The following is a 49,262-nucleotide window of genomic DNA, read 5'->3' on the forward strand; positions in this document are numbered from 1 at the left end:
GCCACATCAAAGGTAGGGTAGCACTTAAAGTAGAACAAGATAAAAAATAACTTGTATGAAGCTTGTAGCAATCGCGCTTTTCTTCCTCCTCCCAGAGCTCGGAGTCTTGGTTTTTGGCAAAAGAGCGATCGCTTCCAATTCAAGTTGGACACAAAAAGCTTGTAATAATTCATCGAATACCTTACGGTTTAGTCCAGTCAATGCCCGCACTGAGGCGGTCTTCTTTTAGCACCCGATTCATATCTAACATTGTCCCATTTCAAACACCCTACTAACTCTATACTTTACCTTATAAAGCGACAAGTCTAATAATTAAAAAAGCACTCACCACTCAGCAAGATCATTTTTCTAAAGTTTATCAGGGGATTTCAACCCCTCCTAAACAATCCTGCGCAATAGTTGCAGGGGACTTTGACCCAGAGATCTAAAAGCTGATAGCTAGTGCCGCTACGCGGAAGTTAAAAGTCTAGTATTTAAAAGTCAATCATTTTTGATTTGTAATTGTTTTAGGATTTTGTAACTGGTCAGTTATTTCCGCTATCCTGCACTAGTTGATATAGCAATTACCAAGAACCGTGAGGTACAAAATTCGTTTGTTTTAGACATCTCCAGAAAAGAGGGAATAGGGAGTAGGGAGTAGGGGGAAATAATTGATGATTTATGTATGATAATTGATTTTATTTTTGATTATTGGAGATGTCTTTTAGGCAACAGCTCATCTGGCAATAGGCAACAGGCAATAGTTAAGTAAAGATAAGAGTGTACCTCACTCTTACTGAGAAACGCTATATCATCTCCAGATAATTAATAGATATAGTCATTCCAGTTAAGATTGAGACAAGGGTTTCTTACCTTGAAAGAGTTTCAGCTAAAAAAGTGTTCCAGTTTTATTCAGAATGACTATATCTTCAGAAAATAAACTTGCCCTTTGTTTAACATCAGCTAGAGTTGTAAAATTCACTTCCCTAAATCATTCTTCGTACCTTTTTCCTAAAAATCTCTTCCCTGTTGTCAGATGAGCTGTTGCCTACTATGCGCAAAAAGTCTATATCTTTTTCACGCCTATGTCTAATGACAAAAAAACTTTCTCCTCTTTATACCTGAAAACTTTCTATTCTTTCTTCCTAATTCCTAATTTCTAACTCCTGACTTCTGACTCCTTCCTATAACTATTCAACCGGACATAATATTACTAATGGCAAAATATAGACTCTCTCAACAACACCTGAATCTACTTACAACTTGCCCCCGTAAATTTCAACATCTCTATCTTGATAATCTGAGCGTACCAACAACACCAGCACAACAAGAAAGACTAAATTGGGGTAGTCAGTTTCACTTATTAATGCAGCAAAGAGAACTAGGATTACCAATAGAATCTTTAATGTTAGAAAATCAAGAAATGCAGTACTGTTTTGAAATTTTTTTTCAAGCAGCACCAGAAATATTAAATCCTGAAACTCAAGATAATATAATTTTACGTCAAGCTGAACATAGTCTTAGTATTAATTTTAATGATTATATATTGACGGTTATTTACGATTTATTGATTGCCGATATTCAACAAGCACAAATCTTTGATTGGAAAACTTATAGCTTTCCTCAAAATCAAACAAAGTTAGCTCAAAATTGGCAAACACGCTTATATCTTTACACTCTAGTTGAAACTAGCAAATATTTGCCAGATGCAGTTTCGATGACCTATTGGTTTATCGAACCAAAAAGTCAAAAGTTACCTGCTAAACTAAAATTTTCTTATAATCAACAGGCACACAAAAAAACTGAGCGAGATTTAAAGCAAATATTATATCGATTAAATGATTGGTTAAAAAATTATCAGGAAAAGGGTGAAGAATTTCCTCAAGTTCAGAAGATTGAACATTGTCATTCTTGTCAATTTACTACTCGCTGTCAGAATTTTTTAGAAGTTCAGGACAAAGAAGTAGATATTCAGTCTACATTTGCTTCTGCTGACTTAATATTAAGTATAGATAGTATTCCAGAAATATCAATTTAGCTGAAAATTATTGAATTAAATTCTAGGTACAATTCCATAGAAATAATACCAAATCCGGTTATTAAAGACATTTTATAGGATGTAAGATTCAAACCTCTCCTCATCTCCCCTACAACTTGTCTCCCCATCTACATCAAAGGATGCTTTATAAACAGGATTTAGTATGAGCTTAAAAATTGCTCCAGTCACTATAGAAATTATTTTTTGGTAAAATATAATAGTTATTACTATATTTAGTCAGACACTCGCTGTATAGCTCTAATTTTGAATTTGGTATAAAATAAGTAAAAAAGAAAGCAATGCTTCTGGAGAAGTTTAACATTTAATAGAAAAAAAAGACTTTATTATTATCTCAAAATCAAAAAGTTTGTGTGTAAGTGATACCTAAGTCATACTCATTGTAACTTATTGCAGCTTTTGTCAATTGAATGAGAGATTGGGTGAAAATTTGGGACTTTAGGAAAAAGGGCTTGAACAGAGAGTAATAGTTAAAGTTTACTCCTTTGTAGTTCACCTTAAGTCAACACAAAAAGCATCATTCGATGTATAAGATACTTCACTCCACCTGCATAAGAAGCTTGATAATATTTATGATTATTTATTATCAGTAATTTATAAATTTAAAAGTAATCGGCTTATTAGTTAAAATATTATGTCATCAAAAATACTTGTTGTAGATGATGAGCCTGATTTTGAATCGCTGATCGTCCGTAACTTTAGAAAAAAAATCAAACAAAAAGAACTAGAGTTTATTTTTGCTAGAAATGGTGTAGAAGCATTAGAAATATTGTCAGAAGAATTGAAGATAGATATCGTATTAACTGATATTAATATGCCTTTAATGGATGGATTAACTTTATTAGATAATATTCAAGATAAATATCCTGATATTAAAGCAGTAATTATTTCTGCTTATGACGATATGGAAAAAATCAGGTCGGCAATGAATAGAGGTGCTTTTGATTTCTTGACTAAACCTATAGATTTTGAAGATTTAGAAATTACGATCAAAAAAACATTAGAAAATGTTAGACAACTCAAAGAAAATAAACGTTTAAAACAAGAAAAAGATGAAGCACAAGCAGCAAACCGAGCAAAAAGTGTGTTTCTAGCAAATATGAGTCATGAATTACGAACACCATTAAACGCGATTATTGGCTATAGTGAAATTTTATTAGAAGATGCTCGGGATTTAGGTTATGAAGACTTTGTTCACGACCTTGATAATATTCATACTGCGGGAAGACATTTATTAACAATAATAAATGATATTCTCGACCTTTCAAAAATTGAAGCAGGTAAAATGGATGTCCACTTGGAAAGTTTCAAGATAATGGCATTAATTGAAAATGTCGTAGCTACTATTCAACCATTAATTGAGCAAAATAGTAATACATTAGAAATTATCTGCGAAGATCATCAGGAATTAATAGTAGCTGACCCTAATAAAATGCGCCAAGTGATTTTAAATCTTCTGAGCAATGCAGCGAAGTTTACAGAAAATGGCAACATTAGTTTGAAGGTTAAAATTATTAGCAATGATGAAGATTGTACTGTTCAAAGTGAGGAATTGACCCCTAAGAAAATGTTGATTTTAAGTGTTGCTGATACTGGTATAGGTATATCAGAAAATCAAATGAATGTTTTATTTAAACCATTTACTCAAGCTGATAATTCAACTACACGGAAATATGGAGGTACTGGTTTGGGTTTAGTTATTAGTCGTCACTTTTGTAAAATGATGGGTGGGGATATTGGTGTAGTGAGTGAAGTTAATAAAGGTTCAATATTTACTGTCAAAGTTCCTTTTATCAAAGAACAATTTATCGACGAAGAATTATTTTATTGAAGGTAAGCATTCAGCCGTCAGCTATCAGCTTATTGCCTTGAGAGCAGAAATTAGTATTAAAAAATTCAAGGAGAATTATAAAGTATTGGAAAAAAACTGACCTTGACCTTAGCAACATTATCTATGAAACAGCTAAAAGCTGACCGCTAATAGCTGTTTGCGCAGCATTCCGCAGGAAATGCTTACGATTGAAGAAGGTTTTTGGTTGTAGGTTTTAGGGAGTAGATATTAGGTGAAAATGGTGGGATTTTTTACGCAATAGAAGGTGATAAGTTTTAGGTAGTAGGTAGTAGGTGAAAACCGTGGGTTTTTTACGCAATTTCATTAAACAATTACAAATCAATACTTTTGACTTTTAACTTCCGCGTAGCGGCAGTAGTAACGATAAATTAAATTTATTAAATATGCCTGAAACAAGAAATTATTGGAAAATTTATGTCTCCGATAATCCCCCTAATTCATTTCTTGAGATTGTCAAAAATTATGCACCAAAATTATCAGTAAAATATCTACCACAATTATTATGGCAGCGTGGAATCAAAAATACTCAAAAATTAGCAGGTTTTTGGGAGACACAACAAGATTAACCCACCCTTGAAGAAGGTGATAGATTTTAGGTAAAAACAGTGTTTTTTTTACTAAATAGGAAATGCTGACAATACAAGTAATTATGCAATCTCCCGATCCACCAATATATGTAGCAAATATCAGGGCTATTTCATCTAATTATTTGTAAGCATTTCCTGCGGAATGCTGCGCAAACAGCCATTAGCGGTCAGCTTTCCTCCTCCGGAGGAACTACGTTAACAGGAATTAGTAGTTTGAGGATTAACAAACCTATTTTGTACTTTTAATTCTATTAAGTCTTTTAACTCTGACTCCTCCTTAAAGGGCAATTAAATTAATAGTTGATAGCTGATACCAATTTGATAAATCTTTGTTACAAATAGTTAGGTTATTTCTTAGGAGTCAGGAGTCAGGAGTCAGGAGTCAGAATGAATGTATTCAATAACAGTTTTGAGTTAGGATATTCTCTTTTTTTGTCAAAAAGACATCTCCTCTAAAGTCTTTATATTGCACCTATTATTCGTAACATTCTTTTTTCAAAACCGTATGATAGTTGACACCTGAATGCTTACAATTATTTATATTGACTTTTTTCAGCTACAGCCTAATATCTACCACCTAATACCTGAAAAATAACCGCAGCATAGTGACGATAAATTAAATTTATTAAAGATGTCTGAAACCAGAAAATATTGGCAAATTTATGCCTCCGATAATCCCCCTAATTCATTTGTTGAAATTGTCAAAAATTATGCACCAAAATTATCCGTAAAATATCTACCACAATTATTATGGCAGCGTGGAATTAAAGATACTCAAAAATTAGCAGGTTTTTTAGACCCAAAACAATATCAACCCACTAACCCCTTTGAATTTGGCATCGAAATCAACAAAGCTGTAGAAAGAATTATTGATGCTAAAAACAATCAAGAAAAAATTGCTATCTGGGGAGACTTTGATGCTGATGGCATTACCTCAACATCTGTACTTTGGGATGGATTAGGAGAATTTTTTCAGAAAAATCATCAATTAACTTATTACATTCCTAACAGATTTACAGAATCTCATGGTTTAAATATTGCTGGTATTCAACAGTTAGCAAAAGCAAATCATAGTTTAATAATAACCTGCGATACAGGTAGTACAAATATTGCCGAAATAGAATATGCAAATAATCTAGGAATAGATATAATTGTCACCGATCATCACACCCTTCCACCTCAACGTCCGCCCTTATTAGCTATTATTAATCCTCGTAATTTATCCCCATCTCATCCCCTATATAATCTCTCCGGAGTTGGAGTAGCTTATAAATTAATAGAAGCACTTTATTTAACTCATCCAGAAATACCTAAACTACCCTTAAAAGAATTATTAGACTTAGTAGCTATTGGTTTAATTGCCGACCTAGTTCAACTAACAGGAGAAACTCGGTATTTAGCACAAATAGGAATTGAAAAATTAAGAACACAACTCCACAAAACCACCAGACCAGGAGTCGCCAAACTATTAGAATTATGTAAAAAAACAGGCGATCGCCCCACAGATATTTCCTTTGGTATTGGCCCTCGGATTAATGCTGTCAGTAGAATCATCGGAGATGCCAGCTTTTGTGTAGAATTACTCACCAGTCGTGACCCCCAATATTGCCAAAAACTAGCCATAGAAACAGAACTGGCCAACTCCAGGCGCAAATCCCTACAAAAAGAAGTAGTTCGAGACGTTGCCCAAAAATTGACCAAACTAGACCTTTCTACCACTAACGTCATAGTTCTCACAGACCCTCAATGGCCTGTAGGTGTGTTAGGATTAGTAGCAGGTCAAATAGCTCAAGAATACAACCGTCCCACTATTTTGTTGACTGAGGAAACTGAGGCGGTCAAAAGCTCTGAGGAACCATTATTAGCTCGTGGTTCCGCTCGTTCCTTTGGTCAAATAGACCTATACCAGTTAGTTAAACATCAAGAACATTTGTTGCATCGGTTTGGAGGCCATCCTTTTGCTGCTGGTCTAAGTCTGCCAGTAGAAAATATCCCCATATTTACAGATGCTATTAATCAATTATTAGGACAAACATTAGGAACGACCGTTAACCAGACTTCAACAATAGAAGTAGATTTAATTGTGACTGTCTCTGAGTTGGGTAGAGATTTATTTCAAGAACTTAAACTTTTAGAACCCTGTGGTATGGGCAACCCTGTTCCTAAACTTTTGGTCCAAAATTGTTGGTTTAGTAATGTTTGGCACAGAAATCAAAAAGATTTAAACGGAAAAAAAGTTCAATATATCAAAACAGATTTTGAAATTTGGGATGAATCTGTGGAGGAGGGGTTCCCTGGTGTTTGGTGGGGTCATTATAAAGATGAAATTCCCGAAGAAAAATGTGATGCTTTGGTAGAGCTAGACTTCAATGCTTATAAAAAACGTTATGAAGTCAGACTTATGAGAGTACAACCATGCCTCCAAAATACTCAGTTCCAAACATCAAACCTTGTAGATTGGATATGGGACTGGCGTAATAGTCAGAGAATCGGTAATCTAGAAGAAATAAGAATTAATAGCCAAAAAGATTTTATTCTTCTCAAAGAATGTCCCACTAGCTGGAACGATTTACGAGTCTGGTTTCGGCGAGCAATAAATCAACAAAAGAAATTAGCGATCGCCTACTCACAACCTCCTATTGTCCCTCCGACAGATATCTGGCAACAACTTTTGGGTATTTCTAAATATCTCAGTCGTACAGCTAAACCTGTCACCCGTTATCAACTCCTAAAAAAATTAGGTATTGGTGATACTACTCTCAAATTAGGTTTTCAAGTATTACAATATTTATGTTTTAATGTCAAGTATAAAGACCAAGCATTTTACATAACTCAAAATCAAATCAAAAACCAAAAATCAGAAACTCAATCCCAAATAATCGGAAAATTCCTAGCAGCAATATCAGAAGAACAATTTCGGCAAAAATACTTCTGTGAAGTACCATTAAAAACAATAGAAGCGATCGCAGCTCAGACAATCTTAGAAGATACTACGATCTCTATTCCCTTTTAGTGCCGCTACGCGGAAGTCAAAAGTCAGCGGAAGTCAAAACTCAAAAGTCAAAAGCGAGTGTGTAATTCTGAGGGGACCTCAGAATGTAAGACACACTCAAGACAGTCAAAAGTATTGATTGGTAAAGCTCTTAGGATTTTGTAACTGGTTAGTTATTTCTGCCATCCTGCAATAGTGGACTGACACACATTAGATGTGGAGATGGGGAGATGGGGAGATGGGGAGATGGGGAGATGGGGAGATGGGGGGAGTGTGGGGGCAAAAAATTTATCTACAGTTCTCAAAAAAATGTATTTTTCAATACACTTTTCTCCTAAAAAAGTCGCCCCAATACCAATACATAACTCGTATATTTTGTCAATTTTTATGTTAAGAAAGATGTTTATAAAGCATAGCCTCTTAAGGGGATAATAAAGAAAATTTTCATTATTAGTCAATCCTCTTTTTTTCAAGGAGAGGTAATTATTAATTATTAATTAGGGCTTGCTGATTAAATCTAAAAGCATTGACATATAAAGATTTTAGCCTTTTTGGGTTTGAAAAAAGTGCCTGGTTTTCAGCTCTTGATGCTCATGCATGGAGCGTATTTTAGGCACATAGTTGGGCAGAACAATCTTGGGACAATTTTTCCGACTACCTCCTCGCTCATTCCCATTTCTCCCCTCCTGGGAGGGGGAGGGGCGAGGGGTGGGTTGTCTCCTGTCTCCTGTCTCCTCCCCCTACTAAAAGACTTTTTCAGCAAACCCTAATTATTCATTATTCATTATTAATTGTTGAATTAACCCCCTATTATGCTCATCTGTCCCGAATGTGAGTTTGAAAACCCGAACCAGAATAAATTCTGTGAAAAATGTGGTACATCCCTAACCCACAAAAATTGTCATCAATGTGGAACACAAGTGTACTTGAGCGTTCGACAATGTCACAACTGTGGTGCTGATATAGCTCAAGTCTGGAAGGCAATTATAATTACTCAAGCAGAAGCTCTTCTCCCCAACTCACCTGAAATTAATCTCAAGGAAATGGGGCAAGAAGAAGTAATCAGCGGAGCAAGTCCCCTGGCCAAAGATTCGGCGGACTCAGCAGCAGATGTGATTATAGAAGAAGCAGAAGAAATTTTAGAATCCTCCGAACTTTTGGAGGCGAAAATAGAAGTCGATCTACAACCTGCTGCCGAAGTAGAATCAGAAGATACTTTACCAGAAACAATAACTGAAGCTGACGATCCATGCCAACTCTTAGAAGAGTTAGATAACTCTGAATCAATTACCGCAGACATTCTCAGTCCAATGTCTGAAGCAGCAAACACAGAGAATAAATTATCCTCAAACCCAAATGATGATCTAGAAAATTCCTCCACTGCATCAGAAAAATATTTAGATTCCCAACAGCGCTACCAACTATTGGAAACTATACCACCAAAAAACCAAGGTGAAATGGTAGTAGTGCAAGTATTAGACTGTAACCCACTAGAAGAAACCCCCCTCAAAGCTTGGTTGCGAACTAACTCCGGTAATTTTAGACCGCCCACTTCTACCTCTCAAGAGAATGAATTATCGGGTTACCAAAATCAAGAAAGTCAATTCCCTACCTCAAACCAAAAGGGAGAAACAACGGAGATAGAAGCTTTGATTATTCCCACAATTGCTCAACCATACTTAGCATTATATTCCCAACTACCTCAACACTTTCCTACCATTCAGGATAGTTGGCGATCGCAAAACGAAGAAATATTACTTGTGGCAGACCACAGTAGTTTGCCATTATTAGTAAACCTTTGGGGAAGCGAAAACCTTTCCCAAGTACAAATTCTATCCTGGTTGCAACAAATGACCGAACTTTGGGTAGCTCTGGCATCATGGCATTGTTGCCAAAGTATACTGGAATATGAAAATTTGCGGGTAAGTCAAACAGACAATAATTATATCAAATTGCAACGTCTGTACTCAAAACCTGGCGAGAGTGAAAATCTCCAAGATTTAATGAAATTCTGGCAATCGTTATTTGAGCAATCTCAACGGACACAGTTTGGTTGGGTAACAGCTTTAATGCAAGATTGGCGGGATGGTAAAATACAAACTATTGAAAAATTGCGATCGTATCTCATGACTACTGAAGATAACTTACAACCCCAACCACCTCCTACATCAGCACCTACAGTTTTGCAAACTGATGATGCTTCCCCACAGGTAGTAGAAAATATAGAAACTCAAGACACTGAACTTTTACCAATACAGTTGGTAAATTTGGAAAGTTCCGGAAAAAGTGATGTAGGCAGTCAAAGAGACCATAATGAAGATTCTTTTGGAATTCAAACTCAGATAGAAAACCAAGAAACACCCACCGAAAAAATTATTCAAGCTAAAGGACTTTATGTGCTCTGCGATGGTATGGGAGGACACGCTAGCGGAGAAATAGCGAGTCAAGTAGCAGTAGACACGATTAAACAATACTTTAAAGTTGAAAGTAGTTGGTCAGTAGGTTTGCCCTCCGAGGAAACAATTCGCGAGGCAGTAATACAGGCAAATAAAGTAATCTACGATATTAATCAACAAGAAGTCCGCTCTGGCAGTAGTCGGATGGGTACTACTTTAGTGATGGCAATGGTTTACGATACAAAAGTAGCTGTAGCTCATGTGGGTGATAGTCGTTTGTATCGTCTTTCTCGTCAGGGAGGTTTAGAGCAGATCACTCTAGACCATGAAGTAGGACAGAGAGAAATTAATCGTGGAGTTGAACCAGAAATAGCTTATGGTCGCCCTGATGCTTATCAATTAACTCAAGCTTTAGGACCGCGAGATGAAAATTTTGTCAGACCAGATGTGCAATTTTTCGAGCTTGATGAGGATAGTCTAATAATCCTGGCATCTGATGGTTTAACAGATAATGATTTTCTGGAAAATAATTGGAAAAATCTCCTGGAACCTCTTTTAAACAAACAAGCTAATTTAGAGTTGGGTGTAAACCAGTTAATTGATTTGGCAAATCAGTATAATGGTCACGATAATATTACAGCAATTGTGATTCGTGCTTTAGTGAAGCCACAAAAAAATTAGCAATACCGTTTCACGCTTAGTCAAAAGTCAGAAGTCAAAAGTGATATTTTAATTAATTAAAACCTTTATTATACAGTAATTTCAGCTTATTAGTTTACTTAATCAGTTACCGAAAAATTCGGTCTAAAGCCTCCCCTTATTAAGGGGATAAAAAAAGATAATATTCCTGATGTCAAGCCTTGTGCTTTCCTACGGAATGCTGCGCAAACAGCTAGAGGTACTGATAACTGATAACTGAAATAACCAACTATTTGTGACATTAGAGTTGTTGGGAATTAAGCTAAAAAAATGGCTAAAACCCTTATTGGTCAAAGTTTATAGCGTTTTTCAGTCCTAGAATCATGAAAACCTTATAGAATAAGCTTTTGAGCATTGTTCAATTGTTATTTCCCAACAACTCTATTTTTTAAGTGAATTGGTATAGCAGTCGAAACAAAGGGCGCGGACATTTATAAAGGCTCAAACTCAGTCAGGGATTACTTTTAACTTTGAACTTTGAACTTTTGACTTTCGACTTTTGTCTTGCGCGGATCGCTATATAAGTTATGCTTTTATAGCGCTACGCATTAAGGTTAAGACATTTCTAAACCCTGTTTCCTGAAGGATTCCGCACCGAAAACCCTTTAACAGTTTACTATTCCCTATTCCCTAGCGCGTAGCGCTATACAAAAAACTTGAAGTTCAAACATAGATTGTGATTAGGTTAACCCTCCTAGACCCTCAAAAAAATACTCCTTTAAAAAATTGGGACTTTCAGAGTGAATCAATAATTAAGATTGGTCGCTCTCCTGATAATCAGGTTGTTTTATCTGATAGTTTAGTTTCACGATATCATCTGGAGCTACACAAAATACCAAAGTCCCAATCTGGAAATATTTGGCGATTAGTCAGTCAAGGTACAAATGGAACTTTTGTGAATGGAGTTTTGATGTCTCAGGGAATTATTTCTGATGGTTTCCTGATTCAGTTAGCCAGAGGTGGCCCTATTTTAAAGTTTCAGATTCAAGTTCCATCTGTTGCTAATGCTCCTCAACAATGTTGTTCTCGAGCTAGTGATAACCCACCAGGAAACTTATTTTGTATTTATTGTGGAAAACCTATTACAGTTGAACGCAGCATCCGTCAGTATCAGGTGTTACGAATATTGGGTCAAGGTGGCATGGGTACTACCTATTTAGCTTGGGATCGTGATCGCAATAACTTACAGGTAGGCGCTTCTCCTGCTGCTGCTTTGGTGGTCTTAAAAGAAATGAATGCTGATATGGCTCAGATCTGCAAAGCTCAAGAATTATTTGAACGAGAAGCTAGAGCTTTGAAATCATTAAATCATTCAGGAATTCCTAAGTTTTTTGACTTTTTTGTTGAAGAAGACAAAAAATATTTGGCTATGGAGATGATTCACGGTCAGGATTTGGAAAAACGTATTTCTTTACAAGGACCGGTGTTACCAAAACAGGCAACTGAGTGGATGATTCAGACTTGCGAGGTTCTAGAATATATTCACTCACAAGATCCTCCACTGATTCACCGGGATATTAAACCTGCTAATCTTCTAGTGCGTCGTCGCGATAATCAGATAATAGTTCTAGATTTTGGGGCAGTCAAAGAGATTGGCACGCCTTTGGGTACGCGGATCGGCGCAGAAGGTTACAGTGCCCCCGAACAAGACCGCGGGCAACCTTTGACTCAATCCGATCTATATGCAGTGGGTGCAACTTCGATCTTTTTGTTGACTGCTCAAAGTCCGATGCACTTCTATGATAATCGTGGTAATGGTTATCGGTTTTATGTGGAAAATGTTCCCACTATTACACCACAACTAAGAAAGGTAATTGAAAAAGTTACCCAACCATTGCCTGGCGATCGCTATCAAACTGCTCTAGAGCTAGCAGATGCTTTAAAAGATTGCCTTTGAAGCACATCATCAATATTGGAATATCTCAATCTCACTATGTATAAGGGTTTTTGAGTTATTGGTAGAGATATAGCGCTACGTGCAAGTCAGAAGCAATCCCTGACGCTCGTTTGAGTATTTATAATTGCCCTAATCTATTTGTGTAGTGCTATATTACAAAAAAACTTCTGAAAAAAAACAAATGTATTTAGATGTTTACTCAATGAACCTACTCAGAGTTAAGCTCAAAGAATTGACTGAGTTTGTTTGGTAAGTTGACAAGCTAAAGTTGTACTCAACCACATGGTACGCGCTTAAAAGTGAGCAATTATGTTCATGGGATTGAAACTCCGCGGGATCTATCCGCGTGGATTTTTAAGAGTCACAAACTTGCCATACTAAAGTCACTTCAAATGTAACCCTTAATGACATAAGTAAGGATTCCTCTAGTTTGTCCGGGGTAAACCCATTCAGGTTGCTTTTTATTCCTCACATTATAGCAAAAATATTCAAAATTTGCAATGTGCATGATTAATGGTTAAAATCATTACCCTAGTTTCCATCCAGCCGTTGATAGCGTAGCTCAGACCTAGGAAGCAACTTACTAGTTTCCCACTTACCGAAAGTTTATGATGAACTTAACTTGAGATGAGTCGTTCTGACATTAAACAACTAGCAGATTTTTTTTCTAATAAATCCTAATAAACCTGTATTCAGTTATTTAGTTATTAGTTTTAAAATTGCTTTGGTATCAATTTAGTTTCCTGATTACAGCCTTAGAAACCAAAAAGTTTTGTTTTATTTTTGTTTGATTTTGTAGTGCGATCGCCTAATTATTCTATACTTTCAGTCTTATTGCCTAGATGTTGGGGCTAATCGACTACATTCTACCAATTTCTATCGCTTAAACTCCAGAATTATTCACCCTAATCAGTCTTATTTGATTAGGAAATTAGACTAATCTTCTTCCCACACCTCTACAACCAAAATTTCACCTATTGGATCTTGCATAGAAAAATCAAAGTCTTGAAGTTGCTTTTTCCAATAAGGCCACTTATCCCCAAAAAGTAGGGCTATTTTCCAGATACTATCTGTTGGCTTGATTATATTAGATTCTACGAGGGAATTCACCTGACGCTGGAATTTTTCCATCTGGTGTATAACCTTTTGGCTCATAATACCTCTTAATTTTTTTAAATTCTTCTAGAAATTAACTCCCCGATTCTCACTTTTACCGATTCGTGGATTTTTTGTGCTTTTGGGTAAGTTACTTTCTAAATTTATAGTTTAACATACCTACTTTTGACAAGGTATTATAAGTAAAACTAAATAATTAAAAATCAATAGTGAGATTTTTTTATTAAAGTCAGTTCTTACAAGTTTTTATACTTGAAAAAAAGTAAGTAATATGATATTAACTATAACTTTTATTATTGGATTTTTTTATAAAATGTAACATAAAATTATATATATATTCAGATAAATTTAGCCATATATGCTATCTCCTTATCTCCCCATCAATCACCAAACATTAAAAAAGCAGTCAGCGGTCAGTAATCAGCAATCAAGCAGATTTTTTTTGAGACACCCTCGTTTGCGGATCATTGCGGAACGGAAAGGAGATTTCAATTCCTCTGAAGGCCATTCGACTTATCGGAAGCCGGGGATTTTTACCCAGAGCTACTAAAAGCTGAAGCGTTTCAGCGCTAAAAGCTGATAGTTAGTTCAGTATTTTCAAGCCTCAGGCTTCAACGATCGGCACTGAAGTCCGCAATTCCTCTGATAAGAGGCCAGCGTAGTTCTGACCTTAGAAGGCTAACTGTTAGCGTAGCTCCGACCACAGGAGGCTAACTGAAATGATGTCATTGTATCTGTATACAATGAGACAAATTAGCTTACTTATAGCGGTTTTCACAAAGGTAAACTACAGAAAAATATAAGTATGTTTGAAGTTTGATAAGTTACAAACTTGATAGCTGTATTCTATGTTAATGAAAACCGCTATAAATTAGACATCTCCAATAATAAAAACAGGACTTACGCACGCATACAAAAATATATACCATTTGTAGGGGTTAACGGCCGTTAACCCCTACTATCTGTAGTGGTTATGGGTAAGTCCGGAAAAAATAAAATCAATCATTCCACTGTTATTCATCAATTCTTTCTGCCTGCTCCCTGCTCCCTGCTACCTACTCCCTACTCCCTCTTTTGCTGGAGATGTCTATTGTCCATTCAATGCCATCATGCGATCGTAAACATGACGAGACAGTTTGGGGAATATTTCCTCATCTCTGGCATAAGCAATATCTTCTGCAAAGATCGCCAGAATATAAATAGCCTTATCATCCAAAGTTCTCACAAATGCTACATCCATACGATGTTTGCTAGTGAAACCAACTTTAGAACCAAAATAAATCTTGGTAGGTAAAGATTCGCCGAGAAAACCTTTGATTCCATTGTAGGGGTCATTTTGCCATACTTCAGGTCTTAAATCTCTAGTTAACAAATAAGCCATTCTTGTGCTATATTGCCGTGAAACTGCCTGCCTGGTATATATTTCATACATTAGTCTGGCAGCTTGATCGGTGGAAATCAAATTTCTGAGAAACTTACCATCTTTCTTTCGTAGTTGGCGATCGCGACCGACTGGACCTTCTTGACTAGGAGAATATCGAGGATAATTTTTTGTACTAACTATTAAATTTTTATAACCTGCTTTATGAAAAAAATTGTTAACGGATTTTCTTTTGTCTAACCACTTTTCTAAATCTTTCCCTTCTAATTTACTCCCCGATTTAGTATCAGTAATTGCATCTAAAATTTTACTAGCAGAATCGTTATGAGATTTCTGCATCATTGCTCTCAAGTCTTCATGAAACTTAGATTCATCTTCAATTAAACCTTTTTTTACTGCCCCATAAAATGCAGCCATCCAAAATAATTTAGATACACTAGCAGGATACCTCACTTCTTGGCTTTGATATCCAGCAAATGTATGAACATCTTGGCTTCTAACATCTATTAAACTAATAGATAAAGGTTCTGTTGGTAGCCCTTTTTCTTCAGAAATTTTAACCAATTCATCAACTATTTCCTGTAGTTGAGGATTATAACGTAGAGGGGGTTGTCTACGAACATTGTAGGCAAATCCTAAGTCTTCTGGAGTTTGTTGAGGAACTGGGCGTACATAGGGTGGTACGAGAGTAGGTGATACTGAAGTTTGAGGAGTAGGTTGAGGGGTCTGTGAAGCTGTGCGACCTCTGAAAGGTAGGGTAATAACCCAGCTCGCGGTCATTAATATGGCGACTAATATGAGGATATTTTTATATTTTAACTGGGGTAATATTAGTTTTGTATTTTTAGTTTTAACTAGCCGACGTATTTTTACTGGACGTCGCTTGGCTACCCGATATGGTGGACGGACTCGATGAAATGTTTGGGGTGGTAACTTTTCTGCGTGCATTTGAATAATAAGAAATATAAGTAGTGGACTGAGACAGCTAAAATTGTGCCTGGCGACGGATTGTTAAATACTTTTCACAGCTTAATATTTTAGCCGTAATGGCGCACTCTATAATAATGAACTATTTTAGCTGTGTCATGGCAGTAGTAATAATTTTATTGGTTTTCAGGACTTTACTATAAATAGTGCTAAATTTTCAACTATGGCTGGGAAATTAATTTCAAGGCCATTAGTTATGATGGGGAAACAAGACAGTAAATTAGATTAATTTAATACCTGTTTTCGCAGGATTATTGACCAATCTGGCATTAATTTGATACTTGAAATTCAGGATGATTAAGGATACTGAAAAATTTTTAAAAATTAGATTTTTTAGGATTAGCAAATACCGCTGTTGCTGAAGATGATTTTATGAACCGCCAATGTCAAGGTTCGTAACTTATCCCTTGGGAATTATTTACAGGAAATGACATTTCAAATCCATCTACCCATTCTTGTCCTAGATAAAATTTTCCGTTTTCTGTAAAGTATGCGTATAATCGAGGAATCTGATGATTTGTTTCACCTAGTTCCTCTAAAATTGCTGCTTCTCTTTGAAATCTGTCTTGTAGGATTTGATAAATTTGAGGATTATTTACTATGGGTTTAAGTTGTTTAATCACAGAGAGATGACCGGAGAGTATTTGAGTATCTTGGGCAAGAAATGTTTCGCCAAATCCTCCACTTGCTAATGTTTTGATGATGCGATAACGGTTATTTAAAATCGTTTTGTCCATATACCCGTAATATTTGGGTTGTGAATAAAATATTTTTGAATTAGGGAACAGGAATAATAATTTCAGAGTTTTTATGTATTTTTAAAGATATTAAATTCAGAACTTACAGATGAGGTACGAAAAACTAGAATTTCAGATGGCTTTCCGTTCCGGAATACTCCGCAAATCCTATCAGTCGCAATGACAAAAATAGGTTGTACTGCGTAAGCCCTAAAATTAAAAAAATCTGAAACTATGGCCATTCATTGATTGATACCTTATTTGCCTAAAAAATCTTTCCTGTCTAAATTTGAGGCTATTCAATCGCACTATTTTGTATAGTAAAATTTATCAAAAATCATGCTACCCTTGGAAGGTCATCATTTCAATTATCAGTTATCAGTTATACAAATTCCCATGCATTAATGCTTAACTGAGGTAACACTTCAGTTATTAAGTAATTAAAAAGGGCACATGGAACCTTTTTGCTAATTAGCAGCCAAGTTAATATTAATTATTATTATTATATTTACTTCTCCCTCACTCCTCTATTCCCCTACTCCCCCACTCCCCTACTCAATAAAATGTAGAAAGGTTTTTGAGAAATGGTATTACAGCAGTTTCCGAAGTTATGAGGTACACTTAGAAATAGGAATTTGATGATATAGCTATGAAGTCATATCCAATAGAACTGCGAGAAAAAATAGTTGATGCACACTTGAAACAAAAAATATCAATTCGTTAGGTGGCTATCACATTTTCTGTTGCTAAAAGCTTAGTGCAAAAACTGGTAAAACAACACAAAACAGATGGAAATTTAGAACCATTAAAACCTGGGAAACCAAGATTTAGTCATCTGACAAATGCAGATTTAGATTTAAAAAAACTGGTATCAGAATATCCAGATGCAACTCTAGAAGAATTATGTGAATTATTTGGACTAAAAACAGGAAATTGGGTAAGTCGTACTGCCATGTTTCGAGCTTGACAAAAACTGGGGTTAAGCCGTAAAAAAAACATTACGTAGTAGCCAAGATGGGACAGAAAAAGTACAAAAATTCAGGGCAGAATATTGGGAAAAGGTGAAACTTCTAGACCAAGAAAATTTAGTATTTATAGATGAAACAGGAGTAATACTCGGTTTAAGTAGAACTCATGCATGCTCATAAGAGGGGACTAGAGTATATGAAACAAAGCCATTTTATCGAGGTTAAAAAGTTACAGTAATTGGTGCAATAAGTATGAAAGAAAAAGCATTCAAAGTATTTATTGAACATTTTTTACTGCCAGAGTTATGGCCAGGGACAGTAGTTGTAATGGATAATTTACCTGCACATAAACTAGCATCAATTGAACCACTGATAGAATCTGTAGGAGCTAAAGTTCTAAATTTATCTCCATACTCTCCAGATTTTAATCCCATTGAATTATGGTGGTCACAATTGAAATCTTTTTTACGGAGTTTTTCTCCAACTACAGCAGAAATGGTTGATAGAATAATCTCTGTGGCAATTAACTTAATGAATCCTCAACATTTAAAAAACTGGTTTGCTAAGTGCTGCTACTGTACCTCATAACAACGGAAAGCGCTGTATCAGTACCGACCGCTGAAACCAGAGGCTTGAAATACTGAAATTTATTCTTTTAATCTCCTTAAAAGGGGAGGTTTAAGACCTTATTTTTTGGTCAAAATAACAGAGGTTAGTAAACAATCAAATTACGTAAATAAATAGTATTTAGAAATCTGAAATTTAAGTATAGCAAAATTTTTAATAATTGGTATAAGTCCTACTACCAAAACTATTCAGAAAATGGAAATATTTTGCCAGGTTTTTATGAGTAGTTGACAATTATATATTAAATTTGTTTTAATAAAAAAAGTATACATTTAATTATTAAGAATTCTTTATATGCCTCAAGCAAATTACTCCATAAATCTAAGATAACCTGGTTGGTCTAGATGCTGGTGTCAAATACCAAGAGACAAACTCTAGACCAACCTTTGGAAGTTATAATGGATTCCATCATGTCGAAATCTGGGTCTGTAACGCTGATCAAGCAGCATTTTATTACTAAACACACATGGGTTTCCAACCAATTGCCTATAAGGGTTTGGAAACTGGCGATCGTGAATACACTTCCCACGTTTTGCATGCAGGTCAAGTCACCCTTGTTCTTACATCTCCGTTAAACCCAGGAGAGACAAAAATCAATCAGTTTTTAACCCAATATGGCGATGCAGTTTATGATGTAGCTTTTAGTGTAGAAAATGCTCAAGCAACTTATGAATATGCAATTGCACAAGGAGCAAAGAGTGTTTCTCTGCCTAGAGCTTTCAAAGATGAGGAAGCTATCGGTTTCTGTAGATGTTATGCAGGAGTTAGATATAGTCATTGATTTCGATGAAAAAGGTTACATTCTGCAAATTTCTACTCGCCCGTTGCAAGCTCGTCCTACTTGATTTTTTGAGTTTATGCAACGCAACAATTATAATGGCTTTGGTGCAGGTAACTTTAAGTCTTTGTTTGGGGCAATTGAAGCACAACACAAATTACGTGGAACACTATTTATGATCTGATTTAGTGTTAGTTAAAGGCAACAGCTCATCTGGCAATAGGGAAAGCATATGATGGAGACGGACAGTCTGAAAACACTTAAGGTGTTTTTAGTAATCAGGAGCAATCAAATCTATCCTTTTAGTCAAATAGATCTTAAAATAATTTAACAGCATAGCTTTGCTGTATTTATAACATTCTTTTTTCAAACTGGTATTAGTTAAAGAAATATTATATGTAAAATTTTTCAATCACTCTTAATTATTAATAAAATTCTTAATTTCACCCTTGGTATCAGAACTAATTCTAATCAGAAGAGGAAAGTTATGGCCAACCAGTAAACTCAGGTTTTTTCTCAATGCGTCAAGTTGTAGAAGCTAGCTGAGAAAATTTCTAATTTATTGAATTGATTAATACTAATCTGGCCACTTTTAACCAAGGACAACAAAAACAATAGTTTTTTTCTGAAGCACTCCAAGCATAATTAATGCTTCATCCAACCAGCAATCAGAACTCATATTCAACGTCTCTTCTCTTCTGACCCAATTTCATGTTTAATAATGTATAGCATATTGGTAGCTAATTTAGTACAGCTTAATCTTAATCCTAGTTAAGCAATTCGCTGAACATCTAAGAACTCTGTACTTCATTAAGTCCAAACTGCTATGAATTTTAGATCATTTGAAAATAAAATATAGTAGCTAGCCAGGGAAATAGAAATGAATTTATGTATTGACCAAAGAAGAGGCGACTTTAACCTGAGGTTTTCTCATCTATTTTGGGCAATTGTAAAATATGCTCATGTTAAGTCAATTTAGTCAGTTGATTTAAACTGGCGTAAGTCTTTGATTATTGGCAAAATTCATTCTTATACTACCTTAATTTATGGATATTTATCCTTAATTTTTTGTGATTTAAAAATTAATTTTCTGCAAAAAAATAACAATTAATTAGTTAATTTTCATGTTAGAAGCTTGTATATTTTCAACCATATTATGTGGATTTTTCGGCATCATTTTTAAGAAAAATCTGGTGATGAAAATCATCTCAATGGATATTATGAGTACGGGAGTTATTGCCTATTATGTGCTAATAGCATCCCTAGATGGTTTGTTTACACCAATTGCCGACGAAACCAAAAATGTTGCTTATTCCGACCCCGTTCCCCAGGCAGTTATCTTAACAGCAATTGTAATTGGTTTTTCAATTCAAGCTTTGATGTTGGTGGGTGTGATGAAGTTGGCAAAAGATAATCCCACTTTGGAAACTAGCGCAATCGAAGAAAATAACACACCATCATGACCAAAAAATTAGGTCTCAAGTCTCCCCTTTTAAGGATGAAAAGCGGTCGATCTTCGGAGCTTCCCGGAGGGTGGGATGGCGCCATTCGGAGCGGGTCTGCAAGAACGGGTCTCCTCGCCATATCCATAAGACTAAGAGCAAAGTAAACTTCAGTATTTTGGTGCCTCATACTTTATACCAATTCACTCAAAAAATGTCACAAATAGTTGCTAACTGATGAAGTCAAATAATAAACTGAAATTACTGTAGAGTAGAGTTTTTAAGTTCCATTAATATCACTTCTGACTTCTGACTTTTGACTTCTGACTTTAGTGAAACGGTATTAGCGGTCGGTACTGATAACTGATAACTGATAACTGATAACTGAAATGACCAATATTACGATCGCCTGGATGGCATTACCATTTTTTATTGGGTTTGTTATTTATTTACTACCCAAACTAGACCGCTTTCTCGCACTGGGAATAGCATTAGTTTCAGCTAACTATGCCTTGGCAATATTTTCAACCCAATCACTGTTAAATATACAGTTATTAGATAATTTTGGTGTAACTTTAACCATCGACCAACTAAGCGCCTTTTTTATCATCACTAATGCTATAGTAACCGTCGTAGTTATTATTTACAGTTGGAGTAGCAAAAAAACAGCTTTTTTCTATATGCAAGTAGTGATTCTGCATGGTAGCGTCAACTCTGCTTTTATCTGTGCAGATTTTATCAGTTTGTATGTAGCATTAGAAGTAATCAGTATTGCTGCGTTTCTTCTCATTACCTATTCGCGTACAGATAGATCGATTTGGGTAGGATTGCGCTATCTGTTTGTCAGTAATACGGCAATGCTGTTTTATCTAGTGGGAGCGGTACTGGTATATAAGGCACATCATTCCTTTAGTTTTATGGGTTTGCGTGGTTCGCCTCCTGAAGCGCTCGCTCTGATATTTCTAGGATTATTAGTTAAGGGAGGTATCTTTGTCTCAGGATTGTGGTTGCCTTTAACCCACTCCGAATCACAGAGTCAAGTATCAGCAACGTTATCAGGAGTTGTGGTCAAATCTGGTGTGTTTCCCCTAGTACGTTGTGCCCTACTGTTAGAGGAGATCGATCCAATTGTGAGAATTTTTGGTGTGACTACGGCCTTATTAGGAGTAGGTTATGCCATTGTGGAAAAAGATACCAAGCGTACCCTAGCATTTAGCACCATTTCTCAATTGGGTTTTATCATGGCCGCGCCAGAAGTAGGAGGGTTTTATGCCTTGACTCACGGATTGGTGAAATCAGCACTTTTTCTCATATCAGGTATTTTGCCCAGTCGTAATTTTAAGGAGTTGCGAGACAAACCCCTCAATAACTCAATCTGGATAGCTTTAGCGATCGCTAGTTTTTCCATTTCTGGTTTTCCCCTATTGTCGGGTTTTGGAGCTAAGATATTGACCTCCAAGAATTTATTACCTTGGCAGGTTGTGGCAATGAATGTTGCGACAGTAGGAACAACAATTATATTTGCCAAATTTATCTTTCTCCCCCACCAAAAGAGCGAAGAAAAAGGTAAAGTATCATCTGGGTTTTGGTGGGCAATGGTAATTTTACTCGGTGGATTGATTGTAGCAAATGCTGTTTATTACCAAGCTTATACCTTAAGTAATATACTGAAACCTCTAGTAACTATTAGTATTGGTTGGTTGGCATATCTTTTGATTTTTAGGAAGTTAATTCTGAAATTCCCTCGTGGGGTCGAGAAATTCGATCATTTGATTGGGGTAATGAGTCTAATGTTGATTATCGTTTTCTGGATGGTGCAGATATGACCAATATTACTATCCTCTGGATGGCATTACCCTTTTTTACTGGTTTCATTATCTATCTATTACCGAAACTAGACCGCTTTATCGCACTAGGGATAGCATTGGTTTCGACTAACTATGCCTTGGCGATATTTGTAGAACAGTCTCCTTTGAACATACAGTTGGTCGATAATTTTGGTGTAACTTTAATCATCGACCAACTGAGTGGCTTTTTTATCATCACTAATGCTATAGTAACACTCGCAGTTATTTTTTACTGTTGGAGTAGCGAAAAAACTGCTTTTTTCTATATGCAAATAGTGATTCTCCATGGTAGCGTTAATGGTATTTTTATCTGTGCAGACTTTATTAGTGTGTATGTAGCATTAGAAGTAATCGGTATTGCTGCGTTTCTTCTCATTACCTATCCCCGTACAGATAGATCGATTTGGGTAGGATTACGCTATCTGTTTGTCAGTAATACGGCAATGCTGTTTTATCTGGTGGGAGCGGTACTGGTATATAAGGCACATCATTCCTTTTATTTTGCTGGTTTGCGTGGTTCGCCTCCTGAAGCGATCGCCCTCATATTTTTGGGATTATTGTCCAAGGGTGGTATCTTTGTCTCAGGGTTATGGTTGCCTTTAACCCACTCCGAATCACAGAGTCCTGTATCAGCAATGTTATCAGGAGTTGTGGTTAAAGCTGGAGTCTTTCCTCTAGTACGTTGTGCGCTAATGTTAGAGGAAATCGATCCGATCGTGAGATTTTTTGGTGTGAGTACAGCACTTTTAGGTGTGGGTTATGCTGTATTTGAAAAAGATACTAAACGGATGCTGGCATTTCATACCATTTCACAGTTAGGTTTTGTGCTTGCTGCGCCAGTAGTAGCTGGTTTCTATGCTTTTACCCACGGTTTAGTTAAATCTGCTCTGTTTTTAATTGCAGGGGTTTTACCAAGCCGTAATTTTAAAGAATTACATCATCAACCCATCGATAATCAGATTTGGGTAGCTTTAGTTATTGCTAGTTTCTCTATCTCTGGTTTCCCACTATTATCTGGTTTTGGGGCAAAAGTGTTAACTTCTAAAAATCTATTACCCTGGCAAGTTGTTGGGATGAACATTGCCGCTGTGGGAACAGCTATTTCCTTTGCGAAATTCATCTTTCTTCCTCACCAGAAAAACGAGGAAAAAATCAAAGTAAAACTGGGTTTTTGGTGGGCAATGACAGTCTTGCTCGGCGGATTAATTGTGGCAAATGCTGTTTATTATGAAGCTTACACCCTCAAGAATATAATCAAACCACTGGTAAGTATAGCTATTGGTTGGCTAGCATATCTATTGATTTTTAAGAAGTTGGCGATTAAATTCCCCCGTGTGGTCGAAGAATTCGACCATCTGATTGGGTTTATGAGCTTCATGTTAATTTTACTTTTCTGGATAGTATGGACGCAATCGGGTTTTTCAATATAGTATTACGACTGACAATATGGTTTTTACCCTAATTTTCAAATATGTCGATTGAGAACTGTCATATCAAATCCGGTAGCATCGGTATAATTAGATAGTTAATCTAGGAGTAAGTCCTCAGGAGTCAGGAGGGAAGAGAATGCGCGAAATATTTGCACATTTGCGCTGAGGATGAATTTTTTTTGGCGTTGGTGATTTGAGGTATGATATCATGTCCAGATAAGAGCGCGAACAAAAAACTTTCTCTTCTACTACTCTTTCTTCTTATTTCTTCCCTCCTGACTCGGTCCTCCTGACTCCTGACTCCTAAAAAATTAAGATTAGTATCATACACGTGCTTCAGCAACGCCATTTTTTTTATACCGAACCCTAGCGGATTTGATATCATACGATAACTAAGGTAAGTATGAGTAACAAAATGAATGCAATATTGTCTCACATAAGTCCAGGTGATGTCATTGCTTTTTCAGGTAATGGACTAGATGCCAAAATTATTCGATGGTTTACCAGGAGTCCCTATAGTCATGTTGCTATTGTATTAGAGACTGAATATCTAAATAAACAGCGAAAGGATATTCTCATTGCAGAATCGACAGCTTACACAGTATTACCAGATTTTAAAGAACAGAAGCGCTTAAAGGGAGTTCAAGTTCATTGGTTAAGCAATTGGCTTGATATCTATAAAACTTGTGGACAAGCATGGTGGTTTCCTTTGCAAAAAAAGTTGTCCTATGATAGGATTGCTCAAATGCAATCATGGCTCTGGCATCTTAATGATCGTCATACTCCTTATGCTTTTTGTAAGAGTATAGGTTCTTGGTTAGCACAGAATAAATATTTTAATGCAGAAACCAAGGATAAATTACCTAGTGCTTCGGCAGGTTTTTTTTGTTCTGAACTTGTTGCTGAAGCTCTACAAATAGCTGGGATGATTGACCCCAAACTTAATCCTGCGGCGCACACCCCCAAAGATTTAATGAATATTGAATGTTTTCAAGAACCAATGCTGATTTTACCATAAATTCATTCAATTATTCTGTATAATTAAATTAGGTAATAACAAATGACTTTGATTCCAAAAATTGACAATTGGTTAGATTTAGGGTTTCATTATGTACATCGAAATAATCTAGTTTATGTAACTTGTTGGGAAGACCCTAGACTAGACAGAGTAGCTATGAATTTGACCAAAGATGATACAGTTTTGGTCTTGACTTCAGGAGGATGTAATGCTATTGAATATGCACTGGTTTATCCAGTGCATATTTATGCAGTTGATGTTAACCCTCGACAAAATGCCTTACTTGAACTAAAAATAGCTGGGATTCGAGAACTTGATTATTCTAGCTTTTTTCAACTTTTTGGCGAAGGACATTTATCTAACTTTAAAGAGGTTTATCAGCAAAAACTTCGTGGTTATTTATCTCCTTTTGCTCAACAATATTGGGATAATCATGGAGCGAGACTTTTTGCAGGTAAGCGTTCTTTTTTCTTTCATGGTACAACAGGTATCTTTGCTCAATTGATTAATTTCTACATCGATCGTGTTGTGCAACTTCGAGATGAAATCAATGCACTGCTTAAAGCTCAAACTCTTGAAGAGCAACGTCAGATATATTATGATGAAAAGCTTAACGATAGGTTTTGGAAAAAATTTATCCGTCAGATTATGGATAGTAACTTGACGCTGTGGATGTTAGGTGTTCCTCCTCAACAACGACAACAAATGGAGCGCTACCTGAAAAATGGAGTGTCGGGATTTGTAGAAGATTGTTGTCAGCAAGTTTTTAGCGAAATTCCGATCTGGGATAATTACTTCTGGCGAGTTTTTCTGGAAGGCAAGTATACACCAAATTGTTGCCCAGAATATTTGAAACCGGAAAATTTTCAATTACTCAAAGCGGGATTAGTTGATCGCATCTCAGTTCATACAGATACAATAGCTCAATTTTTAGAGCGTAATCATGATATTCAGATTTCTCATTTCGTTTTACTCGATCATATGGACTGGCTGAGTAATTATGAATATGCAGAGCTAAAACGAGAATGGCAAGCTATTGTCGATCGTTCTCAGAAAAAGTCGCGTATTTTATTTCGGAGTGGTGGTTTTGAAGTAGAATATGTCGATCCTATCTGTGTTTCTACCCAAGGTCAGGAGTATAATTTAGGTGAACTGCTGCAATACCAAAAGGATTTAGCAAAACAACTCCATCAAAAAGATCGAGTCCGTACTTATGGCAGTTTTTATATTGCTGATCTAGTCACAGCTTAAGGAGGTAAGGGTGTCATTTTTTAGCGATTTTGCTCAAGACCTGAATATATTATACCATTTAGTTAAACCTATTCAAGGTAGTAATCATCAGGAAAGACTAGAAAGTTTTTATGGAGGTCAAGCTCAGGGTTATGACAAGTTTCGCAAACGTCTGCTACAAGGGAGAGAAGACCTGTATCAATCCCTGATTCAATATCCGGGAGATATTTGGGTCGATCTAGGAGGTGGTACCGGAGCTAATCTTGAGTCAATAGGCGATAAATTAAGCAAATTTCAGAAGTTCTACATTGTAGATCTATGCCCTTCTTTATTGGAAATAGCACAGGAGCGAATTATTACCAATGGATGGTCTAACGTTGAGACTGTGGAAGCTGATGTTACCCAATTTACCCCACCAGAACAGATGGTTGATATTGTAACATTTTCCTACTCATTAACAATGATTCCAGATTGGTTTGCAGCTATAGATCGAGCCTACAGTTTACTAAAGCATGATGGAATTATTGGAGTTGTTGATTTTTATGTTTCTCGTAAATATCCAATAACACAATGGTCTTCCCACTCCTGGTTATCTCGTCATTTTTGGCCTGCTTGGTTTGGCAGAGATAATGTCTTTTTATCTGCTGAACACGCTCCTTATCTTCATTACCGTTTTGAAAGTATTCAATTTATTGAAAGGATGTCAACTATTCCTTTTTTACCTGGGATAAAAGTACCTTATTATCTGTTTATTGGGCGAAAAAAATCATAACAATAATTCAGGTTTGAAAATTATGGGATTTATTGACGTTCTCCTGTGCTTAAAGGCAAATGGTTTTATTGCTTTTACCTACGATAATGTTGTAGCATTAAAAGCCAGAAAATAACAACTAACTTGCTAATTGCTATGTGGGCTTGTCCGAGAACTCGTTCAAGTGCAATAACAAGAGCATTTGAGCAGATTGATGATTGCATGGTCTATGATGAACCTTTACATCATTTTTCCTTTGTTGATAAGATTAATTACCATGATATTATTGATTTTCCATCAGACTATTTGTCCAAATATTATAACAATAGTTATTCAAATATTATTGAAAAACTAATTGGCGATCTTCCAGAAGGAAAATATTTTTCATTCCAAAAACATATGTCATTTCATCTACTTCCAGGTTTTGACAAAAGTTGGATATCTAAAGTAAAAAACTGCTTCCTAATTAGAGACCCACGAGAAACAATTATTTCATATTGGAAAGCTAGAAAATCTGCTGGTTTTAGCTGGGAAAATTCGGAATCTTTTGTTGGCTGGGAAGAACATTATCGACTATTCAAAGAAATTGAAAATATAACAGCACAAAAACCTATTATAATAGATTCAGGAGATATAGTAAAAGATTCAAGGAGTTATTTAAAAGCTTTATGCTGCCAATTAGGAATTAATTTTTCTGAAAAAATGCTTTTTTGGAGACCAGAAGAAACTAATATTTTATCATGGAAAAATACAATTTTTGAACAGTTTCGTGAAGACGTTATTAATTCTAGTGGATTTTTTCAGGAATCTAAAGAAATTAATATTCCAGATATATTAGTACCATGTATTAATAAATGTATGCCACTTTATGAAGAAATGTACAAACATCGATTGCAAGTTTAAAATTCCCGCCTTTGGATATTGCCAATACTTATAGCCTAATAACTTTGGCTTCTATTGCTGATATGACTTAGTATAAACAGGAAGTGCGCACGGACACTAAATAGAGTGAGGACGTTAGCGTTTGCGGTAGCATGACCATAGGAAAGCTTGGCGTTAGGCAATGCCATTTGCGCTCCCTAAAGCTCCGAATTGCGCCCCTACATATGGGGTTTTCAAGGTTAATTTGCGTAATTCCTGACAAACCTATTACTGCTAAACTTGCTGAAGCAGAAATATATTGGCGTGACACACCTTAAATGGTGAGTTAGATGGGGAGATGGGGAGATGGGGACACCTAGAAACAAATATCTATTATATCATGTCCGTTGGTATCGTTTGTGTAAAAGTTAGCGTGGATATCTACAGGAAATTGAAGTTTTTTTCTTGCCTGTTGCCTTTCGGAGCTGTTGCTTGTTGCCTATTTACTATACAAGACCGATGCTACCGGACATGATATTACACAGTTTTAGGCGTGTCACGCCAATAGACATAATTGTAACTAATTACTGGATAGTATGAACACCCTGGGATTTTTCAATATAATCGGATTTTTCAATATAATATTACGACTGACAATATGGTTTTTGCTTACTGCTGATTTGAGTCTGGCAAATATTATCATTGGTGTCAGTATCGCTTTGTTATTACCCCGTAATCGTAAATCATTAGGCGATCTAAAAGATTGGTTAGACGTGTTATGGGAAATTGTGGTCGCAATTCCCCAGGCCTATATAGAAGCAATACAAATTATGCTTCGCCCCCATAATGATGAAGTATTGGTTTGCGAAAAAGTTAAACCAAAACGAACACCAGGATTGATATTTCTGGATATATTTTTGATTACTTTTACCCCTAAAAGCATTGTTTTGAAATACCATGAACAAGGTTGGTATGAAGTACACGTAGTGCGACGGATGAAAAACAAATGAACTATATTTTGATTGCTATGATTTTAGCTTTGCTCATACCCATTTATGAAGCTTGGCAGGATAATAATATTTGGCAGAAAATACTAGCCTTTGCTAGTATTGCCACCAAAACTTCGATTATGATGTTGGTGGTATCCGTTTTGCGAGATGATTGGTCAATTGGAGTAGTTGCAGTTATTATTCTGAGTGTGGGTAATGCGGGATTAATGCTACTGGCAAATTTAATCAAAAGGTTAAACGAAGTATGATTATTGACATTTTAAGTTATAGCTTGATAGTTATCGGGATTATCTTCTGGTTTTGGGGAACATTTCCCCTGCTCGGACATAGATCGGTTTTATTTAAACTCCATAGTCTTTCAGTCGCTGATACCCTTGGGTCGATGAGTATTGTTGTCGGTTTACTACTCAAAATACCTGTAGAATGGCCGTTATTGCTCTTAGCACTGATTACTTTGGCAATTTGGAATACGGTTTTGGGATATGTTTTAGCATATTGCTCTAGTAGTGGAGGGAAAGAATGATTGATAGTTATATTTATGTCATCATTGCTCTACTACCATTAGCAGCTTTGATACTGGTATTTCAAGTTAATCCCTATGATGCTTTAATTATCCGAGCAATTTTAGGAGCAGTAGCAGCTTTGGTATATGCAGTTTTAGGAGCTGCAGATGTAGCTTTAACTGAAGCTTTAGTAGGTACAATGTTAGCTATTACTCTTTATGTTGTGGCAGTTCGTTCCTCTTTAGTAATGCGTCTGGGAATAGTTAAAGGGTTAGATGCAGAAACAGACAGTGGTTTTACTAAATTAATCTCTAAGATTAGACAAACTATTGATAAATATCATTTGCGTCTTGAATTAGTTGAATATCCCAACAAACAAGCTTTAGAATGGGCATTGATAGGTAAAGAGGTTCACGCCATCTGTAGTAAATCAGAACAATTAGAACCAGACAGTGAACCTACTTATCAAGCTAGCATTAGAGTGCATCGTCTTTTTGAGATTATGCAAACCGACCTGACTTCATCAAAAATAACTCTGACATACATAACTGTACCAGACTTGGAGGGCAAACATTAATGAAATGGGTTTATCTTATAGCTGGAATAGCATTATTCATTAAAGTGTTAGTTATGCCAAACCCACAAGCAGAATGGGATGAAATTTCTATTGTGAGAGCGATCGTAGATGATAGTGGAGTACCAAATGCAGTTTCTGGCATCATTTTTAGAAATCGACTCTACGACACAATTTTTGAAGTGGTGGTATTTACGATCGCTATTTTGGGCGTGAATTTTCTCCTCGCAAATGAAAAACCCACCGAAAAAGTTTATCAATTTAGCGATCAACCTTCAATTGTGCTAGCGCGTTTGGGAGCTACTATTACGGCGTTGGTGAGTATTGAGCTAGCAATTAGGGGACATCTAAGTCCAGGTGGTGGGTTTGCGGCAGGGGTTGCTGGAGGAACTGCTATTGGTTTGATTGCCATTACTTCATCATCTGAGAAGATGGAGAAAATCTATAAAAAATGGAATGCTGCTACTTTAGAAAAGATTTCAGTCTTAATATTCATTGTATTGGCAGCTATAACTCTGATGGGATTGGAATTACCTAAAGGAGAGTTGGGTACTCTTGTTAGTGGGGGAATTCTGCCGATACTTAATATTTTAGTGGCAATAAAAGTAACGTTAGGTTCGTGGGCAGTTATTTTACTGTTTATTCGTTATCGAGGGTTGTTGTGAGAGTAGGGAGATGGGGAGATGGGGAGATGGGGAGATGGGGAGATGGGGAGATGGCGGGATTGGATATTGTTGTTGTAGTGGGAAAAATATATGACTGAAAGTCGCGAAAATTTAATTAATAATCATGAAGATTTAGAGGTGTATCAAATTGCTTTTAATACTGCTATGAAAATTTTTGAAATTTCTAAAACTTTTCCCCAAGAAGAAACATATTCTTTAACTGACCAAATTAGGCGTTCCTCCCGTTCTGTATGTGCTAATTTAGCAGAAGCATGGAGGAGAAGACGTTATAAAGGTTTATTTTTATCTATTGGGATGAGAGCTTGAAAACCACGTCGCTAATTCTTCTGCAATATCCACTTCAGTTCCATTCCACTGAAGCCAAATTTTTTCTCCTTTTATATCAATATGAATCGGACAACTATGAATCAAATGTTCTTTTTCCCAACCAAGATAAACAATCTGATAATGGTCTCGTACAGTATCAAAAATTGGCTGTACTTCAATTTATCCATAAGCAGGTTTATTTTTGCTATATTCTAACAAAAATTCCTGGACTAAATGACGATATTTTTCTAGTTTTTCCATTCTGTAATTACCTCTTTTTCTGGATTATAAATAATTAGTTTTACTTGATTTTCATTAACCATTAATTGAGGAAATTCAAGTGTAAAAAAGTTGTTATAAGTAATCACAGGTACAGCTAAATAGAGTATTCGATCTGGTTCATTCTGTCTTAGTGTCGCCCGATAATTAATAAATTGTCCCAAGGCAGTATGAAATTCATAAATAGCTGATGATTTTGGTAAGAAACTTTTAATTTCAACTGCTATCTTTTGATTATCTTTTTGTGCTCCAATTAGTTGTTCTGCACCGAGGTCAATAGACATATCTACACCACCGAAACGAACAAATAATGGGTCATGGGTGATTGACCATCCATCTTTATATTAGAGCATTTTTAACTTCCTGATGAAAAAAATCCCTGGCTGACATTGGTTTTTTTATGTTTATTATAGCAAGACGCTAGGATTGCTATATATTGTACCAAATCGGTTGATCAAAAGTCCAGTCTAGTAGTAGACTGTTTCAGCTAAAATAGTGCGTTATAATTGTCATTGCGAACGATAGTGTTTGCGGAGCATTCCGTTAGGAAAGCAATCTCTAGTAGATTTCCTATTGCAACATTTAAGATGAAACAGTCCACTACTTTGAACCTTTCTTTCCCTTCTGCCTTCTGCCTTCTGCCTTCTGCCTTTCTTAACGCAAACCCGCACAAATAAACCCACTCCAATATTCGGGATGCTCGAATGGATGCTCTTGTTGACAGACTGCTTTTAATCGTCGATCTTTAGTTCCCGATATCCGCTCTTCCAACCGCACCCGCTTCTCATATTCTGCCTGCAACTGTTGATACTCTGGAGCATTTTCCGCACAACCATCGCGCTCTTGTTTTGCTGCCGCTGTCTTCTGAGATGCTAGCTGTAATTTTTCATTCAGCAACTGCTCTAACTCTTGATAATATTCCCTCTCAAACTCCTTCCCTGTTAAATGCCGTAAATCTTGTTGAGCTTTTTGCAACGCTTGGGGACGATTCAAACCAGCTTTTCGTTTTTGATGATAAAATAACGAAAACAATGATGTTGCTAAGTCATCTACTGACCACAAAGAGCTAATTACACCCCTGGCACCTGCACATAAAAAACCTGTATTTAAGGTCATGGTATCATCGGTGATTTGTGTGGTACCGAGATTGGTTTCGCAGATGGTATTGGTTGTTGTCATCAATTTTAATTTCGCCATAATAAAGTGCAATGCGACTACCGTCAGGACTAATTCTATAACCAATGGGTTCTGCAAACAGCATTCCATAGCGCTCATATTCCCTAACGGTATCAGTAAACTCTCCACTTTCAATTATAGCGCAGGCGACCTGGTTCATAGTAGCTTCATCCTTAAATACATGAGCTGCACGTCCTTTTCTCAAAAGCCTTTGCATTTGGGGAGTATCTGGCAAATGCTTGGCAATCTGTGTGGAGTCAAGAACAATTGGACGATTAATTCCACTCATTTAATTTGATTATCTGGTTCATATTTAGACTTAAATTTAGGGTGGTATTGCAGAGCAATATTGCTTCCTATTTTATCTACTAATAATAGCAGAAAAAAAAAAGACAAATATCGCCCCGCAAATCCCAATTTAATTAATGTTCAAAAACATCTTTATACTGCAATAAATCTAACCCCACAAATACAGGTAAATATTCAAAACACTGCTGTGCTAATTCCCATCTTTCCTCACGTTTCAACATTTTAATTAATTTCTCCCTAACACTCAATAAATACCGCACATCATTAGCAGCATAACTCAATTGTTCGTCAGTTAAATTAACTGCATTTCCCCAGTCAGAACTTTGAGCAGATTTATCTAACTCTACTTTTTCTAATTCCATTACTAAGTCTTTTAAGCCATGTTTTCCTGTATAAGTTCGTGCTAACTTACTAGCAATTTTTGTACAGAAAATAGGGGAAACTTTAATATCTAAATGATGCTGCAACATTGCTACATCAAATCTGGCAAAATGAAATATTTTAACTATGCTAGTCGCCTCCATTAACTGTTTTAAATTCGGTGCTGCTTGTTGCCCTTTTTCAATACGAATAGCTGTAACTTTACCTTTAGGGTCGCATAACTGAACTAAACATAAGCGATCGCGCGATGGTAATAAACCCATTGTCTCTGTATCCACTGCAATACTATCTGCTTGCAAATAATCAGATAACATAGTTTCAGTTAAATCGCGATCGCATACTTGAAAATCACTCATTACTCACCTGGTAATTACTAATATTTTTTTGACTGAACAATTATATCAAATTTGTCTGCTTTTGAGTCAGTCCAGTAGGGTGTGTTAGCAAAGCGTAACGCACCAGACACACTTAAATGTTGCTACAAAAAAATCAGTCAAACCTTTCTATAACAAGAGTTATACCAAAAAATCTAATGCACAGTTTTAGCTGTGTCAATCTACTACGACTGGACTGTGGGATGGTGCGTTACTAACGCACCCTACTGGACTAATTTATGGGCACAGAAGAATATAGTAAATTAGCTTAAAAACCATCTTTCATTACTAAAATTTTCTCTGCCACATTTTGAGCAACAGGCATTACGGATAACCTATTTCCTTTCTTAGTAACTAACAATTCATCTGGGCTAAATTCTTGTTTCAAAATAGCCAAAGATATTAACTGAGGAAACTTTTCTACAAATTCCACAGAAACAGTTTGCCACCGAGGCGAATTAGGAGTAGATTTTGGGTCATAATATTGGCTTTTTGGATCAAATTGAGTAGGGTCAGCAATGCCACTTTCCAATATTTTTACTAATCCAATAATGCCAGGAGGCACAGTATTAGAATGATAGAAAAATGCTAAATCTCCCTTGATCATTTGTCGCAAAAAATTCCGAGCTTGATAATTTCTCACTCCATCCCAAATACAAGTTTTTTCAAGCTTCATATCTGAGATACTGTAAGTTTTTGGTTCGGATTTCATTAGCCAATATTTCATTATGTATTTAAAAATGGTATATTATTATTTGAATACTTAAATATAAACACTACTATGAAAAATATAGTAGATCAAGCTAAGTCTAATAACAACAATCAACTAGCGAACGCTATTTTTGGCTATAATATCATGTTCCCCCTCCGGGGGAGCTACGCTAACGGTTGAATACTTATAAATAACTATTGTAAGCAGTCAGGAGTGAGGTAGGGGAGCGGTCAGATTGGCGACGTACAGGAGTCAGGAGGGAAGAAAGGAGAAAAAGAGGAAATATTGGAGATGGGGTATTGATAATTTCAGTATTTATTTGGTACTGTCGGTACTGTCAGTCCTTAAATTTTATTTATAACTGACCCGTCCGCAATTCGTAGCTCCCCCTCCGGGGGAACATGATATAATATAGAGAAAATCAATGAATATAAAAACTACTCAAACAAATTCTTTTTCGTTAAAGATAAATATTCTCAAGCTGAAAAATGGTTAGATAGAGTTAATTCTTAAAAGAGCGATCGCTAACCTTACCTACAATATAAAATATACCTTTTCCGACAAAACATGAGCAAAACCCAAACCCAACTACCCACAGACGCCTGGATAACAGCAACTTGGGAAGAATACATCCAAATTCTTGAAGACCCAAGTTATGAAAAAGCCAAAGTTTACTACCACAAAGGAAAACTCAGAATAGAAATGTCACCACTAGGAAATGATCACGCTAAAGACCATGCAGTGATTATGGGTGCAATTGTTTTATTTGCTACGACTAAAAATATTCCCCTGAGCAGTAGAGATAACTGTACCTACCGCAAAACAGGATTTCGAGCAGCTCAACCTGATGCTTCCTATTACATTGGGGAAAATGCTGATGTCATTCCTTGGGGAACTTCTTTTATTGACCTGGATATTTATCCTCCACCAACTCTAGTTATTGAAGTTGCCAATACTTCCCTCTCTGATGATAAAGGGGAAAAGCGTTTGCTTTATGAAGCACTTAATGTTGCTGAATATTGGATAGTTGATGTTCAGAATGTAGAAATTATTGCCTTTGCTGTTGCTAACAATGGTAGTAGAAAAATCGATCGGTCTCAAGTTTTGCCTGGTTTAGACATTTCTTTATTAAATGAGGCGCTTCAGCGCACTCGTCGAACAAATGAAACTCAAGTTTATGCTTGGTTATTACAGCAGTTTCAATCTTAGAAGGGAGTAGGGAGTAGGGAGTAGGGAGTAGGGGAGTAGGGGAGTAGAGGAGTAGAGGAGTAAGGACGTTGCATGCAACGTCTCTACAAAGTTACAGCGGATTCCACTTTGGTGAGGTAAACCCACGCGAGCAAGATGCTCGCACTGAGAATATTTAATTTAGGACTTACGCAGATAAGCTATATATAGTGCTCAAAACTATTGTCCAATAGTTATTTGACCCTATAAATAGTGCCTTTGCGTAAGTCCTGTAATTATTAATATCTGTACTTCATATACCTAGAATCTCTTGTATCATTTAATGACTTAATAGCTGATAGCTGATAGCTGACTGCTGAATGCTTATATAATATCTTTCCTCTTCTGAAACCAAATAGTAAAGCCTAAATAAATCAGCGAATGTAAACATAAAGCTCCCCAACTTATCCCTAAATTTTCCCAGTTAAGGTTGTAAACATCTGAACCAGAAAATGGTAAAGGAACGGTACTTCCATCTGGTAATTTAGTTGCTTCTGGCACCATATTATTAACATTTACAAGTGCCCCATAGGCAGATACAGACCAACGACTTAACATTAGCCAAGAAAATTTACTAGCTATACCTGTCATTTCAAATAAAACACCAGAAAAAATAATTTGAGGTAGCAATATTAAGGGTAAAGCACTATTAGCTTGAGAACCATTTTTCACAATAGATGAAATCATTAATCCCAGACTAATACAGCTTATTAATGTTAAAAAAGTGGTAATACTAACTCCTATAGACCATGAAATTAATTCTGGCTGGGGATTTTCAAATCCCAGTATTACTACTACTACTATTAATAGAGTTTGCAGAGTTGCTAATAATCCTAGAACTATTAATTTTGAGCTGAGATAAGCAAATAATCCTAAGTTAACTAATCTTTCCCGAATATAAATAGCTGATTCTTTGACTATTTCTTGCATAGAACTAGACAGACCAACCCATAAACAAGCGCAGGTAAATACAAATAATACTCGCAAAGCTAAAGGAGCTAAGGAGGGTTCTGGGTCGCCAATTAATGGGTTTTTATCTCTAACTGCAAATAAAATTAAACTAATACCAATAGGGGCAGTAAATAAAGCTAAACCTAAGTTAATGGGGTCGCGAATAATTAATTGAAAATATCGTTGAATTAAAATCAAAAGTTGTTTCCCAAAAGAAGCGGGTTGTTTTTTGGGGGGTAAATTAGTAGGGGATTTTAAATTATCGATACTGAGATGATTGGCAATATAACGTCGATAATATTCTGATTGACGAAAATTATTTACCCACTCATTAATATTTTCATCATTGGTTTCTAGTTCGTTATAAATATCAGCAAAATCACCAGTATTGACAGAGAAAAAAGTCATAGCTTCTCTCGAGGAGCCAAAATAACATAAACGCCCTCCTCTACCTAAAAAAACTACTCGGTCGCAAATTCTAATATTAGCTGTGGCATGGGTAACTAAAATAATTGTTCGTCCTTGATTTGCCAACTTTCTTAATAGTTGCATCATTTTTTTATCTAAACCTGGGTCGAGTCCTGATGTCGGTTCATCTAAGAAAAATAATTTGGGGTCTGCTAATAATTCCACGCCAATACTTACCCTTTTTCTCTGCCCCCCACTTAACTGACTAACTAATACATTTTTCCTCTCTTTCATCTCTATTTGTTCTAGAGTTTTTTCAACTACTTCTTGAATATTAATATCCGGCGGTAATCGCAATTTTGCCGCATAATTTAAAACTTCTAATACTGTTAATTCTCGATGAATAATATCATCTTGAGGAACATAACCAATTTGAGTCCGATAGATATTGAAATTATTCCTTAAATCTTCACCATTAATATAAACTTTGCCTTTAGTTGTAGGGTCTATTCCTAATAATGTTCGCATCAAAGTTGATTTACCAGTGCCACTACCTCCCACCAACGCTACAAACTGTCCTGGTTCGATCGCAAAAGAGATATCATTTAGCAAAACTCGTGTTTTTCCTCGTTGGTCTCTGATAATTCTAAATAGGTGATCAGCATCAATACGAATTTGATTTCCAGGGTCAAAAACTTCTAGGCGATCGCCACGCCTAATTAGAGTAAAAGGTCCTATTTTGACGACCGCTCCTTCAGTCAAAACAATAGAGTTTTTAACTCGCACCCCATTGACAAAAACGCCATTGGTACTATAGTCGTGTAAAACGTAATTACCCTGACCACTAGGTTCAATGGTGGCATGACTACGAGAAACAATGGGAGCATCCAATTCCAGAGTGGCATCAGGATCGCGACCAAGTAAAACTGATCGATCTTTTAAAGATATTGAGCGCGTTTTTGGTAAAGATGCTATAGTTATGGGATTATTAGGATCGAAATATTTCAGCAAGATTTGGTTTTGGGGGTCGAGACCAATTTTAATTTCCATGCCATTCTCTAGAAGATGACCTTCAGATGGAGTGATGCGAGTACGATCTAGAAATAATCCATTGGTGCTTGCTCGATGACCGTCACCATCATAAATATGGTAGCGATAATCAATTTTCCGGATAGTGGCGTGGTAACTAGATATGACTAACCAACCTGAAGGTACTACAAGATCGGCGTGGAGGCGATCGCGCCCTAATATATGATTGTCTTGTGTCAGTTGGAAAGTGATAATTTGGCCTTGATTACTTAATTCTATATAAGGATTATTACTTAAAAGGGTAGTTTGCCCTGTTTTTTTATTCATACTTAATATTAGATTTTAGATTCTCTTGCACAAATTGACAAAAACTATTTATATTTAATCAGAAGTGGGTAATAAGTTCTAGTTGAATCTACAATTTATTCTGTTAAGTTGAGCAGAAAATAGACGATTGTTTCGGGCAAAATTTATTGCTAAATTAACTATATTATTTATCTAAAAAAAAATCTAATCAAACAAAGTCAAAGTATCAATATTTGATTATTTTTTGATATGGCAGTGGAAAGAAAGGACGCGGACAGATAAAAAGGTTAAAACTCAGAAAACGCCAGATTTTTCCTTCTGTTGTAGATAACTACAATCTTCTTACTTATTACTTCTTCCTTCTGCTATGTAAACTGCTAAAATGCCAGACAGAGTTAACTATAGTATAATCTCTAGATATTACTGCAATAAATGAAGATGAAACTAATGCTAAAAAAAATTTTTATAACTACTATCTGTATGGCGTTATCTTTAGCTGGGTGTAAATCACCTGAACCGGAAATACCATCTCCTTCTCCTGAAACCACACCTTCCCCACAAGTATCAATTGAAATTCCGGAAAAACCCTTAACACTACCTCCAGATAATCCTGAAAAAATAGCCTCTACTCAAGTACAAACATATCTTAGTAGATTAGCAAATCAAGGATTTTCTCAACAAAATCAAGGAATATGGATACAATCAAATGATACTTTATTAGCAAATTATCAAGGTACAATTCCTTTACCAGCAGCTTCAATTACTAAAGTAGCAACTTCTTTAGTAGCCTTAAAAACTTTCAATCCCGACCATCAATTTATTACTTTAATTGGCACAACAGGTACAATTGAAAATGGCATTTTAAATGGAGATTTAGTCATTCAAGGAGGAGAAGATCCATTTTTTGTGTGGGAAGAAGCGATCGCTATTGGTAATTTATTAAATCAAATGGGGATTCAAAGAGTTACTGGCAATCTAATTATTACTGGCAAATTTTACATGAACTTTGAATCTAATCCTCAGACTGCTGGTAATTTATTGAAACAAGGATTAAACAGTCAAATTTGGTCTTCAGAAGTTTTAAATCAATATCAGACTTTGCCTCCAGGTACAGCAAAACCACAAGTAATAATTGATGGGGTTGTAGCAGTTTCTCTTACTCCTCCTGAAAATCTCAAACTATTAATTAGGCATTATTCTTTTCCCCTAGCTGAACTGGTCAAGAAAATGAATCAATATAGCAATAATTTAATGGCAGATATGTTAGCTGAAGCTGTGGGAGGTTATCAAGTGGTTGCGACAAAAGCTGCTGAATTTACAGGATTACCAAAAGAGGAAATTCAACTAATTAATGGTTCTGGTTTAGGAGAAGAAAATCGCATTTCTCCCCGTGCTGCTACTGGAATGTTTATAGCAATTCATAAATATCTTCAGCAATACAATATGAGTGTGGCAGATGTGTTTGTTATAGTTGGGAAAGATAAAGGTATTTTAGATGAACGTAAACAACTTCCAAATTTGGCAGTAGTTAAGTCTGGAACCCTAGATTATGTTAGTGCTTTAGGAGGAGCTTTACCAACAAAAGAAAAGGGAGTTGTTTGGTTTACAATTCTGAACAAAGGAGCTAGTGTAACAGAGTTACGCAACCAGCAAGAAATTTTACTTAAAGATGTTTTAAATAACTGGGGTTATGTTGATTTATCACCAGCAAACTTAACAGCTAATCCTGAGAGAAAAACTAAAACTTCTCGTAGTGAAATTATACAATAGGGAATAGGGGAGCGGGTAGGGAGGTTGCGTACAAGGTCTGTAGAGGAGTAGTCAAAACATGAATAATTAGGGTTTGCTGAAAAAGTATGAGTAGGGACGTTACATCCAACGTCCGTACAGAGTCAGAATAAATAGGAGTTATAGAGGATCTACCAGGAAGAATAGTCCCTTGATTTTTCTGCTGTAGTGAGCATTAAAGGCTCACTTTTTGAACCTGAATAACCTAAAAAATTACACTTTTTCAGAACCTAAAAAGGCTAAAAAATTATCTGTCAATACTTTTAGATTTAATTAGCATATAGCGTTTCTCAAGCTTATGAGGTACACCTATCTTTAATTTCTTTTCTCTTCCTGATTCCTGATTCCCTCCATACCTATTCCCTGTTCCCAGTTAAGTGTTCCCTAAAACCTAGAATTTTGTACCTCACCAGCATGGGAATTGCTATAGCAATCATTAACAAGCTTCTGGTTAATAAGGTTAATAATTATCAAAAAGGTCATTTTGCCTGTTAATTACTCAAGTAAATCATTATTTTTTTCAAATTGGTATTAGACATCTCCAATAATAAAAAATAAAATCAATTATTTCTCCCTACTCTTGAGGGACTTTGCATACAACGTCCCTACTACTTCCTACTCCCTATTTTCTAAGAAATTGACTGCTGAACAGGTGCAGCAGCAACAATTTTTCGTGCCATAGTTGAAAGAGGTAAACTTTGTATATAAACTAAACCAGGACCCGTTAGTTTAGTTAAAAATAAACCCTCTCCAGCAAATACAATATTCTTCAAACCACCCATCATTTCAATCTCATATTTTATCGACGTAGAAAAACCAACAACTGCACCAGTTTCTACCCGTAATTCTTCCCCGTCAGCTAAATTTTTTTCTACAATTGTACCACCAGCATGAACAAAAGCTAATCCATTTCCCTGTAATTTTTGCAGGAGAAAACCTTCTCCACCGAAGAAACCAGCACCTACTTTTTTAGTAAAGGCAATTTCGATATCAATACCATTAGCAGCGCAGAGAAAAGAACTAGATTGACATAAAAATTCTCCACCTAATTCCGTTAAATTTAAAGGAATAACTTGCCCTGGATAGGGAGCAGCAAAAGCAACTCTAGCTTTACCTGTACCTTGATTGAAAAAAGTGGTAATCATAAAACTTTCCCCAGTCAACATTCGCTTAAAACCTTTCCAAGCACCACCACCAGTAGTAGTTTGCATTTCAATCCCTTGTTCCATATAGGTCATTGCTCCTGCTTCTGCTCTTACTCCTTCTTTAGGGTCAAGTTCAATTTCTACTAATTGTAGAGATTCTCCTTTTATTTCATAGTCAATAATATCAGCGGCCATAAAACATACACATTCTTAATATTATTGAGATGATAACATTATTTGCTGCTCTATCGTTTTTCCTTTTTTTTATATTTACTCCTTCTTACCGAATTATTAATTATTAATAATTAAATATAGCAGTCAGGAATCAGATGTGAGAATTGAAGTGTTCCTTAAAGGTATAGAATATAGCAGTTATCTTATAATATATAGATACATTTTTTCTTTGTTCCCAGTTAAGTGTTCCCAGTTAAGTATTCCCTGTTCCCTAAAAATCTCCAATATCTCACAACTCAAACCATATTGCTATAATTAAATAATTCGCGCCTTGAAGCCTTCCCTTGGATAGGGAAAAAAAGTGCTCTTGAATTTGCTGATCTTCAATTCCGTAACGGTTTTAACCAGAGGTAATTATCAATTATCCATGATCAATTATCAATTAATGAATTCTTCCTTATTCCCTTAGCAAAAAAACTATAAAAAACCGAAGGGTAAATACCTAAATGCTTAATCACTAGGAAACTAAGCCAGATATTCCACATCGCCATAGTCAAGCTAGTAGCGATCGCTGCTCCAATGGAACCAAAGATAGGAATTAATACTCCATTCAAAACAATATTAATTAAAGCAGCATAACCATAAACAAAAACCGCTTGATTTTGATGACCTGTCATAATCAACAAGAAACCCACAGATCCACATAAAGCATTTACCAACTGTCCTAAAACCAAAATCTTTAACTGCCAGTGAGCAACGACAAAATCCGATCCAAAAATCCCCATTACAGGTTTGGCGAAGATAATCAAGATAGCAGCAACAGCTAGGGAAGACCAGAACATCCAGACAGTCACTTTAGAGACCAGCTTTTGTAACTCCTGGCGATCGCCTTGTACATACAGGGTAGTAAAAACAGGAGCGACTACGATATTAATAGTTTGCAAAGAGAAAGCTACCCATTCAGCAGTCTTCACCGCCGCGCTGTAAATCCCCGCCTCATCAGCTCCGATGACCGAACCCACCATCACAATATCTGTTTGACTCAAAATCTCCCTAAATCCCGCCTGTAATAACAAAACTAGAGCGATGTTTATCCACTCCCGGTAGTTATAGATGGGAGTAGTCTGCTCAACTTCTGCATTCAATTTGCCCCACAACAACCACAACTGGAATGATAGGGAGATCGCCAGCATTACCATTGCCATTTCGATTGTTGTGATGCTGCGGAGTGCGTGGTTTCTTTGCCACAAAAATAATCCTCCTGACAGCAATAATATTGGCCATATTACTAGGGATGGTGTATAGGCCAAAGTTACATCTTTCATTGCTCTAGCTGTTTCCAAAAATAATTGGACTAAAGCTTGTAATGGCACTAACCAAATCCCGATTAGAAGTGGTTTTGCGTAGGCAAAGCTGTGATAATAGTTGAGCAATAAAATTAGACCCGTGGTAACTAAACACAAAAAGACACTACTCAATATGGTCAGTAACAAGCTGCCACGGATAATACCGCCCAAACGCCCCCAATCTTGCTTAACTCGGTATTCGGAAATTAAGCGCAATACCGTGCGAGGGAAACCCAATCCTGCTGGAATTGCTAAGAGTAATGACCAAGAGATGACATATTCATAAATTCCGTACTCGGTTTTGCCCATCCATCGGGCTAGAAATACTTTAACTAAGTAGATCAGCAATAACCCTGTTAATTGAATAATCAAGGCTACTTTAACATCTTTAACTAGAGCGCTGAAGTTGAAACTGTCTGAATTTGCTGATAATGAAGTTTGAGTCATAGATGCTGATTTTTTTGATTACGCAAAAGATGAAACTATACACCACCTGTAGGGGTTAATGGCCGTTAACCCCTACTACTTCTCTTGGATCGACAGGTCTTGCCACTAAAATACCAATGGCACTTTCCACATTCCAAATATATCTTTCTAAATCATAAGCAACCGTTACTTTTCCCGCAGGGGAAGCATGAATCAAACCAATATTACCATCAGAATTACGATAAACTAAACCAGTATGAGTCACATCTAAGCCATTAATTTCTGTTGCTACGGCGACTATATCTCCCGCTTTTAACTGAGAATAAACGGTACTAATTTTATAGTAAGGAATATAATTAATTTTCAGTTTACTGATACTATCTTCCATACTAACAATACATTGATAATTAGCATCATTCCTAGCAATTTGTGGATACTTAAATCTATTTTTACTCATAAAAAATAATTGCTTATTTACCCTTTCACCACCTAATTCAACACCGATATCTATAACAGTTCCACGTCTTTTATTATCAGCAATCCATTCAGAAAAATAATGTAAACGGCTGCAATATCCATCCATTTTACCTTTCCAGTAACGCTGGTTTCTAATGTTATTAATAAAGGTCAAATAAGCATAATCTTCCATTGCTATTCCCCTAGCCATTGCCAAGACAGTTTCCACAAATAATACACAATCAAATCCATCTAAACTAATAACTAAAGATTCTTGATTTGATTGGTCTAATAATCCAGCCTTGTAGGGAGCACCAATAAAATAATCAGCGATCGCCTGCATAATTTCTGCCATCGGACGTTGAGAAAGATTTTGTTTTATAGCATATTCCATCACTGGTTTAAACTGAGGATCTTCGGGAATATTATTGGCTGATGGTTTGTTAATTCTTTTGTCTCCAACATTTTTATTTAACTGAACATCAATTACTGGTCTTGTCGGAGGTTGAGAAGGACCTATAGGTGCTTCTTTTAAAATATTTTGCCTTGATAAAATAGATAATTTTGATGATTTTTTTTCATCAATATCTAGAGATTTTAAAGTAGTATCATCAAATTGAACTATACGAAAATTAGATAGTTTTTCTGAAGCAGATAATTGTGAATTAATATTATTTTTATTGTCAGATTTTATTTTGCGATTATCCCGAACATTAGCAATATATTTAGTCTGTAAATTAACACTCTTTTGAGCAGCATTAATCTTATTTACAATAGATAAAATTCCTGTATGGCTGCCAGTAATCGCTACTGTTAAAATAATTAACTTTAATAATTTTCTCATTTTTGATAAGGATTATTAGCTAATAAGTATGTTATCCTGAATTAAAACAAATGGGTAATAATTCCTGATGTGAAACCGACAGTTTTGAACAATCGCTATCAAGTTATACAAGCACTCAGTAGTGGTGGGTTCGGAGAAACCTTTTTAGCTCAAGATACCCAAATGCCTTCAGGCCGCTACTGTGTAATTAAGCAACTTAAAGTAGTTACAAATAATCCCGAAATTTACCAACAGGTATTGCAACGTTTCCAACGAGAGGCGGCCATTTTAGAAGAATTAGGGGAGACTAATAGCCAAATACCCAAGTTGTATGCTTATTTTAGTGATACAGCAGGTCAATTTTACCTGGTACAAGAATGGATAGAGGGAGAAACTCTAGGGAAAAAAGTAAAAACTACAGGCCCAATGACAGATGGTGATGTTCAGAAAATTCTGATTAGTTTACTATCGGTTATTACTTATATACATAGCAGAAATATTATTCATCGGGATATTAAACCGGAAAATATTATTTTGCGCCAACAGGATGACTTGCCAGTTTTAATAGATTTTGGGGCAGTAAAAGATTCTATTAGCACAGCAATTAATTCTCAAAATACGACACCTATTTCTATGATGATTGGTACTCCTGGATATATGGCTTTTGAACAAGCAGCAGGACGACCAGTTTATGCAAGCGATTTATATAGTTTAGGACTAACAGCTATTTTTCTACTAACAGGAAGAGTTCCCCAAGATTTAGAAATGGATTTACAAACAGGGAAGATTATTTGGCAAAAATATACGAGTAATTTAACTTCTAAATTAGCAGGAATTTTAGACCGAGCAATTCAACCTAATATTAACGATCGCTTTGCTACATCTACAGAAATGTTAGATGCTTTAAAGTCTAATTCAACTCAGGTTTTTACTAATGAAAAAACTCCGTCATCTTCATCTTTAGTAGTAATCAATAATTCTGACACAGCGACAACTTTAAATTCACCTTTAGACCAATGTATAGACCCTCCTTCAACTCAATTATCTATTAATCGCAAAACTTGGCAGAAAGCTGTGATTATTAGTGGTGCTATTGGCAGTTGTTTTTTGAGTAGTATTTTGCTCAAAAATGTCTTAAGCAAATCTCCCCAAACGGACTTAGAAATACCAAATATTCCCACACCACCCACCACCGAGTTAGTAACATCAATTTCTCAACAACAAGCTCAAGAATTAATCCAGAATTGGTTAAAAGCAAAAAAAGAAATATTTGCTCCTCCCTATAACCGAAAACTTGCTGCTGAATTAACAACAGGAAAAGTCTATGATAGTATAGTAGCCTCCAATGGAGCGATCGCCTGGTTAAAAGAAAATAATGCTTACTATCAGTATAGAGTACAAAAAATAGATAGTATTGAATATTTTTCTACTCAAGGAAATCAAGCCAAGATTCAAATTAAAGTTACTGAAGAATATCAACTTTTTAAAAATGATAAATTAGAAACTACAAGGTCAGGCTCTGCCCAACTAACAGTTATTTATAATTTGACATTTGTAGACGGCAAATGGAAAATAGCTACTTCTCAGATTATTTAGAAATAAAACTATAGTAATTCGTAGAAAAAAACAAGTATAGTTTACAAAGGGTGATAAATACTATATGTACTTCTTTGTTATTAAATTATTATACCAAATTTCAAAAAGGTAGTTATATTAAATTTGGTTGAACCGGAGTAATACTAAATCGGGTTTTATATCATGTCCGGTAGCATCGGAGCGTGTATAAAATTAAGGTGACACTCTTGAGAAAACCTTCTGCCTCCTGCCTCCTGCCTTCTGCCTTCCTTCCACCAAAGTCTAATTATTCAAACGGACATGATATTACTAGTGGTCTGTCCCGTTAATTTTGACGGGTAGGATAAATTTTTGAAAGCTTAACTCTTGCGTCTTCTGTACGAAAACGCCAATCTACACAAACCGGGGTTGCATTGCGCTCACCCTGCCAAATTGAAACTTCTTTTTCTCATTTTTCTCAAGTTTCAGCATCTGGAATTCGTCGATTTAAACATTGCCCTACAAGTACAGATAATTCAGATTCAAGCATCTTTAACTAACTACCATATTTTGGTGTATGTTGAATTTCGAGTTTTTTTGCAATTCTTCTGGCTTACGCTAGTTCAAATACTTCATAGAACCCCCGATCGTATCTTTGCACGGGGTATGTGCTTTTGGCTGCCGTCCTTAGAACTCAGTCGTTGGTGAAGTCAGGAGATTCAGGAACGAGAATAGGGCCAAAAGCGGATGCAACCCCGCGCCCTTCGGGTATCTCTTTAGTTGCATGACTGTCGGCGGGGTGCCTATAGGGCGGAACCTGCGTCCGCCCACAGCCCCTTGGGAACCCGCAGGGCGCACTGCACTCACTGCCCGATAGCGCACCAGGTAGGGCACCAAGCAGGTAGAAAAATGCTTCCATCTCCCCATCTCCTTATCTCTCCATCTCCCCACCTCCCTATCTTTTTTTAAATAGGGGTTGCTGATTAAATATAAAAGTCTTTACAGATAAAAATTTTAGCCTTTTTAAGTATCAAAAAGTGCGAGGTTTTAGGTGGTAATGGTTCAATTAGGAGCGGATTTTGCTCAAGAGTTGGGCAGAAAAATTAAGGGACTATTCTTCCTACTATCTCCTCTATAATTCCCTGTTCCTCCTGTCTCCTGTCTCCTGTCTCCTGTCTCCTACCCCTACTAAAAGACTTTTTCAGCAAGCCCTAAATAGATATCAAATGGGTTCTATAAGTATTTAACCCGACATGATATAACTTCTAAAGTTATGCTTTAGCTACAGAATAAGGACTTGTCAACTGTTCCAACTGGGCAACCAATAAACTGAGGAACAAACCAACATCAGTCACAACTCCAACTGATTCAACGGAACCGCGATCGCTCAATTTAGTCACCACCGCCGGATTAATATCAACGCAAACCATCTTCACTCCAGCAGGTGTCATATTCCCCACCCCAATAGAATGCAACATAGTTGACAACATCAAAACCATATCGGCACCTTTCAACAACTCTGTATATTCTTCCTGTGCCTTAATCAAATCCATCTGAGTATCAGGCAGAGGTCCGTCATCACGAATCGAACCTGCTAAACAGAAGGGTACATTATTCTTAACACACTCATACATCACACCCTTTTTCAAAATACCAGTCTCAACTGCTTTAGCAATGCTACCACAACGCCGAATAGTATTAATAGTCTTCAGATGATGTCGATGCCCACCATGAACTGCAACTCCCTGTTTCATATCCACACCAAGAGAAGTTCCCATCAGTGATTGTTCAATATCGTGAACTGCTATAGCATTACCACCCAACAATGCTTGCACATATCCTTGACGAATCAAATGTGCTAAATGTTCACTACCACCAGTGTGAATCACCACTGGACCTGCTGTAACTACTATTTTGCCTCCACGATCGCGAACTTGCCGTAATTCCCAAGCCACTTGTTCAACAATCAATTCTACTCTACGTTCGCTAGAAACGCCAGCAGACATAAAACTGAACTCTTCTTTATTTCGTTTTTCACGGGATTCTGTTTTGCGGATAGAGCGAATACCTATGACATCTACCACGACTTTTTCGCCAATTTTTACATCCCGCAGCACTTTACATTTTGCTTGAATCTTACCGTCAGTTTCAGTAATGGCGATCGCTCCATCCATCCTTTGATTTTGTACTCGTATCCACTGACCTTTTACTCTAACTTCAGTAGGATAAATAGTAGATACATAAAAATCATCAGGGGCAACACCATCTTGTTCCACTGACTCCAATTTAGCATCCTCCACATCCTCAGTAGGCACTAATGCACCAATGTCAATGAGTTGACTCATTATTTCTTCCATGACCTCATGGGAAGGTGCAGAAACTTTGACTTCAGCGAGGGAAGTGCTTTGACGTTGTTCTCCGAGATTAAAGTTGAGGACTTTGAAACTACCCCCACCTTCAACTATTAAATCTAAAGCTTGGTTGATCAAGCCAGAGTCCAGTAAATGTCCTTCCATACGAATGGTACGACTTTCAACTTGTACAACGGCATAACGATCGGGTATAATTGGCTCTGTAACTCTAAGAGTGAGGCATTTAGCTGCACCGCCTGCTTTGAGAAATTCACTTAGAAGTGTTTCAATGACGTTGAAACCTACTTCGGTAAGGAGTGATTTCAAGCTTTCACTCACCTTGTTCATAATGATGGTTTGGTTGATGTTAACTGCATTGCAGGCAAAGTTAACTGCATCTGCTTCTGCTACAGTTATTCGTTTTTCTGGTGGCACTCGCATTTCAATTAGGCGGTTGGAGTAAGAGTCGAATGCGGGAGGATAGTAAAGTAAGTAACCTCCTGTTAGAGGACAGAAGCAGGTATCAAGATGATAAAAACGCTCGTCTGTAAGTCTAAGTGATAGCACTTCGATGTCGAGCCATTTTGCCAGAAGTGGGTGGGAGTCTAATTCTGAACGGAAGCCATATCCTGCCCAGAGGTAACGACCTTCTCTATCTAGTAGTGCATCCCCCGCTCCTTCAAAGGGGAGGTCTTTGGGAAGTTCGTGAACGATAAAACCCTGATTTAGGAACCATTCTTTGAAATGGGGTTCTTCTCCTTGACGTTCCTTGTGGTAAAAACGGCTGAGAACAACAGTATTTCCAAGGATCAAACCTGCATTGGCAGTGAATACCATGTCAGGCCATCCTTTTTGAGGTGTTACTAGGTCTACGACCGCGTTTTCTTTAATAATGTCGTGGAGTTGATACCATTGTTCAACGGAGCGATCGCGTGAGGATTTATGAATATTTCCCTCCATCCAAGGATTAATTACATAGTCTACATCATAGTGGTCGGGGGCACACATCAGAAAGCGAATTGAATCATTCATAATTTATTACCGGGTAAATGTCCTGTATAGCGCTACGCGCAAGTCATAAGTCATAAGTCATAAGTCATAAGTCATCTATGACGATCGTTTGAGCATTTAGGAAGATCCTCAGCTTTGCTTCGACTGCTATATAATATTGGTCTACTGAGTTTATTTGATAGCCAAAGGAAAACCCACTCGTGACATACTCCCACACTAAGCTGCCGCTATAGTGTGGGCTTCTCGTTTCGTAGCCCTGCTATTGCATCGGGCTCCACGAGCTTTAAAGACGGAATGCCCTACCGCCCTATTTTTGATATTTATCG

At 36.4% G+C, this 49,262-nt stretch carries 41 protein-coding genes and 1 pseudogene; 26 read left to right on the forward strand and 16 right to left on the reverse strand.

What is annotated here, in order from left to right:
* The first annotated feature begins 1,195 nt into the window (after positions 1–1,195).
* The 5 genes from F6K18_RS27885 to F6K18_RS27905 all read left to right on the forward strand — a co-directional run bounded on the left by F6K18_RS27885 (position 1,196) and on the right by F6K18_RS27905 (position 7,860).
* Positions 1,196–2,017: a PD-(D/E)XK nuclease family protein gene (locus tag F6K18_RS27885; RefSeq protein WP_287525645.1), complete on the forward strand. Its 822-nt coding sequence runs from the start codon at positions 1,196–1,198 to the stop codon at positions 2,015–2,017.
* Between the two features lie 652 nt (positions 2,018–2,669).
* The gene (locus F6K18_RS27890; RefSeq protein WP_287525647.1) at positions 2,670–3,866 is read left to right on the forward strand and encodes an ATP-binding protein; all 1,197 of its coding nucleotides are present in this window, start codon (positions 2,670–2,672) and stop codon (positions 3,864–3,866) included.
* A gap of 404 nt (positions 3,867–4,270) precedes the next feature.
* Positions 4,271–4,453 carry a hypothetical protein gene (locus F6K18_RS27895; protein ID WP_287525649.1) on the forward strand — a complete coding sequence of 61 codons (183 nt, stop codon included), beginning with the start codon at positions 4,271–4,273 and terminating at the stop codon, positions 4,451–4,453.
* Between the two features lie 652 nt (positions 4,454–5,105).
* On the forward strand, positions 5,106–7,487 hold the full coding sequence (gene recJ / locus F6K18_RS27900; RefSeq protein WP_287525651.1) for a single-stranded-DNA-specific exonuclease RecJ: 2,382 nt from the start codon (positions 5,106–5,108) through the stop codon (positions 7,485–7,487).
* 193 nt (positions 7,488–7,680) lie between these two features.
* Entirely contained in the window at positions 7,681–7,860 is a 180-nt protein-coding gene (locus F6K18_RS27905) for a hypothetical protein (RefSeq protein WP_287525652.1), read from the forward strand.
* Between the two features lie 183 nt (positions 7,861–8,043).
* On the opposite strand, the gene F6K18_RS27910 is transcribed toward F6K18_RS27905, so the two are convergent.
* Entirely contained in the window at positions 8,044–8,229 is a 186-nt protein-coding gene (locus F6K18_RS27910; protein ID WP_287525653.1) for a hypothetical protein, read from the reverse strand.
* 49 nt (positions 8,230–8,278) lie between these two features.
* Between F6K18_RS27910 and F6K18_RS27915 the strand changes: the two genes are divergently transcribed.
* A complete protein-coding gene (locus F6K18_RS27915) occupies positions 8,279–10,543 on the forward strand; it encodes a serine/threonine phosphatase (protein WP_287525654.1) in 2,265 nt (754 codons plus the stop codon).
* 694 nt (positions 10,544–11,237) lie between these two features.
* A complete protein-coding gene (locus F6K18_RS27920; protein WP_287525655.1) occupies positions 11,238–12,458 on the forward strand; it encodes an FHA domain-containing serine/threonine-protein kinase in 1,221 nt (406 codons plus the stop codon).
* A gap of 936 nt (positions 12,459–13,394) precedes the next feature.
* On the opposite strand, the gene F6K18_RS27925 is transcribed toward F6K18_RS27920, so the two are convergent.
* The 3 genes and pseudogenes from F6K18_RS27925 to F6K18_RS27935 form a co-directional block, all read right to left on the reverse strand.
* Entirely contained in the window at positions 13,395–13,613 is a 219-nt protein-coding gene (locus F6K18_RS27925) for a DUF4327 family protein (RefSeq protein WP_124144506.1), read from the reverse strand.
* A gap of 1,048 nt (positions 13,614–14,661) precedes the next feature.
* Positions 14,662–15,903 carry a serine hydrolase gene (locus F6K18_RS27930; RefSeq protein ID WP_287525656.1) on the reverse strand — a complete coding sequence of 414 codons (1,242 nt, stop codon included), beginning with the start codon at positions 15,901–15,903 and terminating at the stop codon, positions 14,662–14,664.
* A 479-nt stretch (positions 15,904–16,382) separates the two neighbouring features.
* Positions 16,383–16,679: pseudogene (locus F6K18_RS27935) on the reverse strand (serine/threonine protein kinase); the annotation flags it as partial.
* Between the two features lie 724 nt (positions 16,680–17,403).
* Between F6K18_RS27935 and F6K18_RS27940 the strand changes: the two are divergent.
* From F6K18_RS27940 to F6K18_RS27965, 6 genes are all read left to right on the forward strand, one after another.
* Positions 17,404–17,646, forward strand: a complete 243-nt coding sequence (locus F6K18_RS27940; protein WP_287525657.1) for a hypothetical protein — start codon at positions 17,404–17,406, stop codon at positions 17,644–17,646.
* Positions 17,647–17,899: 253 nt separating this feature from the next.
* Positions 17,900–18,235 carry a transposase gene (locus F6K18_RS27945; protein ID WP_287525658.1) on the forward strand — a complete coding sequence of 112 codons (336 nt, stop codon included), beginning with the start codon at positions 17,900–17,902 and terminating at the stop codon, positions 18,233–18,235.
* Between the two features lie 505 nt (positions 18,236–18,740).
* Positions 18,741–19,055 (forward strand): VOC family protein, encoded by a 315-nt coding sequence (locus tag F6K18_RS27950; protein WP_287277183.1) that lies wholly within the window; start codon positions 18,741–18,743, stop codon positions 19,053–19,055.
* A 1,121-nt stretch (positions 19,056–20,176) separates the two neighbouring features.
* Positions 20,177–20,515: a cation:proton antiporter subunit C gene (locus F6K18_RS27955; RefSeq protein WP_124143293.1), complete on the forward strand. Its 339-nt coding sequence runs from the start codon at positions 20,177–20,179 to the stop codon at positions 20,513–20,515.
* Between the two features lie 368 nt (positions 20,516–20,883).
* Positions 20,884–22,320: a cation:proton antiporter gene (locus tag F6K18_RS27960; protein WP_287525660.1), complete on the forward strand. Its 1,437-nt coding sequence runs from the start codon at positions 20,884–20,886 to the stop codon at positions 22,318–22,320.
* On the forward strand, positions 22,317–23,771 hold the full coding sequence (locus F6K18_RS27965; protein ID WP_287525661.1) for a cation:proton antiporter: 1,455 nt from the start codon (positions 22,317–22,319) through the stop codon (positions 23,769–23,771). The genes F6K18_RS27960 and F6K18_RS27965 overlap by 4 nt, the downstream gene beginning before the upstream one ends.
* Positions 23,772–23,892: 121 nt before the next feature.
* Here F6K18_RS27965 and F6K18_RS27970 read toward each other — a convergent pair whose 3' ends face one another.
* On the reverse strand, positions 23,893–24,156 hold the full coding sequence (locus F6K18_RS27970) for a hypothetical protein (RefSeq protein WP_287525663.1): 264 nt from the start codon (positions 24,154–24,156) through the stop codon (positions 23,893–23,895).
* Positions 24,157–24,174: 18 nt separating this feature from the next.
* Here F6K18_RS27970 and F6K18_RS27975 point away from each other — a divergent pair, with 18 nt between their 5' ends.
* The 10 genes from F6K18_RS27975 (at position 24,175) to F6K18_RS28020 (ending at position 30,710) form a co-directional block, all read left to right on the forward strand.
* Positions 24,175–24,789, forward strand: a complete 615-nt coding sequence (locus tag F6K18_RS27975; RefSeq protein WP_287525664.1) for a hypothetical protein — start codon at positions 24,175–24,177, stop codon at positions 24,787–24,789.
* Positions 24,790–24,831: 42 nt separating this feature from the next.
* The gene (locus tag F6K18_RS27980; RefSeq protein ID WP_287525665.1) at positions 24,832–26,040 is read left to right on the forward strand and encodes a BtaA family protein; all 1,209 of its coding nucleotides are present in this window, start codon (positions 24,832–24,834) and stop codon (positions 26,038–26,040) included.
* A gap of 10 nt (positions 26,041–26,050) precedes the next feature.
* Positions 26,051–26,791, forward strand: coding sequence for a class I SAM-dependent methyltransferase (locus F6K18_RS27985; RefSeq protein WP_287525666.1), 741 nt, complete (start codon positions 26,051–26,053; stop codon positions 26,789–26,791).
* A gap of 123 nt (positions 26,792–26,914) precedes the next feature.
* The gene (locus tag F6K18_RS27990; protein WP_287525667.1) at positions 26,915–27,673 is read left to right on the forward strand and encodes a sulfotransferase domain-containing protein; all 759 of its coding nucleotides are present in this window, start codon (positions 26,915–26,917) and stop codon (positions 27,671–27,673) included.
* Between the two features lie 554 nt (positions 27,674–28,227).
* Positions 28,228–28,641, forward strand: a complete 414-nt coding sequence (locus F6K18_RS27995; protein ID WP_287525668.1) for a cation:proton antiporter — start codon at positions 28,228–28,230, stop codon at positions 28,639–28,641.
* Positions 28,638–28,889 carry a hypothetical protein gene (locus tag F6K18_RS28000; RefSeq protein WP_287277197.1) on the forward strand — a complete coding sequence of 84 codons (252 nt, stop codon included), beginning with the start codon at positions 28,638–28,640 and terminating at the stop codon, positions 28,887–28,889. The genes F6K18_RS27995 and F6K18_RS28000 overlap by 4 nt, the downstream gene beginning before the upstream one ends.
* Positions 28,886–29,164: a monovalent cation/H(+) antiporter subunit G gene (locus tag F6K18_RS28005; RefSeq protein ID WP_375341360.1), complete on the forward strand. Its 279-nt coding sequence runs from the start codon at positions 28,886–28,888 to the stop codon at positions 29,162–29,164. The genes F6K18_RS28000 and F6K18_RS28005 overlap by 4 nt, the downstream gene beginning before the upstream one ends.
* On the forward strand, positions 29,161–29,721 hold the full coding sequence (locus F6K18_RS28010; protein WP_287525669.1) for a DUF4040 domain-containing protein: 561 nt from the start codon (positions 29,161–29,163) through the stop codon (positions 29,719–29,721). The genes F6K18_RS28005 and F6K18_RS28010 overlap by 4 nt, the downstream gene beginning before the upstream one ends.
* The gene (locus F6K18_RS28015) at positions 29,721–30,383 is read left to right on the forward strand and encodes a Na(+)/H(+) antiporter subunit B (protein ID WP_287525670.1); all 663 of its coding nucleotides are present in this window, start codon (positions 29,721–29,723) and stop codon (positions 30,381–30,383) included. The genes F6K18_RS28010 and F6K18_RS28015 overlap by 1 nt, the downstream gene beginning before the upstream one ends.
* A 90-nt stretch (positions 30,384–30,473) precedes the next feature.
* Positions 30,474–30,710, forward strand: a complete 237-nt coding sequence (locus F6K18_RS28020; RefSeq protein ID WP_287525671.1) for a four helix bundle protein — start codon at positions 30,474–30,476, stop codon at positions 30,708–30,710.
* Here the strand turns inward: F6K18_RS28020 and F6K18_RS36930 are convergent.
* From F6K18_RS36930 to F6K18_RS28045, 6 genes are all read right to left on the reverse strand, one after another.
* The gene (locus F6K18_RS36930) at positions 30,687–30,890 is read right to left on the reverse strand and encodes an element excision factor XisI family protein (protein ID WP_353735199.1); all 204 of its coding nucleotides are present in this window, start codon (positions 30,888–30,890) and stop codon (positions 30,687–30,689) included. The genes F6K18_RS28020 and F6K18_RS36930 overlap by 24 nt on opposite strands.
* 68 nt (positions 30,891–30,958) lie before the next feature.
* On the reverse strand, positions 30,959–31,273 hold the full coding sequence (locus tag F6K18_RS28025) for an element excision factor XisH family protein (protein WP_353735198.1): 315 nt from the start codon (positions 31,271–31,273) through the stop codon (positions 30,959–30,961).
* Between the two features lie 370 nt (positions 31,274–31,643).
* On the reverse strand, positions 31,644–32,105 hold the full coding sequence (locus tag F6K18_RS28030; protein WP_287525673.1) for a CHAT domain-containing protein: 462 nt from the start codon (positions 32,103–32,105) through the stop codon (positions 31,644–31,646).
* A gap of 4 nt (positions 32,106–32,109) precedes the next feature.
* Complete coding sequence (locus tag F6K18_RS28035) at positions 32,110–32,454, reverse strand: DUF6972 family protein (protein ID WP_287525674.1); 345 nt, start codon at positions 32,452–32,454, stop codon at positions 32,110–32,112.
* A 133-nt stretch (positions 32,455–32,587) separates the two neighbouring features.
* Positions 32,588–33,211, reverse strand: coding sequence for a ribonuclease H-like domain-containing protein (locus F6K18_RS28040; RefSeq protein ID WP_287525676.1), 624 nt, complete (start codon positions 33,209–33,211; stop codon positions 32,588–32,590).
* A 286-nt stretch (positions 33,212–33,497) separates the two neighbouring features.
* Complete coding sequence (locus tag F6K18_RS28045) at positions 33,498–33,956, reverse strand: EVE domain-containing protein (protein ID WP_287525677.1); 459 nt, start codon at positions 33,954–33,956, stop codon at positions 33,498–33,500.
* A 552-nt stretch (positions 33,957–34,508) separates the two neighbouring features.
* On the opposite strand from F6K18_RS28045, the gene F6K18_RS28050 reads away from it, so the two are divergent.
* Entirely contained in the window at positions 34,509–35,150 is a 642-nt protein-coding gene (locus F6K18_RS28050) for a Uma2 family endonuclease (protein ID WP_287525678.1), read from the forward strand.
* A gap of 342 nt (positions 35,151–35,492) precedes the next feature.
* On the opposite strand, the gene F6K18_RS28055 is transcribed toward F6K18_RS28050, so the two are convergent.
* Positions 35,493–37,883 (reverse strand): ATP-binding cassette domain-containing protein, encoded by a 2,391-nt coding sequence (locus tag F6K18_RS28055; protein ID WP_287525679.1) that lies wholly within the window; start codon positions 37,881–37,883, stop codon positions 35,493–35,495.
* A 459-nt stretch (positions 37,884–38,342) separates the two neighbouring features.
* On the opposite strand from F6K18_RS28055, the gene F6K18_RS28060 reads away from it, so the two are divergent.
* On the forward strand, positions 38,343–39,632 hold the full coding sequence (locus F6K18_RS28060) for a D-alanyl-D-alanine carboxypeptidase (RefSeq protein WP_287525680.1): 1,290 nt from the start codon (positions 38,343–38,345) through the stop codon (positions 39,630–39,632).
* Between the two features lie 647 nt (positions 39,633–40,279).
* Here F6K18_RS28060 and F6K18_RS28065 read toward each other — a convergent pair.
* The 3 genes from F6K18_RS28065 to F6K18_RS28075 all read right to left on the reverse strand — a co-directional run bounded on the left by F6K18_RS28065 (position 40,280) and on the right by F6K18_RS28075 (position 44,041).
* Positions 40,280–40,990, reverse strand: coding sequence for a TIGR00266 family protein (locus tag F6K18_RS28065; RefSeq protein ID WP_287525681.1), 711 nt, complete (start codon positions 40,988–40,990; stop codon positions 40,280–40,282).
* 410 nt (positions 40,991–41,400) lie between these two features.
* A complete protein-coding gene (locus F6K18_RS28070; RefSeq protein ID WP_287525682.1) occupies positions 41,401–42,762 on the reverse strand; it encodes a flippase in 1,362 nt (453 codons plus the stop codon).
* Between the two features lie 55 nt (positions 42,763–42,817).
* Complete coding sequence (locus F6K18_RS28075) at positions 42,818–44,041, reverse strand: DUF1460 domain-containing protein (protein ID WP_287525683.1); 1,224 nt, start codon at positions 44,039–44,041, stop codon at positions 42,818–42,820.
* An 84-nt stretch (positions 44,042–44,125) separates the two neighbouring features.
* Between F6K18_RS28075 and F6K18_RS28080 the strand changes: the two genes are divergently transcribed.
* Positions 44,126–45,616: an IMS domain-containing protein gene (locus F6K18_RS28080; RefSeq protein WP_287525685.1), complete on the forward strand. Its 1,491-nt coding sequence runs from the start codon at positions 44,126–44,128 to the stop codon at positions 45,614–45,616.
* 1,229 nt (positions 45,617–46,845) lie between these two features.
* On the opposite strand, the gene F6K18_RS28085 is transcribed toward F6K18_RS28080, so the two are convergent.
* The gene (locus F6K18_RS28085; RefSeq protein WP_287525686.1) at positions 46,846–48,957 is read right to left on the reverse strand and encodes a TIGR00300 family protein; all 2,112 of its coding nucleotides are present in this window, start codon (positions 48,955–48,957) and stop codon (positions 46,846–46,848) included.
* Positions 48,958–49,262 lie beyond the last annotated feature (305 nt).

It is taken from the genome of Okeania sp. SIO2C2 (genome assembly GCF_010692625.1).
Taxonomy (GTDB): Bacteria; Cyanobacteriota; Cyanobacteriia; order Cyanobacteriales; family Microcoleaceae; genus Okeania; species Okeania hirsuta.

Bases quoted from the DNA above. Each gene is read 5' to 3' on its own strand.
- F6K18_RS28050 (WP_287525678.1), top strand. From the start codon at position 34,509: ATGAGCAAAACCCAAACCCAACTACCCACAGACGCCTGGATAACAGCA.
- F6K18_RS28040 (WP_287525676.1), bottom strand. From the start codon at position 33,211: ATGAGTGATTTTCAAGTATGCGATCGCGATTTAACTGAAACTATGTTA.
- F6K18_RS28065 (WP_287525681.1), bottom strand. From the start codon at position 40,990: ATGGCCGCTGATATTATTGACTATGAAATAAAAGGAGAATCTCTACAA.
- F6K18_RS28055 (WP_287525679.1), bottom strand. From the start codon at position 37,883: ATGAATAAAAAAACAGGGCAAACTACCCTTTTAAGTAATAATCCTTAT.
- F6K18_RS28075 (WP_287525683.1), bottom strand. From the start codon at position 44,041: ATGAGAAAATTATTAAAGTTAATTATTTTAACAGTAGCGATTACTGGC.
- F6K18_RS28015 (WP_287525670.1), top strand. From the start codon at position 29,721: ATGAAATGGGTTTATCTTATAGCTGGAATAGCATTATTCATTAAAGTG.
- F6K18_RS27950 (WP_287277183.1), top strand. From the start codon at position 18,741: ATGGGTTTCCAACCAATTGCCTATAAGGGTTTGGAAACTGGCGATCGT.
- F6K18_RS27945 (WP_287525658.1), top strand. From the start codon at position 17,900: ATGAAAGAAAAAGCATTCAAAGTATTTATTGAACATTTTTTACTGCCA.
- F6K18_RS28020 (WP_287525671.1), top strand. From the start codon at position 30,474: ATGACTGAAAGTCGCGAAAATTTAATTAATAATCATGAAGATTTAGAG.
- F6K18_RS27915 (WP_287525654.1), top strand. From the start codon at position 8,279: ATGCTCATCTGTCCCGAATGTGAGTTTGAAAACCCGAACCAGAATAAA.
- F6K18_RS27905 (WP_287525652.1), top strand. From the start codon at position 7,681: ATGTGGAGATGGGGAGATGGGGAGATGGGGAGATGGGGAGATGGGGAG.
- F6K18_RS27885 (WP_287525645.1), top strand. From the start codon at position 1,196: ATGGCAAAATATAGACTCTCTCAACAACACCTGAATCTACTTACAACT.
- F6K18_RS28045 (WP_287525677.1), bottom strand. From the start codon at position 33,956: ATGAAATATTGGCTAATGAAATCCGAACCAAAAACTTACAGTATCTCA.
- F6K18_RS27895 (WP_287525649.1), top strand. From the start codon at position 4,271: ATGCCTGAAACAAGAAATTATTGGAAAATTTATGTCTCCGATAATCCC.
- F6K18_RS28000 (WP_287277197.1), top strand. From the start codon at position 28,638: ATGAACTATATTTTGATTGCTATGATTTTAGCTTTGCTCATACCCATT.
- F6K18_RS27890 (WP_287525647.1), top strand. From the start codon at position 2,670: ATGTCATCAAAAATACTTGTTGTAGATGATGAGCCTGATTTTGAATCG.
- F6K18_RS28085 (WP_287525686.1), bottom strand. From the start codon at position 48,957: ATGAATGATTCAATTCGCTTTCTGATGTGTGCCCCCGACCACTATGAT.
- F6K18_RS27960 (WP_287525660.1), top strand. From the start codon at position 20,884: ATGACCAATATTACGATCGCCTGGATGGCATTACCATTTTTTATTGGG.
- F6K18_RS27975 (WP_287525664.1), top strand. From the start codon at position 24,175: ATGAGTAACAAAATGAATGCAATATTGTCTCACATAAGTCCAGGTGAT.
- F6K18_RS28060 (WP_287525680.1), top strand. From the start codon at position 38,343: ATGGCGTTATCTTTAGCTGGGTGTAAATCACCTGAACCGGAAATACCA.
- F6K18_RS28025 (WP_353735198.1), bottom strand. From the start codon at position 31,273: ATGTCTATTGACCTCGGTGCAGAACAACTAATTGGAGCACAAAAAGAT.
- F6K18_RS27995 (WP_287525668.1), top strand. From the start codon at position 28,228: ATGAACACCCTGGGATTTTTCAATATAATCGGATTTTTCAATATAATA.
- F6K18_RS27930 (WP_287525656.1), bottom strand. From the start codon at position 15,903: ATGCACGCAGAAAAGTTACCACCCCAAACATTTCATCGAGTCCGTCCA.
- F6K18_RS28010 (WP_287525669.1), top strand. From the start codon at position 29,161: ATGATTGATAGTTATATTTATGTCATCATTGCTCTACTACCATTAGCA.
- F6K18_RS27970 (WP_287525663.1), bottom strand. From the start codon at position 24,156: ATGATATCAAATCCGCTAGGGTTCGGTATAAAAAAAATGGCGTTGCTG.
- F6K18_RS27955 (WP_124143293.1), top strand. From the start codon at position 20,177: ATGTTAGAAGCTTGTATATTTTCAACCATATTATGTGGATTTTTCGGC.
- F6K18_RS28070 (WP_287525682.1), bottom strand. From the start codon at position 42,762: ATGACTCAAACTTCATTATCAGCAAATTCAGACAGTTTCAACTTCAGC.
- F6K18_RS27980 (WP_287525665.1), top strand. From the start codon at position 24,832: ATGACTTTGATTCCAAAAATTGACAATTGGTTAGATTTAGGGTTTCAT.
- F6K18_RS28030 (WP_287525673.1), bottom strand. From the start codon at position 32,105: ATGACCTTAAATACAGGTTTTTTATGTGCAGGTGCCAGGGGTGTAATT.
- F6K18_RS27925 (WP_124144506.1), bottom strand. From the start codon at position 13,613: ATGAGCCAAAAGGTTATACACCAGATGGAAAAATTCCAGCGTCAGGTG.
- F6K18_RS28035 (WP_287525674.1), bottom strand. From the start codon at position 32,454: ATGAGTGGAATTAATCGTCCAATTGTTCTTGACTCCACACAGATTGCC.
- F6K18_RS28005 (WP_375341360.1), top strand. From the start codon at position 28,886: ATGATTATTGACATTTTAAGTTATAGCTTGATAGTTATCGGGATTATC.
- recJ (WP_287525651.1), top strand. From the start codon at position 5,106: ATGTCTGAAACCAGAAAATATTGGCAAATTTATGCCTCCGATAATCCC.
- F6K18_RS27965 (WP_287525661.1), top strand. From the start codon at position 22,317: ATGACCAATATTACTATCCTCTGGATGGCATTACCCTTTTTTACTGGT.